The 44,338-nt window shown below is 63.2% G+C and carries 45 protein-coding genes, 1 tRNA gene and 1 pseudogene; 20 read left to right on the forward strand and 27 right to left on the reverse strand.

What is annotated here, in order from left to right:
* Nucleotides 1-100 precede the first annotated feature (100 nt).
* Complete coding sequence (locus tag ACZYOF_RS22865; RefSeq protein ID WP_463717186.1) at nucleotides 101-598, reverse strand: c-type cytochrome; 498 nt, start codon at nucleotides 596-598, stop codon at nucleotides 101-103.
* 286 nt (nucleotides 599-884) lie between these two features.
* Here ACZYOF_RS22865 and ACZYOF_RS22870 point away from each other — a divergent pair, with 286 nt between their 5' ends.
* The 4 genes from ACZYOF_RS22870 to ACZYOF_RS22885 all read left to right on the forward strand — a co-directional run bounded on the left by ACZYOF_RS22870 (nucleotide 885) and on the right by ACZYOF_RS22885 (nucleotide 5,549).
* A complete protein-coding gene (locus ACZYOF_RS22870) occupies nucleotides 885-1,109 on the forward strand; it encodes a dodecin (RefSeq protein ID WP_463717187.1) in 225 nt (74 codons plus the stop codon).
* A 126-nt stretch (nucleotides 1,110-1,235) separates the two neighbouring features.
* Nucleotides 1,236-3,113, forward strand: coding sequence for an AMP-dependent synthetase/ligase (locus ACZYOF_RS22875; RefSeq protein ID WP_463717188.1), 1,878 nt, complete (start codon nucleotides 1,236-1,238; stop codon nucleotides 3,111-3,113).
* Nucleotides 3,114-3,224: 111 nt separating this feature from the next.
* The gene (locus tag ACZYOF_RS22880; protein ID WP_130583194.1) at nucleotides 3,225-3,782 is read left to right on the forward strand and encodes a hypothetical protein; all 558 of its coding nucleotides are present in this window, start codon (nucleotides 3,225-3,227) and stop codon (nucleotides 3,780-3,782) included.
* A gap of 249 nt (nucleotides 3,783-4,031) precedes the next feature.
* Entirely contained in the window at nucleotides 4,032-5,549 is a 1,518-nt protein-coding gene (locus ACZYOF_RS22885; protein ID WP_463717189.1) for an AMP-binding protein, read from the forward strand.
* Nucleotides 5,550-5,674: 125 nt separating this feature from the next.
* Here the strand turns inward: ACZYOF_RS22885 and ACZYOF_RS22890 are convergent, their stop codons facing one another.
* A complete protein-coding gene (locus ACZYOF_RS22890; RefSeq protein ID WP_463717190.1) occupies nucleotides 5,675-6,097 on the reverse strand; it encodes a DUF1810 domain-containing protein in 423 nt (140 codons plus the stop codon).
* Nucleotides 6,094-6,585 carry an NUDIX hydrolase gene (locus ACZYOF_RS22895; protein ID WP_463717191.1) on the reverse strand — a complete coding sequence of 164 codons (492 nt, stop codon included), beginning with the start codon at nucleotides 6,583-6,585 and terminating at the stop codon, nucleotides 6,094-6,096. Before ACZYOF_RS22895 ends, ACZYOF_RS22890 begins: the two co-directional genes overlap by 4 nt.
* A 164-nt stretch (nucleotides 6,586-6,749) precedes the next feature.
* Here ACZYOF_RS22895 and ACZYOF_RS22900 point away from each other — a divergent pair, with 164 nt between their 5' ends.
* The 3 genes from ACZYOF_RS22900 to ACZYOF_RS22910 all read left to right on the forward strand — a co-directional run bounded on the left by ACZYOF_RS22900 (nucleotide 6,750) and on the right by ACZYOF_RS22910 (nucleotide 10,017).
* A complete protein-coding gene (locus ACZYOF_RS22900) occupies nucleotides 6,750-7,811 on the forward strand; it encodes a DUF2252 family protein (protein ID WP_463717192.1) in 1,062 nt (353 codons plus the stop codon).
* A gap of 143 nt (nucleotides 7,812-7,954) precedes the next feature.
* Entirely contained in the window at nucleotides 7,955-8,926 is a 972-nt protein-coding gene (locus tag ACZYOF_RS22905) for a S1C family serine protease (protein WP_130583465.1), read from the forward strand.
* A gap of 17 nt (nucleotides 8,927-8,943) precedes the next feature.
* Nucleotides 8,944-10,017, forward strand: a complete 1,074-nt coding sequence (locus ACZYOF_RS22910; RefSeq protein WP_463717193.1) for a carboxylesterase family protein — start codon at nucleotides 8,944-8,946, stop codon at nucleotides 10,015-10,017.
* A gap of 73 nt (nucleotides 10,018-10,090) precedes the next feature.
* On the opposite strand, the gene ACZYOF_RS22915 is transcribed toward ACZYOF_RS22910, so the two are convergent.
* Complete coding sequence (locus ACZYOF_RS22915) at nucleotides 10,091-10,831, reverse strand: SDR family oxidoreductase (RefSeq protein WP_282530191.1); 741 nt, start codon at nucleotides 10,829-10,831, stop codon at nucleotides 10,091-10,093.
* Between the two features lie 120 nt (nucleotides 10,832-10,951).
* Here ACZYOF_RS22915 and ACZYOF_RS22920 point away from each other — a divergent pair, with 120 nt between their 5' ends.
* Together ACZYOF_RS22920 and ACZYOF_RS22925 are read left to right on the forward strand one after the other, a co-directional pair.
* On the forward strand, nucleotides 10,952-11,839 hold the full coding sequence (locus ACZYOF_RS22920) for a LysR family transcriptional regulator (RefSeq protein ID WP_463717194.1): 888 nt from the start codon (nucleotides 10,952-10,954) through the stop codon (nucleotides 11,837-11,839).
* Nucleotides 11,840-11,916: 77 nt separating this feature from the next.
* Complete coding sequence (locus tag ACZYOF_RS22925) at nucleotides 11,917-12,123, forward strand: hypothetical protein (protein ID WP_463717195.1); 207 nt, start codon at nucleotides 11,917-11,919, stop codon at nucleotides 12,121-12,123.
* Nucleotides 12,124-12,138: 15 nt separating this feature from the next.
* On the opposite strand, the gene ACZYOF_RS22930 is transcribed toward ACZYOF_RS22925, so the two are convergent.
* Together ACZYOF_RS22930 and ACZYOF_RS22935 are read right to left on the reverse strand one after the other, a co-directional pair.
* Entirely contained in the window at nucleotides 12,139-12,801 is a 663-nt protein-coding gene (locus tag ACZYOF_RS22930; RefSeq protein ID WP_463717196.1) for a DsbA family protein, read from the reverse strand.
* Between the two features lie 149 nt (nucleotides 12,802-12,950).
* A complete protein-coding gene (locus ACZYOF_RS22935) occupies nucleotides 12,951-13,445 on the reverse strand; it encodes a hypothetical protein (RefSeq protein ID WP_463717197.1) in 495 nt (164 codons plus the stop codon).
* 189 nt (nucleotides 13,446-13,634) lie between these two features.
* Between ACZYOF_RS22935 and ACZYOF_RS22940 the strand changes: the two genes are divergently transcribed.
* The 3 genes from ACZYOF_RS22940 (at nucleotide 13,635) to ACZYOF_RS22950 (ending at nucleotide 16,367) form a co-directional block, all read left to right on the forward strand.
* Nucleotides 13,635-13,910 carry a PsiF family protein gene (locus ACZYOF_RS22940; RefSeq protein WP_130584307.1) on the forward strand — a complete coding sequence of 92 codons (276 nt, stop codon included), beginning with the start codon at nucleotides 13,635-13,637 and terminating at the stop codon, nucleotides 13,908-13,910.
* Nucleotides 13,911-14,020: 110 nt separating this feature from the next.
* Nucleotides 14,021-15,085, forward strand: a complete 1,065-nt coding sequence (locus ACZYOF_RS22945) for an AbrB family transcriptional regulator (protein ID WP_463717216.1) — start codon at nucleotides 14,021-14,023, stop codon at nucleotides 15,083-15,085.
* 958 nt (nucleotides 15,086-16,043) lie between these two features.
* Nucleotides 16,044-16,367, forward strand: a complete 324-nt coding sequence (locus ACZYOF_RS22950; RefSeq protein ID WP_463717198.1) for a YnfA family protein — start codon at nucleotides 16,044-16,046, stop codon at nucleotides 16,365-16,367.
* A 38-nt stretch (nucleotides 16,368-16,405) separates the two neighbouring features.
* Here ACZYOF_RS22950 and ACZYOF_RS22955 read toward each other — a convergent pair whose 3' ends face one another.
* Nucleotides 16,406-16,942: a disulfide bond formation protein B gene (locus ACZYOF_RS22955; RefSeq protein WP_463717199.1), complete on the reverse strand. Its 537-nt coding sequence runs from the start codon at nucleotides 16,940-16,942 to the stop codon at nucleotides 16,406-16,408.
* Nucleotides 16,943-17,094: 152 nt separating this feature from the next.
* Between ACZYOF_RS22955 and ACZYOF_RS22960 the strand changes: the two genes are divergently transcribed.
* Nucleotides 17,095-17,179, forward strand: a tRNA-Leu gene (locus ACZYOF_RS22960).
* Between the two features lie 258 nt (nucleotides 17,180-17,437).
* Here the strand turns inward: ACZYOF_RS22960 and ACZYOF_RS22965 are convergent.
* From ACZYOF_RS22965 to ACZYOF_RS22975, 3 genes are all read right to left on the reverse strand, one after another.
* Entirely contained in the window at nucleotides 17,438-18,415 is a 978-nt protein-coding gene (locus ACZYOF_RS22965) for a Bug family tripartite tricarboxylate transporter substrate binding protein (protein ID WP_463717200.1), read from the reverse strand.
* Between the two features lie 154 nt (nucleotides 18,416-18,569).
* Nucleotides 18,570-19,793, reverse strand: coding sequence for an FAD-dependent oxidoreductase (locus ACZYOF_RS22970; protein ID WP_463717201.1), 1,224 nt, complete (start codon nucleotides 19,791-19,793; stop codon nucleotides 18,570-18,572).
* Between the two features lie 88 nt (nucleotides 19,794-19,881).
* Complete coding sequence (locus tag ACZYOF_RS22975) at nucleotides 19,882-20,268, reverse strand: cupin domain-containing protein (protein WP_463717202.1); 387 nt, start codon at nucleotides 20,266-20,268, stop codon at nucleotides 19,882-19,884.
* Between the two features lie 11 nt (nucleotides 20,269-20,279).
* Here ACZYOF_RS22975 and ACZYOF_RS22980 point away from each other — a divergent pair, with 11 nt between their 5' ends.
* Together ACZYOF_RS22980 and ACZYOF_RS22985 are read left to right on the forward strand one after the other, a co-directional pair.
* On the forward strand, nucleotides 20,280-20,438 hold the full coding sequence (locus ACZYOF_RS22980; RefSeq protein ID WP_463717203.1) for a hypothetical protein: 159 nt from the start codon (nucleotides 20,280-20,282) through the stop codon (nucleotides 20,436-20,438).
* A gap of 65 nt (nucleotides 20,439-20,503) precedes the next feature.
* On the forward strand, nucleotides 20,504-21,448 hold the full coding sequence (locus tag ACZYOF_RS22985) for a LysR family transcriptional regulator (RefSeq protein ID WP_165421000.1): 945 nt from the start codon (nucleotides 20,504-20,506) through the stop codon (nucleotides 21,446-21,448).
* 271 nt (nucleotides 21,449-21,719) lie between these two features.
* On the opposite strand, the pseudogene ACZYOF_RS22990 reads toward ACZYOF_RS22985, so the two are convergent.
* From ACZYOF_RS22990 to ACZYOF_RS23000, 3 genes and pseudogenes are all read right to left on the reverse strand, one after another.
* Nucleotides 21,720-22,112, reverse strand: a pseudogene (locus tag ACZYOF_RS22990) (ATP-binding cassette domain-containing protein); the annotation flags it as partial.
* Between the two features lie 54 nt (nucleotides 22,113-22,166).
* A complete protein-coding gene (gene ggt, locus ACZYOF_RS22995) occupies nucleotides 22,167-23,924 on the reverse strand; it encodes a gamma-glutamyltransferase (protein WP_463717217.1) in 1,758 nt (585 codons plus the stop codon).
* A gap of 197 nt (nucleotides 23,925-24,121) precedes the next feature.
* A complete protein-coding gene (locus tag ACZYOF_RS23000) occupies nucleotides 24,122-24,958 on the reverse strand; it encodes a universal stress protein (protein ID WP_463717204.1) in 837 nt (278 codons plus the stop codon).
* Between the two features lie 528 nt (nucleotides 24,959-25,486).
* On the opposite strand from ACZYOF_RS23000, the gene ACZYOF_RS23005 reads away from it, so the two are divergent.
* A complete protein-coding gene (locus ACZYOF_RS23005) occupies nucleotides 25,487-27,205 on the forward strand; it encodes an alpha/beta hydrolase (protein ID WP_463717205.1) in 1,719 nt (572 codons plus the stop codon).
* Nucleotides 27,206-27,241: 36 nt separating this feature from the next.
* Here the strand turns inward: ACZYOF_RS23005 and ACZYOF_RS23010 are convergent, their stop codons facing one another.
* The 4 genes from ACZYOF_RS23010 to ACZYOF_RS23025 form a co-directional block, all read right to left on the reverse strand.
* Nucleotides 27,242-28,333 carry an ABC transporter ATP-binding protein gene (locus tag ACZYOF_RS23010; RefSeq protein WP_282526635.1) on the reverse strand — a complete coding sequence of 364 codons (1,092 nt, stop codon included), beginning with the start codon at nucleotides 28,331-28,333 and terminating at the stop codon, nucleotides 27,242-27,244.
* A gap of 3 nt (nucleotides 28,334-28,336) precedes the next feature.
* Nucleotides 28,337-29,188 carry a carbohydrate ABC transporter permease gene (locus ACZYOF_RS23015; RefSeq protein WP_130577474.1) on the reverse strand — a complete coding sequence of 284 codons (852 nt, stop codon included), beginning with the start codon at nucleotides 29,186-29,188 and terminating at the stop codon, nucleotides 28,337-28,339.
* Complete coding sequence (locus ACZYOF_RS23020) at nucleotides 29,188-30,129, reverse strand: carbohydrate ABC transporter permease (protein ID WP_282526633.1); 942 nt, start codon at nucleotides 30,127-30,129, stop codon at nucleotides 29,188-29,190. Before ACZYOF_RS23020 ends, ACZYOF_RS23015 begins: the two co-directional genes overlap by 1 nt.
* Before the next feature lie 91 nt (nucleotides 30,130-30,220).
* A complete protein-coding gene (locus ACZYOF_RS23025) occupies nucleotides 30,221-31,483 on the reverse strand; it encodes an ABC transporter substrate-binding protein (RefSeq protein WP_394567357.1) in 1,263 nt (420 codons plus the stop codon).
* 390 nt (nucleotides 31,484-31,873) lie between these two features.
* Between ACZYOF_RS23025 and ACZYOF_RS23030 the strand changes: the two genes are divergently transcribed.
* Together ACZYOF_RS23030 and ACZYOF_RS23035 are read left to right on the forward strand one after the other, a co-directional pair.
* The gene (locus ACZYOF_RS23030) at nucleotides 31,874-32,050 is read left to right on the forward strand and encodes a hypothetical protein (RefSeq protein WP_463717206.1); all 177 of its coding nucleotides are present in this window, start codon (nucleotides 31,874-31,876) and stop codon (nucleotides 32,048-32,050) included.
* A 113-nt stretch (nucleotides 32,051-32,163) separates the two neighbouring features.
* Complete coding sequence (locus ACZYOF_RS23035) at nucleotides 32,164-32,466, forward strand: hypothetical protein (RefSeq protein ID WP_130577471.1); 303 nt, start codon at nucleotides 32,164-32,166, stop codon at nucleotides 32,464-32,466.
* 101 nt (nucleotides 32,467-32,567) lie between these two features.
* Here ACZYOF_RS23035 and ACZYOF_RS23040 read toward each other — a convergent pair whose 3' ends face one another.
* The 3 genes from ACZYOF_RS23040 to ACZYOF_RS23050 form a co-directional block, all read right to left on the reverse strand.
* Nucleotides 32,568-33,293 (reverse strand): hypothetical protein, encoded by a 726-nt coding sequence (locus ACZYOF_RS23040; protein WP_130577470.1) that lies wholly within the window; start codon nucleotides 33,291-33,293, stop codon nucleotides 32,568-32,570.
* Nucleotides 33,294-33,413: 120 nt separating this feature from the next.
* The gene (locus tag ACZYOF_RS23045; protein ID WP_165420998.1) at nucleotides 33,414-33,695 is read right to left on the reverse strand and encodes a hypothetical protein; all 282 of its coding nucleotides are present in this window, start codon (nucleotides 33,693-33,695) and stop codon (nucleotides 33,414-33,416) included.
* Between the two features lie 165 nt (nucleotides 33,696-33,860).
* Nucleotides 33,861-34,823, reverse strand: coding sequence for an NAD(P)H-dependent flavin oxidoreductase (locus ACZYOF_RS23050; RefSeq protein WP_463717207.1), 963 nt, complete (start codon nucleotides 34,821-34,823; stop codon nucleotides 33,861-33,863).
* Nucleotides 34,824-34,934: 111 nt separating this feature from the next.
* Between ACZYOF_RS23050 and ACZYOF_RS23055 the strand changes: the two genes are divergently transcribed.
* Nucleotides 34,935-36,497 carry an AMP-binding protein gene (locus tag ACZYOF_RS23055; RefSeq protein WP_463717208.1) on the forward strand — a complete coding sequence of 521 codons (1,563 nt, stop codon included), beginning with the start codon at nucleotides 34,935-34,937 and terminating at the stop codon, nucleotides 36,495-36,497.
* Between the two features lie 165 nt (nucleotides 36,498-36,662).
* On the opposite strand, the gene ACZYOF_RS23060 is transcribed toward ACZYOF_RS23055, so the two are convergent.
* The 5 genes from ACZYOF_RS23060 to ACZYOF_RS23080 form a co-directional block, all read right to left on the reverse strand.
* A complete protein-coding gene (locus ACZYOF_RS23060) occupies nucleotides 36,663-38,714 on the reverse strand; it encodes an ATP-binding protein (RefSeq protein ID WP_463717209.1) in 2,052 nt (683 codons plus the stop codon).
* Nucleotides 38,715-38,906: 192 nt separating this feature from the next.
* Nucleotides 38,907-39,680 (reverse strand): thioesterase family protein, encoded by a 774-nt coding sequence (locus ACZYOF_RS23065; protein WP_463717210.1) that lies wholly within the window; start codon nucleotides 39,678-39,680, stop codon nucleotides 38,907-38,909.
* An 11-nt stretch (nucleotides 39,681-39,691) separates the two neighbouring features.
* Nucleotides 39,692-40,327: a uracil phosphoribosyltransferase gene (gene upp / locus ACZYOF_RS23070; RefSeq protein WP_130577466.1), complete on the reverse strand. Its 636-nt coding sequence runs from the start codon at nucleotides 40,325-40,327 to the stop codon at nucleotides 39,692-39,694.
* A 116-nt stretch (nucleotides 40,328-40,443) separates the two neighbouring features.
* Nucleotides 40,444-41,184 (reverse strand): LysR substrate-binding domain-containing protein, encoded by a 741-nt coding sequence (locus ACZYOF_RS23075; RefSeq protein ID WP_463717211.1) that lies wholly within the window; start codon nucleotides 41,182-41,184, stop codon nucleotides 40,444-40,446.
* Nucleotides 41,172-41,426, reverse strand: a complete 255-nt coding sequence (locus ACZYOF_RS23080) for a LysR family transcriptional regulator (RefSeq protein WP_463717212.1) — start codon at nucleotides 41,424-41,426, stop codon at nucleotides 41,172-41,174. Before ACZYOF_RS23080 ends, ACZYOF_RS23075 begins: the two co-directional genes overlap by 13 nt.
* Before the next feature lie 101 nt (nucleotides 41,427-41,527).
* Between ACZYOF_RS23080 and ACZYOF_RS23085 the strand changes: the two genes are divergently transcribed.
* Nucleotides 41,528-42,355, forward strand: a complete 828-nt coding sequence (locus ACZYOF_RS23085; protein WP_463717213.1) for an oxidoreductase — start codon at nucleotides 41,528-41,530, stop codon at nucleotides 42,353-42,355.
* A gap of 53 nt (nucleotides 42,356-42,408) precedes the next feature.
* On the opposite strand, the gene ACZYOF_RS23090 is transcribed toward ACZYOF_RS23085, so the two are convergent.
* Entirely contained in the window at nucleotides 42,409-43,377 is a 969-nt protein-coding gene (locus ACZYOF_RS23090) for an NAD(P)H-dependent flavin oxidoreductase (RefSeq protein WP_463717214.1), read from the reverse strand.
* Between the two features lie 218 nt (nucleotides 43,378-43,595).
* The gene (locus ACZYOF_RS23095) at nucleotides 43,596-44,156 is read right to left on the reverse strand and encodes a hypothetical protein (RefSeq protein ID WP_463717215.1); all 561 of its coding nucleotides are present in this window, start codon (nucleotides 44,154-44,156) and stop codon (nucleotides 43,596-43,598) included.
* Nucleotides 44,157-44,338: the final 182 nt, after the last annotated feature.

The raw sequence follows: 44,338 nt of genomic DNA on the forward strand, positions 1-44,338 counted from the left end.
CTTGGAGGATGGACCGCCTACTATGGAAAGCCTGGTCCAAAGGTGATGCGCCTGGGCCTCGAAGCCTTCCGTCGCATCAAATACGGCACCACTTTGAGGCTCAAAAATGTGTGAATCGGATAGCCGGAAAGCCGAACGCCCATTTCAGGCGCAACCGTGGCACCTGGTCGGCCCTGAGTCCCGCCATCTCGGCGGCCTGAAACCGGCTGTTGTTGATATCCGCGCCCCAACCGGTCCATCGCGGCCGGTCGAACGCCCCGTCAAAGCCGCGGGTGCCCTCCACGCAGTGCCCTGCTGCATCGGCCGTGGCGGCGGGAGCGCCGTCGCCAGCCTGTCTCCCGGTCACGAAGGAGGCGATCGCTTTGCGCTCATCGTCCGTTCGGTCCTTGACCATGGGAGCCATGCTCCCCAACGTGATCGCTCTGAGCACATGCTCGAACGCCATCGACTGCAATGCGGCGCGGTTGGGAATGCGGCTCTGCGGGTCGCCGGCATCGTGGCACTGGGCGCAGTGCTGCGCGTAAAGCTCGGCGCCGGTCTGCGCTGCGCTGGCGGGAAGGCAGGACCAGATCAAGAGGCCGACGGCCGCAGCGCTCAATCTCATGAGGCTCCCCCCTGGGCGCGACGATCCTAACCTATCGTCTCGGAGACACCGACAACCTGGGGATGATAGCGCGCTCGGGAAACCTCGAACAGTCATAACGTGCGTCGGGCGATGACCACCGGCTCATTTTGTGGGGCAAGCGGTGAGGCGAGCGGAACTCCAATAGCCGTAAGCTCGTTCAGACTGGACGCGGCGCCGACGCCGACTGATCCTGCGCGGACGGAGTAACAATCCGGATGCGCCGCGAATAACCGGAAGCGCCTTTCAAGGGAGGTTTGCCATGCCTGTGACAACCGAGAAGGACCACGTCTATAAGAGCCTGGACCTCGTCGGATCGTCCGAGAAGAGCATCGAGGATGCGATCCAGAACGCCATCGCCCGCGCCGCAAAGACCATTCGCGAGATGAAATGGTTCGAAGTCGTGCAGACGCGGGGCCATATCGAGAAGGGCACCGTCCGCCATTACCAGGTCACGCTGCGGGTTGGATTCACGCTGGAGGAGTGAGTCCGGCATTGCGGGCGCGCAAGCGGCGCCGACATACCCGTTCTTGCGCTAGCTCAAACATCTGAGGTAGTCCCCATGCGACAAATCCATGGTTTTGTTTGATGCTTAACGTCGTCGGGAGGCTATGTGCAGACGGAGAAACTGTCCGGCGCCAATTCGATTCCGCAACTTGGCGCACTGGACACACTTGCGCAGGTCCGTACGCTGCCCGAGCTATTGCGTTGGCGCGTCCGGGCAACGCCTGATACGGAAGCCTACCGGCATTTCGATGCGGCAGCCGAGCGCTGGGTCAGCCATTCCTGGCACGAGATCGATCGCGAGCTCGACCGCTGGCGGCGCGCGCTTGCTGCCGAGGGTTTCGCGGCCGGCGAGCGCGTCGCCATCCTGATGCCCAATGGCATCGAGCACATCGCGATGGACCAGGCCGCATTGTCGCGCGGCCTCGTGCCGGTGCCGATGCACGCGATCGATAATCCCGAAAGCATCGTCTACATCTTGAAGGATTCCGCGGCGTCGCTGCTGTTGGTCGACACCATCGACCGCTGGCGGATCCTCGCAAGCGCCGGCGCGCCGACGGACACGCTCAAGCGCGTCGTCTGCGTCGATCTGCAAGGTACCGAAGACCCGGCAATGGCGGATCATCGCCTCATGGCGCTGAAATCCTGGCTGGAGCGCGGACAGGCGGCAGAGGCCGTCATAAACGACGTGGCGTTGCAGCCGGACGATCTTGCCGCGATCGTCTACACCTCCGGTACGACCGGGCGACCCAAGGGCGTCATGCTCTCGCACGGCAACATCGTGGCGAACGTCAAGGCGATCCACGCGCGCATCGCCGCCAGTGCGAATGATGTCTTCCTGTCCTTCCTGCCGCTGTCGCACACGTTCGAGCGCACCGGCGGCTACTACTATCCGATCGCCGCCGGCGCCTGCGTCGCCTATGCGCGATCGGTGCAGCAGCTCTCCGATGATTTGAAGCAGGTGCGGCCGACAGTGCTGATCTCCGTGCCGCGGATCTATGAGCGCATCTATGCACTGATCATGCAGCACAGCGAGGCGGCCGGCCGCTTCGAACGCGAATTGCTCGATCTTACCATTGCCGTCGGTGGACGACGCTTTGATGCGCGGCAACAAGGCCGCAGCCCGTCGCTGTTGGACCGGATGGTCTGGCCGCTGCTCGAGCGCCTGGTCGCCGACAAGGTGCTGGCTCAGTTCGGCGGACGGCTGCGGGTCGCCGTCAGTGGCGGCGCGGCGATCGGCGAGCGGGTGATCCGGCTGTTCCTCGCGCTCGGACTGGACATCCTGCAGGGCTACGGCATGACCGAGACGTCACCCGTCGTCTCCGTCAATACCACTGACGACAACGATCCCCGCTCGGTCGGCCGGCCGCTCGACGGTATCGAAGTCAGGATCAGCGAGGATCAGGAGCTGCTGGTGCGAGGGCCGAACGTGATGCTCGGCTATTGGCACCGGCCGGAAGAGACGCATCGGATCAAGCAAGCCGACGGATGGCTGCATACCGGCGATCAGGCCCGCATCGAAGGCGGCCGCATCAGCATCACCGGCCGCATCAAGGACATCCTGGTGACTTCTACCGGCGAGAAGATCGCGCCCGTCGATCTCGAAACCGCGATCCTCGCCGATCCCCTGTTCGAGCAGGCCATGGTGATCGGCGAGAACCGTCCTTTTCTCGCGGCGCTCGTGGTGCTGAATGCGAAAGTGTGGGAGCGGGAGAAGGCCAGGCTCGCGGGCAGCGGTGCGGAGGCGGAAACCGCATTCCTCGTCAAGCGGATCGCCGAGGCCGTCAAAGCCTACCCGGCCTATGCGACACCGCGCGCGGTATGGTGGACGCTGGAGCCATGGACCATCGCCGCCGGCCTGTTGACGCCGACGCTGAAGAACAAGCGCCCCGCACTCGAGCACCGCTTTGCCGCGGAGATCGAACGGATCTACGCGCGCAAACCACAGGGTGGATCGCGTCCTGCAGCGTCAGCTGCGCGCTCGTGAAGGACATCGTTGCGTCGGAATTCAATTGTTAACTGAGCGAAGAGACCGTAAGAGAAACTACGCTTTGCTCGAACGTTAGGACGTCCTCACAATCCTGCCGGAGAACGAGCCTTGACCTTCCGCCGCCTGATTGCGCCGCTAACGGCAGCTACCATTCTTGCGTTCATCGGAGATGATGCATGGGCGCAGAGTGCGTTTCCGGCGCCGCTGCCAGGCCAGGCAGCGCAGCCGGGCCAGCCGGCGGAGAATGGCAGCCCGCCCGTGGCAAATTTCGTGAGCCCGTTCCCATCCGGCGGCGCGCCACTCATCGCCGTAGCTCCGCAAGAGGAAATCCCCGACCAATGCAGGCAAGAATTTAGTTCGCTGCGGGCAGAAGTCGAGGAGCGGGGTCGGTGGATCAGGGCTGCCGCCGCCCGGCGCGCGTCATCGGACGAAGCCTGCAAGCTGATCGACAAGTACGGCCAGGCCGAAATCAAGTTGATCGGCTATGTCGAGTCGCATGCGGCGAAATGCCGGTTTCCGATTAATATCAGGGACCGGTTGAAGGACGGGCATAAAACCACCGAGACCATACAGAAGAAGACCTGTACCGCGCAGCAGATGCAGAAGCTGCGGCCGGCTGGTCCGACCGGTGATTTCTGGCCCGAGTCCACCAAACCGCTCATGTAAGACAAGCGCTGTGACGGGCCGATATCCCGTAGGATGGGTAGAGCGAAGCGAAACCCATCAACGTCGGAGCAAGCGGTGAGAATGGTGGGTTTCGCTTCGCTCTACCCAGCCTACGATTCCGATTCGATCGTCAAGCAATGACTCTCAGCCGCGGCTTGACTCGCCTCGCCCCTGTTGATGAAGTGCGCCACGCCACATCATCCACGACACAAAAGCGGCTGCGAGCAGCCCACCAAATGGAAACGCCTCATGCTGATCCCGATCGCCGATGTGCCGCGCTGGTATGCTGAACGCCAGCCGGCGGACACGATCGCCATTCGTCACGGACAGGACACGCTGACCTGGGAGCAACTGGAGCACCGTGCCAATGCCCGCGCGCGGGCGTTTGCGGCCAAGGGCGTCAAGCCCGGCGACTTCGTCGCGATCGGGCTGCCCAACAGCAACGCATTCTTCGAGACCACCTTCGCGGTATGGAAGTGCGGCGCGACGCCGACCTCGCTGTCCTGGCGGTTGCCGCGCGGCGAAGCAGCCGCGGTGCTCGATATCCTCAAGCCCGCGCTGGTGGTCGGCGGCGAGCCCGATTGGGATGCACCGAACTCGCTGCCGACCGGCTTCGTGCCCGAAGGGTTTTCAGACGAGCCGCTCACGGCACCCATCTCACGCTATTGGAAGGCGATGACGAGTGGCGGCTCGACCGGGCGGCCGAAAGTGATCCTCGATCATCTGCCCGCCGTGGTCGACACCACCATGGCGCCGCCGCTCGGCATCCCGCTCGGCGCCTCCCTGCTCAATCCGGGGCCGCTGTATCACAACGCGCCATTCATCGTTTCGCATTTTGCCCTGTTCGCCGGCGGACGGCTCACCGGCCTGACCAAGTTCGACGCCGAGGAGGCGCTGCGCCAGATCGAGGCCGAGCGGGTGCAATGGATCAATTTTGTGCCGACCATGATGCACCGGATCTGGTCGCTGCCGGACGAGGTGCGCAACCGCTACGATCTCTCCAGCCTGCAGGTCGTGTTCCACATGGCGGCGCCGATGCCGCCATGGCTGAAGGAGAAATGGATCGAGTGGCTGGGACCGGAGCGGATCTGGGAGCTGTATGGCGGCACCGAGCGGCAGGGCTCCTGCATCATCTCCGGAGTCGAATGGCTCGCACACAAGGGCTCGGTCGGCAAGATCGGCGAGACTGCGCGCCTGCGCATCATCGGCGAGGACGGCAATGACGCAACTCCAGGCGAGACCGGCGAGATCTATTTCCTGCCCAATGATGGCGCCGGCACCACCTATCACTATCTCGGCGCCGAGCCGAAACGCCGCGCCGACGGCTGGGAGTCGCTCGGCGATATCGGCCGGCTCGATGAAGATGGCTATCTCTATCTCGGCGACCGGCTCGCCGACATGATCCTGCGCGGCGGTGCCAACATCTATCCGGCGGAAGTCGAGGCCGCGGTGTGCGCGCATCCCGATGTGCGCTCCTGCGTGGTGGTCGGCCTGCCCGACCCCGAATTCGGCCAGCGCATCCATGCGATCCTCGAGTGCGATCCATCGATCAACGCGCAGGCTATCGCCGACGGCATGGGCGATTTCCTCGCCGACCGGCTGAGCCGCTACAAGCATCCGGAGAGCTTTGAAATCGTGCCCGCGCAAGTGCGTGACGACTCCGGCAAGGTCCGCCGCACGCTATTGCGCGACGAGCGCGCCGCATGGCTGAAGGAGAATCACGCATTCCGGATCATGCCGTCGCGCATGCAGGCGAAGGCGGAGTGAGCCCACGCCGTCATTCCGGGGCGCGCGTCAGCGCGAACCCGGAATCCATTTCTCCACTTACGCATGCGGCCCGATGGATTCCGGGCTCGCGCTGACGCGCGCCCCGGAATGACGTCGGTTCAGCTTTAGCCAGCTAACAGCTCAAGCGTTCGTGGGTCGGCTTCGCCGCCATAATATTTCTTCAGCGCAGCGGGAAATTCGGGAACGGCCGACACCGCGGCAAACAGCGTCATCGAGGAGCGGAACTTCAGATCGTCGGGACTGCCGAGAATTTCCCGGATGGTCTTGCCATCGACGGCGTTGACGAGACGCGTGCATTCGAGCAGCCGCGGTCCCAGGATCTCATGCTTCAGATAGGCGATCGCCTCGTCGCGAGAGGCGATCGCAAAGCGCTGCGCCATCGCGCTGAACCCGAGACCGGCAAGCTGCGGGAAGATGAACCACATCCAGTGGCTTTGCTTGCGGCCGCGGCTGAGCTCCGCCACAACCTGCGGATAAACGGGGGCCTGAGCATCGACAAAGCGCGCGAGATCAAAGCGGTCGCTCATGGGCTTCTCCCTGATGGGCCGACGAGCTCGACGAGGCGATCGAGCAACGGCCGCTGGCCTTCGAGTATCTTCGCATGCGCGGCGACGAGATCGAACCATTCGGCGCGGTCGATCTCCGGAAATGCCTGCATCTTCCCGCTTCTCGGCGGCCACTCGATCTCGAACATATTACTCCTGATAGCATGCACATCGAGATCGCCTTCGACGGCGAAAGCGATCACGCGCTTTCCGGCGCGCTGGCGGATCTCGCCCAGCGGTTCGAGCGGCTGATCAAGGACGACGCCGGTCTCCTCGGCAAATTCGCGGCGCGCCACGGCGATTGCATCCTCCTCGCCGTCCATCTCCCCCTTCGGGATCGACCAGGCGCCCTCGTCCTCGCGGCGCCAGTAGGGCCCGCCGGGATGCACGAGCAGAACTTCCAGCCGCGACCCCGAACGGCGATACATCATGATGCCCGCACTTGCGGGCGTGCGGCGTGTCGCCTTCAACGATCTTTGCTCCCGCCATGCATTTTCGGCTCCGTCGGCCAGCACCGGATTGATCGGCATGTATGCGACGTTTCGCATCGGCTCAAGACGCTACATGCGAGGTTTTGCGAGATCACATCTTAAGGTCGAATCCGTTCCACCGATCCAACCGTGTGAGGTCTCCCATGTCTTTCCGCGATGATAACAGGGAATTCGAGAAGTGGTTGGCGACGCAGTGCGACATCGTCAAGAGCGACATCGACTACAAGCACGAGCGAATGAAGGAGAGCGCCTTCATCTTCCTGCGCGCGACCTATTTCCGCTGGGCGAGGAAAATCGGCGACTGGTGTCCGGAGTTGATGGACGCGCCCAAGGTGCTCGCGGTCGGCGATCTGCATCTGGAAAATTTCGGAACCTGGCGCGACGCCGATGGGCGTCTGGTCTGGGGAGTCAACGATTTCGACGAAGCCGCCGAGATGCCCTATGTGCTCGATCTCGTCCGTCTGGCAACCAGCATCCAACTCGCGCCGCGTTCGGCTGTCGACGATGAAGATGCCGCTAGCACCCTGTTGAAGGGATATCACGAGGGCCTGAAATACCCGCGACCGGCGCTGTTGTTCGAGAACCGAACCTGGCTCAGGCCCTACGCCGAGCCGGACGACGGAGAAGCGGAAGAATTCTGGGACGACATCGAAAAATATCGCAAGCCCCGGCCGCGACCGAGGGAGGTCGAGAAGGTACTGGAGGCAAGCCTGCCTAAGGACGCGACCGACATCCGGCTATGCCAGATTTTCAAGAAGGGCGGCGGCAGCCTGGGACGGCCGCGTTACGCCGTGATCGCAAAATGGCGCGAAGGCCTGGTCGTGCGTGAGGCAAAGGCGTTAGTGCCCTCGGCATGGACCTGGGCTCACGATGCGACAACATCGAAGAAATCGAATTTCCTCAAATCGGCCAACGGCAGGTACCGTTCGCCGGATCCCTTTCTGACCGTACACAAGAAGTTCATCTTCCGCCGCATCTCCGCCGACTCCAAGAAAATCGAACTCGGCAAGAGCGCCGGGAGAAAGCTGCACGTGAAGCTGCTTCACGCCATGGCATTCGATGTTGCGTCCATCCACGCCGCCAGCCCGGCCGGACGCCAAGCCATCGAAGCCGACCTGCGAAAACGCCCACGCGGCTGGTTGCAAGCAGCGGCAACTGTCGCGAACGGGAAGGTTCGGCGCGACTATCGGCAATGGCGGGGCTGATGGATTTGTAGTCGTTCCAAACCGCGAAGCCCGCTCGCGCTGGGCTCATTTCGTTGTTATATTGTCTTCGGGACGATCGACCGGACATTGATTATTGGGTGCGGCGTTAGTCGAAGGAAACGCGATTCTTACGGAGATCCTTCATGTCTTCCTTGACCGAATGGAAAGTGCCACCGGCACACCAGCCCAGTTCCGGCAACTACAAGTTTGACCTCGACCGCGCGCTTGCCGCCGTGGTGGGACTGCACTCCATCATCCCGTCCGACGCGTTCAGCGCGGAGACGCTGGGCACGGAGCGCGCCGGCAACGGTGTCCTGATCGACGACGGGCTGGTGCTGACGATCGGCTATCTCATCACTGAAGCGGAAACCGTGTGGCTGCATCTTGGCGACGGTCGTGTAATCGAGGGCCATCCGCTCGGCTTCGATTTCGAATCCGGCTTCGGCCTGGTGCAGGCGCTGGGACGGCCGGGCATCGAGCCGATGCCGATCGGCTCGTCTGCCGCGACGAAGGTCGGCGACAATGTCGTGGTCGGCGGCGCCGGCGGCCGCACCCGCTCGCTGGCGAGCCAGATCGTGGCGAAGCAGGAATTTGCAGGCTATTGGGAATACCTGCTCGACGAAGCGATCTTTACCTATCCCGCGCATCCCAATTGGGGCGGCACCGCGCTGATCTCCGGCAAAGGCGAATTGATCGGCATCGGCTCGCTGCAGCTCGAACGCGAGCGCAACGCCCGCGCTGAGCATGTCAACATGATGGTCCCGATCGACCTCTTGATGCCGGTGTTCGACGACCTGCGCAAATATGGCCGCGTCAATCGGCCATCGCGGCCCTGGCTCGGCATGTACACGACCGAGATCGACAACCGCATCGTCGTGGTCGGCATCGCCGGCAAGGGCCCGGCGGCGCGCGCCGAGCTGAAGACCGGCGACGTCATCCTCGCCGTCAACGGCGAAAAGGTGATGAGCCAGGCGAGCTTCTATCGCAAGCTCTGGTCGCTCGGCACCGCCGGCGTCGACGTGCCGCTCACCGTCTATCACGAAGGCGTCACCTTCGACGTCACGCTGGCCTCGATCGATCGCACGAAACTCTTGAAGGGGCCGCGGCTGCATTGAGCGCGAAGAGCAGTGCAATGAGCGAGGCCGTGGTGGACGACATCGTGGCCGTGCTGCCACCGCTGCTGCAAACGCTGGAATCGCTCGGCTTCATCGCGCGCCACCTGCACCCACCGGAGTTCGGCCACGTGCTGCAAATCGCGGGCGAGCCGGACGAGGCGCTGCGCGCGGTCCGCCCGCGGCTCGCCGACTGGCCGGAGCAATTTGCCGCGATCAGGGCGCAACTCGAAACCGCAAGCAATGCGGCACTCGCCGCCTATCAGGGGCTGCGCGCCGTGCAGGACGGCAATGGTGATCTCGTGAGCGTGTTCCGCGCGCTGCGCTACACGCCGCGCGCGCTGGAAGCGCTCTATCCGCTGGCCGCGCGATTGCCGCCCGTGAACGAGTTCTTCACCGATCCCGCCTTCCGCGGGGATACAGAACTGCTGGCGCGGCTGGCCGAGCCTGCCGGTGAAATCACCGGCATCCTGCACGACAGCAACGAGCCGGGCAGCCGCGGCGGCTTTTCGCTGTACGTGCCAGAATATTACACACCCGACCGCGCCTGGCCGCTGGTGATGGCGCTGCATGGCGGCAGCGGCAATGGCCGCGGCTTCCTGTGGAGCTGGCTGCGCGACGCACGCAGCCGCGGCGCCATCCTCGTCTCGCCGACCGCGCGCGGAAGCACCTGGGCGTTGATGGGCGACGATATCGACACGCCGAACCTTGTCCGCATTCTCGATTTCGTGCGGTCGCGCTGGACTATCGACGAGAAGCGAATGCTGATGACGGGAATGAGCGACGGCGGCACGTTCTGCTATGTTTCAGGCTTGGGCAGCGCCTCGCCCTTCACCCACCTCGCCCCGGTGGCAGCAACCTTTCATCCGCTGATGGCCGAAATGGCGAACGCGGAACGGCTACGCGGATTGCCGATCCATATCGTGCATGGGACGCTCGACTGGATGTTCCCGGTGCAGGTCGCGCGCCAGACGAAGCAGGCGCTGAGCGCGGCCGGTGCCGCCGTCACCTATCGCGAGCTCGACGACCTCAGCCATACCTACCCGCGCGAGATGAACGCGGTGATTTTGGAGTGGCTGAATGAAGTGCCGTAGCCCGGGTGAAGCGCCAGCGTAGCCCGGGATCAGTCGCTACGCTGGCGTATCGGTCCTCGTTGATGTCGGGGTTTCAGACCAGGCCGCCATTGGCGCGCAGCGTCTGGCCGTTGATCCAGGAGCCGTCGGGACCGGCGAGGAAGGACACGACCGAGGCGATGTCCTCGGGCGTGCCGAGCCGCTCCAGCGGATTCGCCTTCGCAAGGCGGTCGATCAGTTCCGGCGACTTGCCGTGCAGGAACAGATCGGTCGCCGTCGGACCGGGTGCGACCGCGTTGACCGTGATCGCGCGTCCGCGCAATTCCTTGGACAGGATCGCGGTCAAGACCTCGATCGCCGCCTTGGTCGCGGTGTAGGCGCCGTAGGTCTCGAACTTGGTGCCGACGACGCTGGTCGAGAAATTGATGATGCGTCCACCGTCGCGCAGCCGGCGCGCGGCCTCGCGCATCGCATTGAAGCTGCCCTTGAGGTTGATGGCCACGTGCTGGTCGAACAGCGCGTCATCGGTGTCGGCGATCCTGGCAAGCTTCATGATGCCGGCGTTGTTGACGAGCACGTCGACGCCGCCGAACGCGGCTTCCGCCGCATCGAATACGCCGCGCACCGCGTTGGGATCGCTGACGTCAGCCTTGGCCGTGAGAGCCCGGCCGCCGGCGGCTTCGATCCGGCTCGCCACCGCCTCGGCGGCTTTGGTGTCGCCGGCGTAATTGATCACGACGGTGAAGCCGTCCTTCGCAAGGCGTTCGGCCACCGCGGCGCCGATCCCGCGCGAGGCGCCCGTTACCAGTGCCACTTTGTTGGTTTCGTTCGACATCTTGTTCTCCTCTCGGTCTGCGGCTTGGCCGCTGGGTGACAGGAGCAAGGTAGGCACTTTCACACTCCGGATAATCATGCATAGATTGGCATCACTATTCCCAAAATCCGGATAATCGCGATGGATCGGTTCGATGCGATGCGGGTGTTCACCCGGGTGGTGGAGCGGCGCAGCTTTTCGCTTGCAGCTGAGGATCTCGGCCTGCCGCGCTCGACGGTGACGGACGCCGTTAAATCGCTGGAGGCGCGGCTCGGCGTGCGGCTGATCGAACGCACCACGCGGCATGTCCGCCCGACCCTCGATGGCGAAGCCCATTACCGCCGCTGCCTGTCGCTGATCGCCGACCTCGAGGATGCCGAAGGCGCATTCGGCGGCGGCAAGCCGAAGGGGCTGTTGCGGTTGGAAGTGCAGGGCACGCTGGCGCGTCACTTCCTGCTGCCCAACCTGCCGGGCTTCTTCGCGGAATATCCCGGCATCGAGATCAACATGAGCGAGAGCGACCGCTGGATCGACCTGATCGAGGAAGGCGTCGATTGCGTCTTGCGCTTCGGCCATCTGCCCGACAGCGACATGATCGCAAGGCAGGTGGTGATGCTGGAGCGCTTCACCTGCGCGGCGCCTGGCTATTTCGAGCGCTTCGGCACGCCGTCTGGTCCCGATGCGCTCGAAGGCCACCGCATGATCGGGATACGCTCGCTGACGACGGGGCGGCTGCGGCCGATGGAGTTCGTGGTCGGAGGCACGGTGCGCGAAGTGACGCTGCCGGCGATCATGTCGGTGACGGGACCGGAGAGCTACCTCGCCACCGCGCGGCTCGGCCTCGGCCTGGTCCAGGTGCCGCGCTTTCACGCCGAAACCGATCTGGCGCGTGGGGCGCTCGTTGAGGTGCTCACCGAATGTCCGCCGCCGTCGGTCCCGGTCTCCCTGCTCTACCCGCGCAATCGCCAGCTCTCGCCGCGCGTGCGCGTGTTCATCGATTACGTGATGCGCGCCTTCAGGCGGGCGTAGGCACGGTTCCGTCACTGGCCGGACCCGGAACCATCCGCCGCCAATCTCCGTTATCAGCGGTCACCGGAGGTTTGGTCATGCGAACGTTTTTCGGAATGATCTTGGGTGCGCTGCTGCTGATTGCGGGCGTTTATCTCTATGATTCGATGCGGACGTCGAGCGTGGCGAACGGCCAGGTCGCGCAGAGCGGCCGTACCATCGTCAACTGGGACGTTGCCGCCGATGACCTGAAGGCGCTGAAAGCACGCGCCCATGAGGACTGGCAGAAGATTTCATCGCGCTAGCGAGAGCCGCCAGACCTAGCGACTCATGTTCGCCTTGCGCGCGTCGGCGATGGCCTGCACAAACTGCTCCTTGGTCAGGATGCCGGGCACGCGGAATTTGCCGACGATGAAGGACGGCGTGCCCTGAAAACCGAAGGCCTCGGCCTGGGCATTGTTGCGCGCAAGAATGGCATCGATCGACGTGGCATTATCAGCAAGATCGCGCTTCAAGCGATCGATGTCGATGCTCGCACCTCCGAGCACCTCCTGTATCCGCGGCTCGGTCAGCTTGGTGGTGAAGCCCATCATCGCCTCATGCGCTGCCTGAAACTTGTCCTGATATTTCGCGGCCAGCGCCATGCGCGATGCGACCTTCGACACATCGCCCAGGATCGGCCAATCCTTCCACACCAGGCGCACCTTGCCATCGTCCTGCGCAATTTGCTGCAGTTCAGGCGCGATCTTGCGGCAATAGGGACACTGGTAGTCGAACCACTCGACGATGCTGATGTCGCCCTTGGCGTTGCCGGCGACAGGGATCTCCGGATCGCGCAGCACGGCGGCTTCGGTCAGCACCTTCTCTTCTTCCTGCGCGACGGCAGTGCCGCCCAGCAGCGTGATGCCGGCAGCCATCAGGCCGAGCGCGGCGCGGCGCGTGGGTTCCGGATTGATTCCGGCACGATCGGTCGGTGGGCTCATGTCAAATCTCGCGGCTGCCTTCGCTGTCTACGCTCGGCAGGCGGACATGTCACGCAGCTTTGCTGAGCTCACCAAACTCGTCCGAAACACGGCACGATAAAGGCTGACGCGGCCGGCGTCATACTCCGACCGCGCCAGCCGCTTCAAGATCAAGCGGCGCCCTTCAACCGCTTGGTGCATTCGCTGTAATAGCCGCCGCCCTTCTGGATCCACTTCAGACCGCCATTGGCATTGGTGGTCTTGTTGGCATTGTACTGGTCGACGCAGGTGTGCATGCGCGCCTTGCCCTGCGTCTCCTTGGCGTATTTCGGATCGACCGCGTTCGGGAATACCGCCGGTCCCGCCGGCAACGCAGGCGCTGCGGCTGGCGCGGCTTCCTTCTTGGCCTCCTTGGCAGCCGGGGCCGGCGCGGGCGCAGCGGCTGTCGGTGCAGCGGGCGCGGCAGCGGCTGGCGTTGCGTTCGCGCCGCACTCGGCCTTGCGGAAGTCGTTCCACTTCTGGCCGCCGAGTGTTCCGGCTGCCTTGGCCGCCTGGTACTTGGCGCTGCATTCCTGCGCGGTCAGGGCCTCAGCCGGCGCCGACATCACGAATGCGGCGAGACCCGAGGCCGCCATCGCACAAAGCAGTTTGGCTTGAATTGTCATGGTTGTTCTCCCTTTCCGTCAAACCTCAGCGCGTTGATGAGGGCCGCATCCTAACGCAACCGGAACTTGCGACAACGCATTGGCGAACCGCCCCGTCAAAATATTGTGGCGACCGACACGCGCGATATTCATCGGCGGTTCAGCATCGGGCGACGACGGTTTCGCGTCCAATCATTCGAGGTGTGCCTCATGCCGAAGTTTTCCTCCCTCGCCACCACAACCGCCCTCGCCGCGTTCCTGCTGACGGGCACCGCCTTTGCGCAAACCACTGCGCCCGCGCCGAAGGACACCGCCAAGACCGAGACCAAGGCGCCGCCGTCACCGGACGAGAAGAAGGCACGCAGCGCCGCCTCGCTGGAATGCTCCAAGCAGGCCGATGCGAAAAGCCTGCACGGCAAGGAGCGCAAGAAATTCCGCCGCGAATGCCTGAAGGAAGCCGCCGACAAGAGCGCGGGCGCGAAGTAAGGGCGGCACCCGGCCTCCAAAAATCCGGCGCATTGCTGCAATCGCGAGATGCATTTGTCGCGGGCCTGCGGATTTGGCATAACGCCATCGTGAACCTGCTCCCCGCATCGATGGCGCTTGCCATTCCCAGCCGCGCGAACATCCTCAATACGACCGAGACGCTCGTCATCGGCGCCGCGGGCGGCCTGCTGTTTTTGTGGGCGAACTTGCCAGGCGGGCTGATTTCCGGCGCGATGATCGCGGTCGGCATCGCCGCGCTCGCCGGCCGGCCGCTCACCGTGCCGCCGGTAGTGACCCAGACCGTGCTGATCCTGCTCGGCATCTCGCTTGGCTCCCTGGTGTCGCGGCAACTGATCCAGCATGTGAGCGCGTATCCGCTCACCATCGCGCTGCTCTCGCTCGCCACCGTCTGCTCGATCTTCGGCAGCAGCTTCTATTTGCAGCGCGTGCATGGCTGGGACCAGACTTCGGCTTTCCTCGCCGGCAGCCCCGGCGCGTTGTCGCAGATCACGATGCTCGCGATCGAGAAGGGCGCCGATGTCGCCGCGATCGCCGTGGTGCAGACCATGCGCGTGATCATCCTGACCGCCGCTTTGCCACTGATGCTGGCGGTGCTCGGCATAGCACCCGCGGCGCCGCCGACGATCGCCTCCGCCAGCGCCTCGCCGATCGAGCTCGCGGCGCTAATCGCGGCCTCCATCGGCGCGGCGCTCGTGCTGCGCTGGGCGAAATTTCCGGCAAGGTGGATGTTCGGCGCCATGCTCGCCTCCAGCCTGCTGCACGGCGTCGGCGCGATCGAGGGCGGCCTGCCGCCCTGGGTGCGCGGCGTCGCGCTGGTCGGCATCGGCGCCCTGATCGGCTCGCGCTTTGCGCGCATGAAGCTCTCGACCTTGCGCAGCCATATCAATGCCGGGCTCGGCTCGTTCGCGGTCGCGATCGTGATCTCCGCGATCTTCGTTGCCGCGATCACGCTGACCACGCAGGTCCATCTCTCCGACGTCGTCGTCGCCTTTGCCCCCGGTGCGATGGACGCCATGTTGGCGCTGGCGCTGACGTTGCACATCGACCCGATCTTCGTCGGCGCCCACCACCTCTCGCGCTTCGTGTTCGTGACGCTGGCAACACCCGGCATCGTGCACCTGTTCGGCCGCCCGCAGGAAGACGTGGACGATTAAGCGGACGCGTCTCACTCGTCATTGCGAGCGGAGCGAAGCAATCCATGCCTCCGCAAGCGGCGCGATGGATTGCTTCGCTGCGCTCGCAATGACGGGGATAGGCTCTCATTTGAATTTCAAACAGCGTGAGGATGTGAATCTGCGTTCTCGCGGCGCGTTACGCCCGAACTTTGCGTCACTTTCCGCCCTCTCGAAAAATAGAGGGCGCAGGGAAAGCCGGGTGCTGGTTGCACCCGTGGGTCCCGTGCAACAAAAAGCACGGGGGTAGGACCACAGGTTCAACCGAAGCAGTCCGGCTTTCCCTGCGCGATGGTGTTACGGCTTATTTCGTGCTCTCCCCGGTGACCGGGCTTTCTTGCCACCGTCACTTCGTTAGAAGCTTAGCGCCAGCGTCGGGGCGCCAGGACCACACGACTTCGCCGTCCGTGATGTGCGCGCTCGTCAGTCGCACGCATCACGTCCACCGCATCTCACCGCAACGTTCGTGACGATCGCGACCCGCCCCTCATCCGCCATGAGACGCGCAGAGTTAAATCACTGATTTGCCCGACGGGTTAAGCGGTTTATTTTCCGCGTGAGGGCTGGACGACCCAAATCACCTTGGAATCGCTCGCGAATTTTCTTCCGTCATTCCGGGGCATCGCGAAGCGATGAGCCCGGAATCCATTTCGCCGCTCGCGCAAATGGACGAATAGATTCCGGGCTCGTCCTTCGGACGCCCCGGAATGACGAAGAGAGGTTGGCGATCGCCGCGGCGCGCTCGCACTTCCGCATTGCGCTTAGGAACACGGGCTACGCTTCGAGCACTGGATTTCTGAGTGCAAGCTGTTTCTTCTTGCCCTTTCGACAAATCATCGAGGATCACGCAGTCGGGTCCGGGCCCGCACTGCGCGTTTGGACAGCGGCGATTTGACCCGCCGCCTTGAATGACGGCGGGAGTTGTGAGAGCTGATCCCTTATGAGAACTGCTGTCGTCTATGTTGGCGCCGCGATCGCTGAAATCGCCGGTTGCTTTGCATTCTGGAGCTGGTTGCGTCTAGGCAAGCCTGTCTGGTGGCTGTTTCCGGGCCTGCTCTCGCTCATCATGTTCGCGTACCTGTTGACGCTCGTCGAGACCGAGGCGGCGGGGCGTGCCTATGCCACCTATGGCGGCATCTATATCGTCGCGTCGCTTGTTTGGCTTTGGGCGGTCGAGAACGCACGTCCCGATCGCTGGGACATTACAGGCGCCTCCATATGTCTGATCGGCGCAGCCGTCATTCTATGGGGACCACGTGGGTAGGTAATAGGGGTCGCCTTCTCACGCCGGAGGGCGATGTCTCAAGCGCGCGCCGTCCGCGCAAAGCCCCAGGCGGCGATGGCGGCCATCAACAGCGAAATCAGCACGTTGTAGCCGGCGAGCGAGAGGCCGAGGAAGCGCCACTGCACCTCGTCGCAGCGGATCACCTTCACCGTATCCAGCCGCTGCAGCAGCGTGCCGGCGCTGCCGAGATTGCCGACCGGCCCGGTGCAATCAGTCGGCCCCTGCCAAAAGCCCCATTCGACGCCGGCGTGGTAGGCGCCAAGCCCGGCATTGACGAGCGCGGCCAGCGCAAGAACTGCCAGCCCCGCGAGCAGCAGCGGCCGCGGAGCCCCCTTCGCGGCGACGAACGCCACCAGCGCCCCGAGCGGGACCGCGAGATAATAGGCGTAACGCTGCTCGAGGCAGAGCGGACAGGGCAGAATCTCCAGCACAAGCTGGAAGAACCAGGCGCCCGCCAGCGTCGCCGCCGCGATGACAGCCACGGCCGCCGACGCCGTGAAGGCCGGACTGGCGGTATTGCGTGTGGACAGCGGATTGGCGGTCGCAAGCGTCACGGCTAAAGCTCCTGCAATACCAAGGTGGTATCCCCTGGTTGTACCGCTGTCGAGCCGCCTTCGGATCAAAACCGCGCGGGTTGACCCCGCCACCCCGCCCGCTATATTCCGCCCGCTTCGCGACGCCAGCCTTAAGGGCTGATGGGGCGAATGCCCCTGTGGCGGAACTGGTAGACGCGCTCGACTCAAAATCGAGTTCCGCAAGGAGTGCTGGTTCGATTCCGGCCAGGGGCACCAACTCGCCACCATTCGAGACAAACCCGAACAAACAACCGTGCTCGCTGTTGGTGCGACCACAAGCCGCCTTTGACAGCTCTCACCACCCGCTCACAAAGGTCGTCCCCATCCGCTTCAGGCACCCATAGCGGTTTGGGCACACACACGTTTCTGTGGGCGAGAGGCGGGTTGCAGGCGTTGGGTGCTGTAGCGGCAGCCTACGTCTTCGTGCTGAAAGTGCTTCTCACGGGGATCATCGGTGCCTTCTGATCGACAGCATCAGTTGAAAACCTTTGCTTTTACACGCTTTACAATATTTTCCATCCGTGCAGAATCCTTTGCGATGGTTTCTCCGAACTTGGCGGGCTCATCAGCGATCACGGTCAAACCAAGGCCTTCCAGACGAGCTGAGACGGTCGAATCTCGCAAGGCCTCCACGATGGACTTGTTGAGCTTCTCGATCACGTGCTTTGGGGTCGCCGATGGAGCAACAAAGCCGTACCAGTTGCCTGCGAGGAGATCAGGTGATCCTGCTTCCGGGGACGTCGGCACATCGGGTAGCTGCTTGCTTCGTTCAAGCGCGGTCACGACAATTGGCCTCAGCGCTCCGCTCTGCACCTGCTGGACGACATTCGATAGGTTGTCGCACATCATAGAAACTTGACCACCGACAACATCCTGGAGTGCCGGAGCTGCCCCTTGGTACGGTATGTGAACGGCAGCAATGTCTTCGAGCACCTTCAACGTCTCCCCACACAGGTGGCTCGTGCTCCCATTGCCGGCCGAAGCAAATGTCAGCTTGCCAGGCTCAGCTTTGGCCAGCGCCACCAACTCCTTCAGCGAGCTTGCCTTGACCGACGGATTGACGACGATGATGTTCGGCGTCGAAGCGCCATTGGTGATCGGCGTGAAATCCTTTTCAGGATTGTACGTCGGCTTTTCATAGATCCATTGGTTGATCGTAAGCATGCCAGTGGTCGCAAGCAGAATCGTGTGGCCATCCGCTGGTGAGGAAGCGACGCGAACCGCCCCGATCGACCCGTTTGCGCCGCCGCGATTTTCGATGATCACCGGAACACCGAGCGACTTGGACATCAACGGACCCACCAATCGTGGAATCGCGTCGGCGGTGCTTCCGGCAGGATACGGGACGACAATCGTAATCATCTTTTCAGGAAATCCAGCCGCTGCCGCGCCGGGCACCCCGAAGGATGCTGGCGATAGCAGTGCCGCCAAAATAAACGTCGCCCACTTCATCAGTAGATCATTGCTTCGCATTCTGAACATCCTGCATGACATCTTGGGAACCATGGCATTGACTCCTCCAAGTTCACTGGTGCTTCCACTGAAGTGGTTCTTACCCGGCCGATAAGCCGGTTACCGTCGACATCGTCTAAGAGAGAATTGCTGATCACCCCTGGTGGGCCGCGGCGACATGCAGCGAAGCTGCACGCTCGAGCGAGTCCAGCATTGCAATTCGGCGCAAGAGCGCTCGTCCCTTTTCCGGATCGGCGGCCGCGGCGCGAATGTCGTCGCGGAAACGCGCGCGGTCGGCTTCATCTTTCGCCTCGAGATTCTTCTTGTTGCGAATGGTGTCGCCCTGAATGGCCTGCATCGTGACCGTACGACGCTGCAGATCGTAGTCGGCGAGAACACGCTCATTGGCCGTACCATTGATGACCGAACCCAACTTCGCCGTCAGGTTCAAAGCGTCGTGAATGCCGCCATTCATGCCCATGCCGCCGAGCGGATTGTTGATATGGGCGGCGTCGCCAGCCAGGAAGGCGCGACCTTTCTGGAAGTTCGCGGCGACGCGCTGATGCACACGATACAACGTCGTGTGGAGGATGGGGGCTTCCATCTCGGCGGGAACGATCCGCCGGATCGACGCCGTCACATAGTCTTCGGAGAGCGCCTCGGCATCGGAGATTTCCGCAGCCACCGGCATCATCACGCGCCACGCTCCGAGGATGCGGAGAAGGAAGTACCAGCGCACGGGATCGGCGACATAGCTGACCGACGACACACCCGGGCGAAGCACCGTGAAATCGACCGGAGTTGTCATCACCAGAAAGCGCTCGGGCCAGGTGAAGCCCTCGAATTTGATGTCCTGGCTGCGGCGTACGATGCTGTTCGCGCCATCGGCGCCGATCAGCCAGGCGCATTCATGCATGGTGTCGCGCCCCTGGGCTCCGACCACTACCTTGACGGCATCGCTCGTCTGCTCGACGGATTTGACCTCGCTGCCGAACGCGATCGAGAACAGCGGGTTGCCGGACAAAGCATCCAAAATGATGCGCGTTAGCTTGAACTGCTCGGCCTGCAGGCGGAACGGGTGCCGCACCAGATCGGAAATCGCTGCGAAGTCGAACGTCCCGAGCACGCCGTCTTCGGACGAGCTGTATTGAACAGTCGGCGCCTTCAGGCCCTGCGCAATCAGGGTGCTGGCGAAACCGAGATCATCGAGCATGTCCAGCGTGGGCGGATGGAACGTCGATGCGCGCGACTCGCTGCTCAGTTGGTCGTTCTTCTCCAGCACCAGAACCGGGATGTTCTGTCGCACCATATCTGCCGCTGCCACCATGCCCACCGGCCCTGCCCCAGCGATGATGACGGGAGGCTTCGCATTACTCATTGTATCCAGACCTCTTGCAGAAATTTCGAGCATCGGCTCTTATCGGCGCCTCCGCGAAGGAGGCCGCCAGTCAATGTGTCTGCCGCTGTCAGGCGGGATCGTAGTAGTGCATTTCGAGAAGCAGGCAGCCGCCTTCAGATTTGAACGGACCGTGCCACGCGCCCGGCGGCCTGACGGCGTAGGTGTATCCAGCAAACGGCGTGCCGCCTTGCCCGTTCACGTCATTGCCAACGATCAGGTCGCCGGAGACCAGAAAGACTTCTTCCCAGTGGTCGTGAACGATCGGTTGCTTGGTGAATAGGCCCGGAGGGAATTTCAGCAATCGGGTCCGGCTACCGCGCTTGTTCGCGGTGTCCAGCGATCCGGACAAAATCTTCTCCAGCGCGCCCGACTTGGGATCGTAGCCCTGGGGCAGCTGCCAGCCGCTCTCCATGTCGAGCGTGTGGAACTCGTCATGCAATTTGTTGACCGCCACGGATATTCTCCTTGAAGTTGATCGTTGAAGCGCCTGCAGGTTGGCCGGCGCTGCAGTCTGAAATTCCCAACGCCATTGATGGGCGCGGCGTTGATAGAGGCCGCCGCTCAATTGACTTTCGTCATCCGCGCGAGTTTGTTGCCTTGTGTTTAGGCGTGCAAACAATTTAATCTGCGGACGTCTTGCGTTTTTGGAATGAACTATGCGCCGCAGAATACCCAGCCTCGGCGCGCTGATGGCCTTCAGCGCGGTTGCTAAGCACCTCAGTGTCACGCGTGCCGCCAGCGAACTCGCGCTGACCGGAAGTGCGGTCTCGCGCCAGATCGCGCAGCTGGAGACGCAGCTCGGCGTCAAACTCTTCCACCGGATCAAAAAGCGGATCACCCTGACGCGTGCCGGAACAGCCTACAGCACCCGTGTGGCGCAGACGATCGAGCGGATCGAGCGCGATACACTCGAGATCATGGGCTACGAGGCCGACGGCACGGTTCTGGACATCGCGGTGCTGCCCACCGTCGGCACCCAATGGCTCATTCCGCGCCTGCCGGACTTCTATGCTCAGAATCCCGGCGTTGCCGTCAACGTGAGTGCGCGCAACACGCGCTTCTTCTTCAGCGAGACCGCGCTCGATGGTGCGCTATACTTCGGTGAGCCGGACTGGCCCGGCACGCAAGCAGACTATCTGTTCGACGAAGTTCTTCTGCCGGTCGGATCGCCGACGCTTATCGGCAAGCGCGCCGAACTGCGACCGAGTGAGGTTGCCGAATTGCGGCTTCTGCATCTGGTCACGCGACCCGATGCATGGCGTCGCTGGTTCGATGCTGCGGAACTCGGCGGTACGAATGTGATCCGCGGGCCACGCTTCGATATTCAATCCACTTTGATCAGCGCAGCGAACTCCGGTCTTGGCGTCGCCCTGCTTCCTGAATTCCTGATTTCCGACCAGTTGACCTCCGGCAAGCTGAAGGTGCTGTCGAGCCTCACGTTGAGAAGCGTCGGCTCGTACTATTTCGCCTGCCCGGAAGAGAAAGCCGACAATCCCCTGCTCTCGGCATTTCGTGCATGGCTCCTGACGCAAGCAGGCACGTCAGCGCCTCCGGCACTTCGAACGGCAGGTGGGCAAACTGGTCCTAACGCAAGCCGACGCTCAACTGTATCTCGCTCTGAGAAACAGCTTTGACGCCGTCGAAACCTCGCTCGAACGCCTAATGCCTAAGACGCGACGTGTGCAAGTGACCATTTCGGCCACCATCGCTTCGGCTATGGCGCTCTTTCCACACGAAGAGTCCCTTCGCGGAGAGCCCTCTCCCGACCCTCTCCCGCAAGCGGGAGAGGGAGCGCAGCGTTCATCGCGGCTGCAATTCCACCTGATTGGATCATGCTCTAACGCAAGAAAAACCGTCAGATCGCCGCCTGCGATACACGGTCAAAGAAGTACAGCCGATCGGGATTCAGCGCGAGGCGAAGCCGGTCGCGGACTTTTGCTTTGATGGTCGGCCCACTGCGGCCACCATCGTGTTGGGGCCGACCCTGACGTCCGAGAGAATCTGGGAGCCGAGCTTCTCGATGGCCTCGACCACAGCATCGAAGCTGAGGCCCGCCGCGTCGCTGTCGGATGCGACATGCAGATCCTCCGGGCGGATTCCGAGCGTGACGTTCTCTCCCACATACGACCGGAGCAGCTTGGCGTCGAGATTCGATAGCGGCTCGTCGAACAGGAACACCTGCGGATGTCGAACGATGGCGCGGCCCAAGGCGACGCGCTGCGGCTGGCCGCCGGAGAGCTGCCGCGGCTTGCGTTGCAGTTGTTCCTCGATGCCAAGGATTTCGGCCGCAGCCTTCACGCTGCTGGTGTCCTGCTCAACGATTCATCGGTCGCGACCTTTCGAAACGTCGATCTAGTCTCCCGCGGCACTGCCGGCCGGTCGGCGATCATCATGGGCGCCATAGAAATAGCCGGGCCGCATCCTGCCGCTCCGCGCGGCATCATTGCCGGACGAGCGCGGACCGGCAGCGCCGCCATCGACAGGACCGACCGCGATGAGCTCAGCCGCTCCCCACGGCGTCTGTTCGACCAGTTTGTAGCCCATCTCACGAAGCAGCTTTGCGGTGTCAGGTGAGATCGCATACGGCTCGTAGTCGAGTTCATCAGGCAGCCCTTGAAGATGCAGCCGGGGCGCATCAACTGCCTGCCGCGGCTCCATACCGTGATCGATGATGTTGAGTGCCGCCTCAAGCGTAATGGTGATGATGCGCGGGCCGCCTGGGCTGCCGAGCGCCGCAAAGATTTTGCCGTTCCGGGTGATCAGCGTCGGGGCCATTGATGACAGCGGGCGCTTATTCGGCGCGATAAGATTCGCCTGGTCCTGCACCAGCCCGTACATATTCGGCACGCCGCGCTTGATAGTGAAATCATCCATCTCGTCATTCAGGACGAAACCAGTGCCCGGCGCCATCACCGCTGCGCCGAACAGACCGTTGAGCGTGTAGGTAACAGAGACAGCGTTGCCGGCGTGATCGATGACCGAGTAGTGCGTGGTATCGCCTTGTTCATGCTGTTCGAGTCCGGGCCGCAGCTCCGCCGAAGGCGTCGCCTTGTCGGGCAGAATTTTGGCTCGGATGGCTGCCGCATAGTTCTTGGACAGTAGCCGATCAACAGGATTTCTAACGAAATCGGGATCGCCCAAATACGTATTGCGGTCGAGATAGGCATGACGCATGGCCTCGGCCATGACATGGATCGAGGCAGCCGAGTGAAACCCAAGCGCCGCCATGTCGTAGCCCTCGAGAACATTCAGTATCTCGCACAGCGTCGTGCCGCCTGAGCTCGGCGGCGGCGCCGAGGCGAAGACGTAGCCGCGATAGGTACAGTGCAGCGGCTCCGTCTCGGTGATCTTGTAATGAGCAAAATCATCGGCTGCCAGGATTCCGCCGCCTGCCTTCGACGCAGCCTCGACCGCAGCCGGGATTCGGCCGGTGTAGAGGGCGTCCGGCCCGTCCTTGGCGATCGCTTCGAGCGTCACCGCCAGATCTGTCTGCACCAACCTGTCGCCCGGCTGGAGGTTACTTCCGTCGTGGCGCAGAAAGATGCCTGCGACCGCCGGGTCATTGTGAAACCGACCTGCCGTATAATCCATGATGTCGGTGTCGGCGCGGGTCAGCACAAACCCATCGCGGGCAAGCCGGATCGCGGGCGCCATCACCTCGGCGCGCGACATCGTCCCATATTCGGTCAGGGCGGCATCCAGCCCCTTGACCGTGCCCGGGATAGCAACCGCCTTGTAGCCAAACCGGCTAGCGCCCGGAATCGGATTGCCGCTGATGTCGAGATACATCTTTTCGCTCGCCGCTAGCGGCGCAGTTTCGCGGAAATTGATGAACCGGTCACGACCATCGGCCAACTGCACCAGCATAAACCCGCCGCCACCAATATTGCCGCAACACGGATTCACGACCGCCTCGGCGTAGCCTACGGCGACAGCCGCATCGATGGCGTTGCCGCCGGCCTTCAGTATCTCCAGGCCTGCCTCAGACGCGAAGTGTTGCGAACTCACAACCATCCCGTTCCGCGCCTCGAGCGCCAACGGCGTCGCCGCATGCGCCCCGCCCGCGACCATAGCCAGGAGCAGAGCCATCCATTGTATGTTCATCATCATACCACTCCGGTACACGCCAGCCTCGGGCGCACGCTCTTCCGCATGAGGAGACGCCGTGATCGCGCGCTGCGCAACACTTAGATGGTTACGTTTGTCACGATCCAACATCCCCGCCAGGAGTTGAACGGGCAGCGTTTGACCCGCTCGCCCGCATGAAGGATGGATGTCGCGCGCGCAGGCGGCGCCGTCGCTGCAAACTAGTGCGATAAGAGTACGGGAATCTCGATCCTCGCGTTGAAGATATCTCGCGTTGCGCTACCGAGCATCAGCTCGCGCTCGAATCCATGTGCGAACGCGCCCATCACAAGCAGATCCGCGTCTGCTTGCTGCGCATAGGCCAGAAGGCTCGCGCCAATGTTCAAAGTCTCACGATGGATCGTGCCGAACTTGGCATCAACATGCCACCGCGCCAGATAGCGGCAGAGTGCGTCTCCAGAATGAGGTATCGGAAACAGCTTGTCGTCAATGACCGATACGACGAGTACCTCACGCGACTGAGCGAGAAGGGGCAAAGCATCGCGCACTGCACGAACCGCCGAGCGTGTTCCGTCCCATGCAACGACAATCCGGCCTTTTGCGAGTACAGGGGTGTTTGGTGGCACGAAGACAATTGGCCGACCACTCGCAAACAGAGCTGCCTCGACGAGTTCTTTGCGGGGCGAATCGAGCGGCCCGCGCGCATCGATAATCAGGACGTCGTGCACCTGGGTGCAATGGATCATTCGTTCGCGAAGCGAGACGGGCTGGTTTTCGGTCTGCAGAATGTCACATGATACGTTTGCGTCCGTCGCAGCGGACTGAACGAGTTCCGCCGTTCGTGCCACCCGTTCACTTGACGTTGCCGGCTTGGCGCCAGCCCTCTCCACTTGCCGAATGTCCGGTTCAGGCGGCAAGTCGCGGAGGTCGGTTTCCACATCTGCAATCAATGCAGATAGATGCGCCCCATGCACGCGAGCCAGGGCGATCGCACAATGCGCTCCGCTCGAGAGGTCATCTCTGCGCGAGGGAGAAAGGAAAACGAGTATGTCCTTCATGTTTTATCACCATACGGCTCAAGAGATCCGCACTCGTTTGCGCACGTGATCAATTGTCCTCAGGCTGGCCGGCTCGTCAATTGCCTACCTTGCAATACGACGGGATCGTGTCGCGTGTTCCCTCCTGCTGTCGGTTCCGCGACCTCTTCGCCTGATGCCCGCGGGATGATGATCGCGGGTGGCGCCAGGGCGAGCCTCTGGCAGCGTAGCGCCCAACAATGATCCAACGGGGGCGTCGGCGCAGCCATCAACACCAGCCTGTCAAGGCGATCTGGCGAATAGTCATACAACCCAGTTGTGTACGAGCTGGCACAAAAATGCTAGTAGTGGCCAACGCGCGCCGCGCAGAAGGTTGACGATTAACCAGCAAGGAGGGCGTCATGCTCTTCGAAGGCGGTTTGCCACACGAAGGATACCGTCCGGGCCGACGATCCTTCGGCTAAACACTCGTGTCGGTATGCGGCATGCTTGCGATGCTGTTGCAATCCGTTCAACGGCGCTTTCTGACCACACTTCGCTCGCAGCACGATGGTCACCAATCGATCCCCAGCCATAAAGAGAAGGCTGTGGCCTTCATTCTCTACCGGCGGCGTTCTCATTGGAACGCTGTTTCTTGCTGCCTCTCTGACGCCGACGCTGTTGCCGCGGACCTTTTTGACGCAGGGCGTGCTTTCTGGATGCTCTCTTGCGGCCGGATACGGCATCGGCGTATTTGGCGTTTGGCTTTGGGACTATATGGAGCTTGTGCAACTCACTGGCCGCTTCCTGCGCGTCGTCAAGCTCGCTGCCGCCACCGGTTGCGCGATCGTCGCGATCATCTCCCTCTCGCAGATGGCGCAATGGCAGAATTCAATCCGTGAGTTGATGAAACTCGAGCCGGTCGACACGGTGCATCCACTCGAGGTCGGCCTGATTGCGCTGACTGTTTTCGCAATCCTGATCGCGCTCGCGCGGCTCTTCCGACTGACGCTCCGCTTTGTCGCGACAAGCGTTAATCGTTTCCTGCCAGGACGGGTGTCTAACGTCATCGGCGTCATCGCGGCGGTTGCGCTGTTTTGGTCGGTTATCAATGGAGTCCTCTTCCGCGCGGTCCTGCACGTCGCAGAGGCGTCCTTCCGGGAATACGACGCGATGATCGAACCGGAGACTCCGCCGCCCACAGACCCTTTGAAGACCGGAAGCAACGCTTCCCTGCTCGCCTGGGACAAGCTCGGGCGGGCGGGGCGAGAGTTCATCTCCTCGGGGCCGACCCGCGAAGACATAAGCACTTTGTCGGGCAGGCGAGCGCTCGAGCCCATTCGCGCCTATGTCGGACTACGCTCGGCGGCCACGCCGGAACGGCGCGCCAAGCTTGCACTGGAAGAACTAAAGCGCGTCGGCGGGTTCGAACGATCCGTGCTTATTGTGGTAACTCCGACCGGCACCGGCTGGGTTGACCCGGCGGCGATCGACAGCGTCGAATATCTGCACGACGGTGACGTGGCGAGCGTTGCTCTGCAATACTCCTATCTTGCCAGTTGGCTATACCTGCTCGTGGACCCAGGCTATGGCGCTGAAGTCGCGCGCGCCCTCTTCAAGGAGATCTATGGATATTGGACCACGCTTCCGAGGGGAAACCGGCCGAGGCTTTATCTCCACGGTATCAGTCTTGGCGCCACGAATTCCGAACAGTCGACGGACCTGATCGAAGTGATGGGCGACCCTTTCGATGGCGCGCTCTGGAGCGGGCCGCCCTATTCGAGCAGGCTCTGGCGCTGGCTCACCGACCATCGCAACCCCGGGTCGCCCGCCTGGCTTCCCCGCTTTCGCGATGGATCGTTCGTGCGGTTCATGAATCAGCACGGAGAGGCTGCCGAGCCCCCAGGTCCGAATGCCCCGTGGGGACCGATGAGGATCGTCTACCTCCAATATGCAAGCGATCCGGCGACCTTTTTCGACTATCGCAGCCTCTATCGCGAACCGGACTGGATGCAGCCGCCGCGCGGCCCGGACGTGTCGCCGCAATTGCGCTGGTACCCGGTCGTAACTCTTTTCCAATTGATGCTGGACATGTTCATGGCAACCGAGGCGCCGATCGGCTACGGCCACGTCTACGCCCCGGCGCACTACATCGACGCATGGATCGAGGTGACGGACGTTCGCGACTGGGCGCCGGAAGGAATCACGCGGCTGAAGCAGCACCTCTCCAAGCCGCAGTCCGCCGCGGCTATTGGTCCAACACCATCGGCGGCCGGGACGCTTGAGTAACACGACCCCATCCCGAGCACGCCAATGTGAAAAACCTCAGATTGCCGCCTGCGACACGCGGTCGAAGAAGTACAGCCGGTCGGGATTGAGCGCGAGGCGAAGGCGGTCGTGGACTTTCGCTTTGACGGTCGGCTCGACCGCGGCCACCATCGTGTTGGGGCCGACCCTGACGTCCAGGAGGATCTGGGAGCCGAGCTTCTCGATGACCTCGACCACGGCATCGAAGCTGAGGTCCGCCATGTCGCTGCCGGATGCGACGTGCAGATCCTCCGGCCGGATTCCGAGCGTGACATTCTCTCCGACATGCGGCCGGAGCCGGCCTGCGAGCTCAGTCGGCAGCTTGATGCGGATGCCCTCATGGCGGGCCCAGAGGGCGCCCTCGGTGTCGGCCATTTCCACCGTCGCGAAGTTCATGGCCGGGGAGCCGATGAAGCCTGCGACGAAGCGATTGGCGGGCTCGTTGTAGAGCTCGAGCGGCTCGCCCACCTGCTGAACGAGCCCATCCTTCATGACGACCACGCGATCGCCGAGCGTCATCGCTTCGACCTGATCGTGGGTGACGTAGATCGCGGTGGTGCCGAGGCGGACGTGGATCTTCTTGATCTCCACCCGCATCTGGATGCGCAGCTTGGCGTCGAGGTTCGACAGCGGCTCGTCGAACAGGAACACCTGCGGATGCCGAACGATGGCGCGGCCCAAGGCGACGCGCTGCCGCTGGCCGCCGGAGAGCTGGCGCGGCTTGCGTTGCAGTTGCTCCTCTATGCCAAGGATTTCGGCCGCGGCCTTCACGCGGTTCGCGATCTCGGCGCGATCGAACCCGCGCATCTTCAGGCCGAAGGCCATGTTGTCGTAGACGCTCATGTGCGGATAAAGGGCGTAGTTCTGGAACACCATGGCAATGTCGCGGTCCATCGGCGGCAGCTCGTTGACGATGCGGTCACCGATCATGATCTCGCCCGAAGTGATCGATTCGAGCCCTGCCACCATGCGGAGCGTCGTCGTCTTGCCGCAGCCCGAGGGACCGACAAGCACCACGAATTCCTTGTCGTGAATCTCAAGATTGACGTCCTTAACGGCATGGACCCCGTCAAACCTCTTGTTCAAACTCCGTATGATGACCCGAGACATGGCTCACCCTTTGACGGACCCGGTGATGCCGGCGACGTAGTACTCGACGAAGAAGGAATAGATCAGCGCAACCGGTACCGAACCGAGAAGCGCGCCGGCCATCAGCGAGCCCCAGTAGAACACGTCGCCGCGGACAAGCTCCGAGGTGATGCCGACGGAGACCGTCTTCTGCTCCGGCGAGGACAGGAAGACCAGGGCATAGATGAACTCGTTCCACGACAGCGTGAAGGCGAAGATTCCGGCCGAGAGGATGCCCGGCACGGCGACCGGGAAGACGATGTAGACCATCGCCTGCCACCGCGTCGCGCCGTCGATGCGTGCGCATTCCTCGAGCTCGCGCGGGATCGCCTTGAAGTAGCCCATCAGCAGCCAGGTGCAGAACGGGATGAGGAAGGTGGGGTATGTGAGAACGAGCGCCCAGGGCGTATCACCGAGGCGGAAGTTGCGGATGATATCGGCGAGCGGAATGAACAGCAGCGTCTGCGGCACGAGATAGGTGATGAAGATGCCGGTGCCGAGGCTGCCAGCGAACGGAAATTTGAGCCGGGAAAGCGCGTAGCCGGCGAGGAGCCCGCAGAACAGCGAGATCACGGTGGCGAGCACCGAGATGAAGAAGGTGTTCAGCATCCACCTGCTGAACAGCGTCTCGTCCAGGAGATACCGGATATGGTCAAGGGTCGGATTGAGCGTCCAGAACGGCGTGTAGTTCGGCGCCATCCAGGGACGATAGAGCTCGGCGTCCGGCCGCACCGTCGTCACCATCATCCAATAGAACGGGAACAGCAGCCCGATCACGAACAGCGCGAGCGGGAGATTGAAGAAGACCCAACGACGCCAGCGCGCGCCCTCTATCATCAAAGTGTCTCCACGCGGCGGATATAGAGGAGCTGCACGACGACGACGATGAGCAACACCGGGAACATCGCGAGCGATATCGCCGCGCCCTCACCCAACAGACCCGTGCCGACGCCGACCTGATAGGCATAGGTGGCGAAGAGCTGCGTGGCGTTGGCCGGTCCGCCGCCGGTCAGGATATAGACGAGCTGGAAATCGGCGAATGTCTGGATCACCGAGAACAGCACGACGACCATGGTGACCGGCAGCAGCAGCGGCCAGGTGATGTAGCGGAAGCGCTGCCAGGGCCGCGCTCCGTCGATCGCGGCCGCCTCGGCCAGCTCCGGACTGATGGTCTGCAATCCGGCGAGCAGGCTGATTGCGTAGAACGGCACGCCGCGCCAGATATTGACGATCATCACCGAGATCAGCGCAAGTCCGGGGTCGCCCAGCCAATTGATGCGGGTGCGGATGATGCCGAGGTGAAAGAGCGTCCAGTTGATGACGCTGAAGGTCGGATCGAACATCCACTTCCACGCGAAGGTCGAGAGCACGGTCGGGATGATGAAAGGCAACAGGATGAAGGCGCGGGTCAGGGCCTTTGCCCTGAAATGGCGGTTGAGCAGCAGAGCTAGCCACAAGCCGAGCGCCAGCTTGAAGACGGTCGTCACCGCCGTGTAGAGGATGGTGTTCCAGACCGCGACGCGGAAGATGCTGTCGTTCATCAGCACCGCGAAGTTCTGCAGTCCGACGAAGTTTCCGGGCACGCCGACCTTGGCGTCGGTCACGGCCAGCAGCACGCCCTTGACGAAGGGATAGGCGATGAAGAGGCCGAGCAGCACCGCGGTCGGCAGCAGCAGGAAGAAAGCGAACCAGCGCTCGTTCTCGAGAACTCGCGTGACCGGCCCGCGCCGCGGCGCGGACACATAGGGTCTTGCAGCGACGACGGAGTCGACGGCCATCGAGCGGTTCTCCGAACGGCTGCCGGAGCGCTGCGGCCGCGGGCCGCAGCACCGAGGCGAGATCAAAACCTAGCGCGCCGAGGAAGCGGCTTCAAGCGGCATAAATCCTTGCGACCTCGTCGTGCGCCCATTTCACCGCGTCCTGCGCCGGCATGCCCTGTATCGCCTTTGCCGTCATGTCGACCATGATGTACTTGCTGAGCACCTCGGCTGCGTGGCGATCGGCCGGTCCGGCGTAGCCGGGGAAACGTCCGGCCCGCGCCGCCGTCCGGAACGGCAGCATCACGGGGTCGTTCTCCCAGAGCTTATCCTGCTCCCAAACCGTGGTCGCCCCGACGGAATAGCCCTGCTGCGAATCGAACCACGCCTGATAGACCGGCTTCGAGGTGATCCAGCGCAGGAACTCCTTGCCGGCCTTCTGGTCCTTCACATACTTCATCAGCATGTTCGACATCGGCAAATGATAGCCGAACTGGCCGGCGGCGCCCCTGGGCAGCGGCGCGTGCAGGATGTCCTGCCACATCGGCGTGCCGGTTTCGGTAAGATAGACCTGGGGCTTGCGCTTGGCCTCGATGTAGATCGAGGCGCCGTTCAACGTCGAGCTGATCGTGCCTGCGAGGAAGGCGCGGTTGTTGCTGGTGTCGTCCCAGGCGAGCCCACCCTCGTCATATGCGTCGTTCCAGAAGCCAACCGCGAACTTGACGGAATCGACCGTCGCCTTGGAGTTCAGCGTCACCGTCTTGCCGTCCGCCTCGACCTCCTTGCCGCCCCATGACCAAAGATACGGATAGGCATAGGTCGGCGGATCGCCGAAGCTGTGGCCGACCGTCTGCCCCAGGGGCCGGCCCTTCGCCTTCAGCTTCTTGCCGGCCTCGCGATATTCCTCCCAGGTTTGCGGGAACTTTGGCGCCTCGTACCCGATCTCCGCGAACCAGGACTTGCGGTACGCCAGTTGCGCGCCGAGCACGCACCAGGGGACCGCGATCCATTTCTTGCCGTCATTGGCGACGACGCGCGATTCCTCGTAGAAGCCGCCCTGCGCCTTGCCGATCTCCTCCGCCACATCGCTGACGTCGATGACGCTCTCGGGATAGAGCTGCGCCCAGTTGTTGAGCGCGCAGATCACGTCCGGTCCGGTGCCGGACTGAATCGCTGAGGTCGTGCGCGCCTGGATGTCGTTGCCGTTGATCATCTCGATATTGAGCTTGATGCCGAGCGCCTTGGCGCATTCGGGAACGATCACCTTGCGGAGCACTTCGTCCGAGGCAGGAACGAAATCGTTCCAGCGCAGCCAATGAATCGTCGTTGCCTGTGCGTAGGCGGGCGCCTGCTTCAGGGCAAGAATTGACGCCAATCCCCCAGTCCTCGCCGCAACTGCACCACCGCCGGAAAGCTTAAGAAGCTCACGCCGACTTATGCGAGCCATGACCTGTCCTCCCTCTATCTTGTAGTTGAATTCTCCTCTTTGCATGCAGACGTCACCCAAGAGACGTCACCCAAGAGACTTGGGCTTGAACAACTGGAGATACTAGCACGCCTGCCCAATTTCGATAACGCGTGGCGGGCGGAGGCTCGCTTGAAACCGGGGCAGCGTCGTCCTGCCGGGTAACCCTTTCGCACTGCACCGTTCGGGCAGTCCATGCGTCGCCTCCGCCAAGGCCCAGGGTTGGCCAGCACACCTTGCTTACCGACATGAAAAACGTCCTGTGCTATAGTGGGGTCCACGATCATGTGGAGCGGTCCCATGCGCGCACTCGAAGTGTTCGTGATCTATGTAGCGCCCTTCGTCATCATCGGGATCATCGCCAGGCTGCTGATGAAGCGAAGCAGCGTTGATCTGACCGACGTGCAGGCGCAGGCGGGAGCAAATCGCAGACCGCGCAAAGCTTTCCTGTTGGGAGGCTGGCGCAACGAGAATTGATGTCGCCCTGTTCCGCCGCCTTCAAGGGCCGCAGTGCAAAAAAATCGCGATGGCGCCAGAAGCCGGCCGCGTGTATAAGCCGGTAGCTTCTTCCGTAGCATGAAGAGGCTGATATGAACGACTTGCATGCATGGCTCTCGCAGCAGCACCATGGCCTGCGAACCTTCCAAAACTTCCAGCAAAAACTCGACGCGTTAGTGAGGGACGAGCCCGGGCAACAGGCTTTGTGCCGGCTGCTGAGCGATCTCGTTGGCGGCTACGTCGAAGCCTTCGACGAAGAACCTCTGCCCGTTGACGTCGCGGACCATGCCTATCAGCGCCTGCTTGACCTGGTTGGAAGCCTCGACCTTGAGGCCAATGCCGATCGTCGCCTGGCCGACATCAATCGCGTAGCGGCGTACGACCTGCTGCATTGATCGGGCGGATTGTGCGGGCGACTCTTCCCTGTCATTCCGGGGCGATGCGAAGCATCGAGCCCGGAATGACAGGATCGTGGGAAACTTTCTCGCCACGCCGCTCAGATCATCGCGGCGACTTTTTCCAGGCCGATGATGCGGGCGAGCGAGCGGACTTCGTTCTTCTGGTCTTCGCGGAGCTGGAACAGGAGCGGCATGGCCGCCGATTTCAATTGCTGCACTTCGTCGGAGTCCGGATCGATCGGCATCCCGTTCGCATTCGGATCGGCTTGGCGCTTCTGGTGGATCTTGCGGGCGACGGCGCGAAGCGCGGTCTCGACCGCAGGCCAGTAATATTCCTGCGACGAGGTCAGCTTCAGCCGGTCCTTGATGCCGGCGATCTGCGCATCGCTGAGCAGCGCGTAATTCTTCTGCGGCGCGGGCTTGGCGGCAGCCTTTGGCTTGGGGGGCGCCGGCGTGGCCGGCTGGGCGGCTGCAGGCTGGTTCGCGGGCGGCTCGGTCAATTTCGGCAGGCCGACATCGGCCGGCTCGGCCGAGGCATAGGCCTGGCGCAGGGAGGCCGTGAGATCCGGGATGGCGGCCTGGGCCTGGGCCTGAAGCTGCGCCTGCGCCGGGGTCTGCGGCGGCGGCTCATAGGCGGCGAGCGCGTAGGCCACCACCGCGAGGCGGTCCTTCTTGCTCTCCTTGTTGGAGACGGGATGAACGGGCGCGGCTTCCTCCGCGACACTGCGCGGCATCGGCACGCTGTCACGGCTCAAAATGCTGGTGGCGGCGGCGCCAACAACGAGGAAGCAGGTCAGCGCGATGATGGTCATGGCCCTAGTCAACGACGTCTCCATCTCGCCCGGACTTCCTTTGAAGTTGAACGCTAATTGCGGCGTTAGCATGCCCTTGGAACCGCCAAGGCGGGGCAAAGGCGAAAAAAACCTAATTTAAACAAGCGAAAATCAGGCCGCGGCGGCCAGTTCATAGGCTTCCTGGATGTCGGCGACGATGTCATGGGCCTCGAACAGCGCGGACCCTGATACCGAATGCAGGCTGATGGTCCAGTTGGTCCGGCGGGTGCGAGGCATGCTGACGACGTCGAATTCGACGTTGCGACAGAGCGGATGGCGCTGCAAGGCGTGGCGGACGCGGGTCCGAAGCTCATCAAGGGTCGCGGGGGTTTTGGTGAGAAAGGCCTCAAGAAGCACGTCGTATCCCCTTTGGTCCTGCGCCAGCCCGGCCATGGCGGCGGGCTGTCCTGCGCGGCTATTGTTGGGGCGGACGTGGTTAATGCCGGGTTAAGTGGTATCTCGGGGCGAATTAGTCGTAGCCCGGATGGAGCGAAGCGCAATCCGGGGTTTCGAGGGCGGGGTGACCTCATCCCGGATTACGCTTTCGCTCCATCCGGGCTACAGGGCGGCGCGATATTCCTCGACCGTCCTCGCCACCAGTTCATCCACCGGGAGCACATCCGTCACGCCGGAGACCGAATGGCCGGCGCTCCAGATATCGCGCCAGCGCTTGGGGCGGCTTTCGCGGGCGCCGATGTCGATATCCTTGCCGATGTCGATGGCGCCGCGCTGCGGCAGGTTGTCGGGATCGAGGCCGGCAGCTTCGATCGAGGGGCGCAGCATGTTGGTCTGCAGGCCGGTGAAGGCAGTGGTGAGCAGGATATCGTCGGCGCCGCTTGTGACAAGCATCTGCTTGTAACTGATATCCGCCATGCTCTCGCGCGTGGCGATGAATTTGGTGCCCATATAGGCGAGGTCGCAGCCGAGCGCTTCGGCGGCGCGTAGCGCGTGGCCATCGCAGATGCCTCCGGCGAGCACGATCGGACCATCAAAGAAGGCGCGGACAGCGCGCACGAACACGAACGGATTGAGCCAGCCGGTCTGTCCGCCCGCCCCTGCGGTGAGCAGCACCAAGCCGTCGGCGCCGGCCTCAATCGCGCGCTCGGCGTGGCGGATCGAGGCGACATCGGCGAACACCAGCGCGCCGGCGTCATGCAGCGGCGCCAGTACAGGCGCCGGCGAGCCGACTGACGTGATGACCATCTCCGGCTTGTGACGCAACAGCACCTCCAGATCCTGCTCCAGCCGCGCGTTGGAGCGGTGCACGATCAGGTTCGGACAGATCGGCGCGGCCGCGTTGCCGCTGGCGTCAGAATGCCGCTGCAATCGATCCTCGATCTCGGCGAGCCACTGATCGAGCTGTTCCGTCTCGCGGCAATTCACCGTGGGGAACGAGCCGATCACGCCATTGCGGCAGGCGGCTGTCACCAGCTCGACGCCGGAGACCAGAAACATCGGCGCCGCGATCAGCGGCAGCGAGAGGCGTTCGCGAAAGCGCGAGCGAATGTTGTTCGACGGCAAGGCGTTTCTTCCCTCTCCCGGCTTGAGCCGCTTCCTTGTTGTGCTAGCGTCATCGTCAACATTGGCACGAAGAAATGCCAGACACAAAACCGACGGGGAGGAATTCTTGAGATGAGCGATCCGCTCCATGCGTTTCCACCGGTGTGCGCGCAGACGCTGCGGGCGCTGGCACGCTATCCCACGCGCACCGCCTTCAGTTGGCCTGATGGATCGATCACCTACCGGGGCACGACCGACCTGGTCGGGCGGATCCAGAACGTGTTCATGCGGCTCGGCTTCGCGCCCGGCACCCGCGTCGCGCTGCTGAGCGCCAACCGCGCCGACGCCTGGTGCGCCGGCGTCGCCGCGCAGCTCGCGCGACTTGCGATCACCTGGCTGCATCCTCTGGGATCGCTGGACGATCAGCTATTCCAGATCGAGGATTCGGACGCGCAGATGCTGATCATCGATGCCGCGACCTTCCGCGACCGCGGCGGCGATCTCGCGGCGAAGGCCACGAATATCAAAACCGTGTTCACGCTCGGCCCCGCCGATTACGGCATCGACCTGTTGCAGGCGATCGAGCAGGCGGGGCACGCTACCGCGCGCTGCCTGGCCGGACCGGACGACATCGCGACGCTGAACTATACCGGCGGCACGACAGGCAAATCCAAGGGCGCGCTGCGCCATCACCGCGAATATGGCGGCTTCGCCGGCGCGATCCTGGCCGATTTCGAGATCCCCGACACGCCGCGCTATCTCACGGTAGCGCCGATCAGCCATGTCGCCGGAACGAAAGTGCTGCCGACGCTGATGCGCGGCGGCACCGTGCACATGCTCAAAGGTTTCGATCCCGAGGCCGTGTTCAAGACCATCGAGCGGGAGAAGATCAACTTCACGCTGTTCGTGCCGACCATGATCTATGTGCTGCTCGACCATCCCTTGCTTGACAAGACCGATCTCTCCTCGCTCGAACTGTTGCTTTATGGCGCCTCGGCGATGTCGCCGAGCCGGCTGGTCGAAGGCATCGAGCGGATCGGGCCGGTGTTCTCGCAGCTTTACGGCCAGACCGAATGCTATCCGGTCTCGGTGCTGCGCAAGGCCGACCATGATCCGAAGACGCCCGGGCTGTTCCTGTCCTGCGGCTTCCCGATCGCCGTCTGCGACGTGAAGATCCTTGATGACAATGACGAGGAGGTCGCAACCGGCGAAGCTGGCGAGATCTGCGTGCGCGCGCCGCATGTGATGGCGGAATACTGGAAGCGGCCCGATACTACAGTGGAGACGCTCAAGAACGGCTGGCTGCATACCGGCGACATCGCCCGCGCCGATGAGCGCGGCTACATGTACATCCTCGATCGCAAGAAGGACATGATCGTCTCCGGCGGCTTCAACATCTTCCCGCGCGAGGTCGAGGACGTGCTGTCGCAGCATGCGGATGTGGCGATGGTGGCGGTCGTCGGCGTGCCCGACGACAAATGGGGCGAAGCTGTCACCGCTGTTATCGTCGCCCGCGACGGCGCGCGGCCGGATGCGGATGAGCTGATCAACCTGGTGAAAGCGAAGAAAGGCTCGGCGCATGCGCCGAAGCAGATCCGCTTCGTGAAGGAATTGCCGATGACCGGCGTCGGCAAGGTCGACAAGAAGGTGTTGAAGGCAAGCTTCTGGACCGGCCGCGAGCGGATGGTGGGATGACGCGCGTGCGCTCGAGACGCGCGGCAGCATCTCCGATAGGTGCGCCGCATCGCTACGCGACGTCATTGCGAGGAGCGAAGCGACGAAGCAATCCACGCCTCCGCGTGCGTCGCTATGGATTGCTTCGCTCCGCTCGCAATGACGTGGAGAGAGCTGGGGTAACGCTCACCGCAGCAATTGGTCCAGCCGGTCGCGCAACTGATCCTGGTGGTAGGGCTTCGCCAGTCGCGGCAGGTCGACCTGCACGCCGTCGGGCAGTTCGGCATAACCGGTGGCGAGCAGGATCGGCAGTGACGGGCGCACTTTTCGCGTGGCGGCGGCAAGCTCGAGCCCGGTCATCCCTGGCATGACGTGATCGGTCATCATCAAATCGAGCGGCTGCTCGCTGCGAAGGATGTCGAGCGCGTGCAGGCCTGAGGTGGCGCCGATCACGCGGTGGCCGAGATCCTCCAGCATCTCCGTGGTCGACATCGCGATCAAGGGATCGTCGTCGACGAACAGGATCACCGCGGAGCGCTTGAGCTTTCGCGACGGCGGCGCTGGGCTCGCTGCTTCCGCCAGGACCGTCGCAACCGGCAGCATCAGCGTTGCGGTGGTGCCCTGGCCTTCGATGCTGGAAAGCTGCAGCGTGCCGCCGAGTTGCACGGCGAGCCCATGCACCATCGACAGTCCGAGCCCGGTGCCCTTGCCGAGCGGCTTTGACGAGAAGAACGGCTCGATCGCGCGCTTCAGGATCTCCGGCGACATCCCACTGCCGGTATCGATCACCGACAGCTTGAGATAACAGCCCGGCATGAGCGACGGATCCTTTACGGCCTGATCTTCCGACACCTTGATGTCGATTGCGCCGCCATCCGACATCGCATCGCGCGCGTTGATCGCGAGATTGAGGATCGCAAGCTCGAGCTGGTTGGCGTCGATCCGCGCCGGCGGCAGGCCTTCGGGCAAATCAAGGTGCAATGCGATCCGCGGCCCCAGCGAGCGTTCGAGCAGATTGCTCATGCCCCGGATCAGCGCACGCAGATCGACCGGCTCCACGCGCAGGTCCTGCTGCCGGGCGAAGGCGAGCAGCCGCTGCGTCAGCGAGGCGCCGCGCTCGGCCCCCTGCATTGCGCCGTCGATGAGGCGATGCAGGCGCTGGTCGCTCGGCAGGCGCTTGCGCAAGAGCTCGAGATTTCCCATCACCGCCATCAGGAGATTGTTGAAGTCATGGGCGATGCCGCCGGTGAGCTGGCCGATAATCTCCATCTTCTGCGCATGGCGGAGCTGCTCCTGCGCCTTTTCGCGCGCGGCGACTTCCTTCAGGAGGTCGGCGGTGCGCTGCTCGACGCGCTGCTCCAGCGTCGCCGTCAATTCCGAAAGCGCGGTACGCTCGGCTGCAAGCTGCGCCAGCAGGTTTTCGCGCTCGATCTCGGCGGTCTTGCGCAGGGTGATGTCGGAGCAGACACCGACCAGCGATTTGAGACTGCCATCGGGCCGCCGCACGGCGCGGGCGCGCACGTCGAGCCAATGCTGCGAGCCGTCCGGCCAGATCACCCGGTATTCGATCGCGTAATGCTTGCCGGTGCGGATGCTTTGCGCCAGGACGCCAAGACGCCGCTCGCGGTCGTCGGGATGCACGGCGTCGAGCAGCTCCGGGTAGGTGAACCGCTCGCTCGTGCGGCGCCCGAAATAGGTCTTGCAGATGTCCGAAGCCTCCAGCTCGAATTCCGGCAAATGCAATTCCAGCGCGCCGAGCTGGCCGGCGTTGAGCGCGGTCTGCAGCAGGCTCTCGCTTTCGGTGAGGTCTTCGAGGATGGCGCGGGTCTGGTACTGGCGGCGTCGGCCACGCACTGCGGAGCCGACGATGCTCGCAAGCGTGGTGGGATGAAACGGCCGCTCGATGAAGGTGACATTGCCCAGGATCTTGCCGAGCCGTACCGCGCCGGGATCGCGCTCGGGGCTGCCGCCCTGGGTCAGAAGCACGATCGGGAAATCCGACCATGCCGGCTGATCGTTGAGCCATCGCGTCAAGCTGGTCAAATCCTTCCCCACGATCGCGTCATCGGCGATCACGGCGAGCCCCGCGCCGCATGCGATCTCGCGCCTCAGCGCGGTGAGATCGCCGCAGATGTTGGCATAGTAGCCGGCCTCACGGATCAGGCAGGCGGTCTCGACCGCTTCACGCTCGCTCGAGGCAAGGACCACCGCACGCTCGGAGGAAGGACCCGGCCTCACGGCACGCTCCGGCTTAAAAAAGACTTGGCTGCAATAGGATAGGCAGCGCCGACGGCCGACGCTTGCCTGGCAGCGAGCGTCAGTCCGCCGGCGGCTAAATCAACGCACTTCATGATGGCCCTCAACGAGGGGCCAAACTCGCCCGGCCTCGAAGCGTTCCAAGGCGACGAAGCGATTTTTCGTCGCGTTACCTTAGCGCTTCTCGATCACCAGGCTTTGCACGGCGCGGCCGAAATAGCCGCGCTCGTCGGCGAGCCGCGACATCGCAAGCCCCGCCCCGTCGGGTCCGATCCAGCTTTCGCCATCGAGCAGGATCCACTCGCCGACCGGTTGTCGCGAAAGGCTCACGGTGAGGTCGGCATTGATGAAGGTCCACTCCCGGAAATCGAGCGTGGACGAGGTGCCGTTACTGAAATCGGCGGCGACCACCGCGCGCATCGTCTGCGACACCGGCGATCCCGCGATCAGCGGCCGGTCGACGCGAAACCAGATCGCGGCAGGACCGACCATGCCGAAGCGGCCGCGCGCGGCGCGCATCGAGATGCATCTGGTGAACGGGCTGCCGGCGTTATCGGCAGGCTCGAACATCGATTGATCGGGGCCGGGAAGCCCGAGCGGCAGGTCAACGACATCGGGCGGCAATGCCTGCGCCTGCGACTTGATCCGCAGCACGGAGGCCGCGACCACAGGCACGCCTTCGGCCAGGAGCCGCACGCCGCAGAGCTGGATCTTGCGGCCCTCGCGCAAGATCTCAGTCTCGATGGTGAGCGGCGCGACCGGCACCGGCCGCATCAGGTCGATGGTGACGCGCGCGATCTGCATCGGCACCGGCGTGGGCAGGGACTCCGCGGCCCACACCACCAGCGCCGCAGGCGCGGAACCGTGCTGCATCTGCGGATGCCAGGGGCCGGCGGCATCCGGGCTGGTGACGACTTTGTTGCCGTCAACGCGGAAGATGGGGTCCATGATAACTGGGCCTATTTGGTGCCGAACATGCGGTCGCCGGCATCGCCGAGGCCGGGCAGGATGTAGCCGTGGTCGTTCAACCGCTCATCGATGGCCGCGGTCCAGAGCGGCACATCGGGATGCTCCCGCTGAAAATGCGCGATGCCCTCAGGGGCGGCCAGCAGGCAGACGAAACGGAGGTCACGGGCGCCACGCTTTTTCAGGAGGTTCGCACCGGCGACGGCGGAATTGCCGGTCGCCAGCATCGGGTCCATCAGGATCGCGGTGCGATCGGCCAGATCGTGCGGCGCCTTGAAGAAATATTCCACCGCTTCCAGCGTCTCGGGATCGCGATAGAGCCCGATATGCGACACGCGCGCCGACGGCACCAGCGCGAGCATGCCGTCCAGGAATCCGACGCCGGCGCGCAGGATCGGCGCGAAGGTCAATTTCTTGCCTGCGATCATCGGCGCCTTCATCGGCATCAGCGGCGTCTCGATGTCGACCAGTTCGAGCGGCAGGTCGCGCGTCACCTCGTAGCAGAGCAGCATGCCGACCTCGTTGACGAGTTCCCGGAAACTCTTGATCGACCGGTCGCGCTCGCGCATCAGCGTGAGCTTGTGCTGCACCAGCGGATGGTTGACGACGTTGACGGCGGCGGCGCTCATGGCGGTATTTGTCGCACAGGGTCGCTGCCCGCATCAAGGGTTCGTGACGCCGCGCTGGTGCACGGATGGCCCTCGCCGCCGGGTTATCCAAGGCGACAAGCGGAAGCCGTTCGCCTTCACTTGCGAATATTTGCCGATTGCATAGACCGCACCGATTTCGAAGCGTGCGCTGGCTTGGGAATCCCGCCCGCTTTTCGCGCCACGCCCGACGGCAGTTCTTCCCGCAGCAGATCGACGAAGGCACGCAAGCCGGCGGTCATGTGCCGATGGCGCGGATAATAGAGACGCAATCCCGGAAACGGCGGCGTCCAGTCTTCAAGGACCGCGCGCAAGCGGCCATCGGCGAGATGATCGGCGACCCACCAGTCGCTCACGAAGATGAGGCCGAAGCCATCCAGCGCGGACTCGACCATCAGGGCATCGTTATCGAGCGTCAGCCTGCCCGGCACGTCCAACGCGAACTCCTCGCCGCGCTTCTCGAACTCCCACCGGTACAGCTTGCCGCTGGGCATCCGCCTGCGAACACATTCATGGGCAAGCAGATCCGAAGGCGAGCGCGGCACCGACATCCGTTCGAAATAGGACGGCGCGCCTACCACGAGGAAACGCGAGTCCGGCCCGCAGGGGACCGCCACCATGTCTTGCGGAACGGCTTCGGCAAGCCGAATGCCCGCATCAAAGCCTTCCGCGACAATGTCGATGTGACGGCCTTCCATGGTCAGTTCGACCTGCATGTCGGGATATCGCCGCAGGAATTTTGCAACGACAGGCCGCAAGATCTGATGGCCGGCGCGCTCCTTCAGGCTGATGCGCAGCGCGCCCGCCGGCGTGTCGCGGAAGACGTTCACGTCTTCCATGGCGCCGGCGATCTCGCGCAACGCCGATTGACCCGTGAGAGGAAGCGCTCGCCCGCCGCCGACAACGAGACGCTGCGCGTCGTGCGGTTGATGAGGCGAACGCCAAGCCGCTTCTCCAGCCCTGCCACCGCATGGCTGAGGGCCGATGGCGAGATGCCGAGCTGCGTGGCCGCCGCGCGGAAACTGCGGTGGGCCGCGATCGCGGCGATGGCGTTCAGTTCGAAAAGGCCAGCATCGATCATTGTTCGATATTCTGCATCAGGTCATGTCAATTTATGCCGATTGTCACATTAATCAATCCGCCTATCTGTGATCCGGGATTTGGGCCGAAAGGACATCACAGATGGCAAAGACATTCCTCATCACAGGCGTTTCCACCGGCTTCGGCCGCGCACTGGCCGAAGCTGCCCTGCGGGAAGGGCACACGGTCGCCGGCACCGTGCGGAAGCAAAGCGACCAGGAGAATTTCGAGAAACTCGGCAAAGGCGCGCACGCCGTGATTCTCGACGTCGCCAACACCAGCGCGATCGCCCCTGTGGTCGCGGAGATCGAGCGCAGCATCGGCCCGATCGACGTGCTCGTGAACAATGCCGGCTATGGCCACGAGGGCATCCTGGAAGAGTCCTCGATCGAGGATTTGCGCCACCAGTTCGAGGTCAACGTGTTCGGCGCGGTGGCCATGATGCAGGCGGTGCTGCCTTACATGCGCAAGCGGCGCTCCGGGCACATCCTCAACGTCACCTCGATGGGCGGCATCATGACGTTTCCCGGCCTGAGCTACTACCACGGCAGCAAGTTCGCGCTGGAGGGGATTTCGGAGACGGTCGGCAAGGAAGTGAAGGACCTTGGCATCAAGGTGACGGCGATCGAGCCGGGCGGCTTCCGCACCGACTGGGCGGGACGATCGCTGGTGCGGGCGGCGCGATCGATTTCCGACTACGACCAGGTGATGAACCCGGCGCGCCAGCGCCGCATGGAATATAGCGGCAAGCAGATCGGCGATCCCGCGAAGGCCGCGCAAGCGATGTTGAAGGTCGCGATGTCGGATGATCCGCCCGCGCATCTTCTGCTTGGCAGCGACGCCGTGCGGCTGGTCGAGGAGAAGATCAAGGCGCTGCAGGCCGACTTCGAAGCGTGGAGGGACCTTTCGCTTTCCACCGACGTTGCCTGATCAGGAAAGCACTGGCGGTCCCGTGCGCAACGCCGGGACCGCCAATTGATGGATCACAATGCCGGATCGACCGCTTCCTCGTATTCCTTCTTGAAGCGCGCGATCAGTTCGGCAGCGGGCACGATCTTTTCGACGCTGCCGACACCCTGGCCTGAGCCCCAGATCTCCTTCCAGGCTTTCGGCTTCGCCCGCTCGCCGGAGGCGTCGGTGCCGAAGCTCATCTTGGAGGGATCGGAGGTCGGCAGATTGTCCGGGTCCATGCCGGCGGCGACGATCGACGGCTTCAGGTAATTGCCATGCACGCCGGTGAACAGGTTGGAATAGATGATGTCTTCCGCGGCCGAGCCGGTGATCATGCTCTTGTAGCCTTCGACCGCATTCGCCTCCTTGGTCGCGATGAAGGCCGAGCCGATATAGGCGAAGTCGGCGCCGAGGACGCGCGCAGCACGGATCGCCTTGCCGTTGCCCATCGCGCCCGACAGCGCGATCGGACCGTCGAACCACTGCCGCGTCTCCGCAACGAAGGGGAACGGCGATAGCGTGCCGGCATGGCCGCCGGCGCCGGCCGCCACCAGGATCAGGCCGTCGGCGCCCTTCTCGATCGCCTTGTGGGCGAACTTCTGGTTGATCACGTCGTGGAAGACGATGCCGCCCCAATTGTGCACGGCCTGATTGAGCTCCTCGCGCGCGCCAAGCGAGGAGATGATCATCGGCACCTTGTGCTTCTCGCAAAGCGCGAGATCATGATCGAGCCGGTTGTTCGACTTGTGCACGATCTGATTGACCGCGAACGGCGCCGAGGGCCGTTCGGGATGCGCCCTGTCATAGGCCGCGAGCTCTTCCTTGATGCGCCCCAGCCATTCGTCGAGCAACTCCGGCGGCCGCGCGTTCAGCGACGGAAACGATCCGACCACGCCGGCCTTGCACTGCGCGATCACGAGATCAGGCACGGAGATGATGAACAGTGGCGCACCGATCACTGGAATCGACAGACGGCCCTTGAACAAGGCAGGCATGGACATCAGAGAAGATCCTTCGATTAGCTGGGAAGAGAGACTAGGCCAAAGATGCCAGACATCATACCAGCAAGGCAATCTTTCCAGTGTCAAGTATTGCGTTTTCGCGCTATTGCCGTAGCCCGGGTGGAGCGGAACGCGTAACCCGGGACGTCTGTTTCCGCATCTGCGAGCGGACCCGGGTTACGCTGGCGCTCCAGCCGGGCTACGAGAGCTACAGAGCGCTATTGGCAGATCGCCCGCGTGACGAAATTTTCCGTCCGGCAGTCATTGGGTCTGCGCTTGTGGCCGGGAACGAACACGATCGGCGAGCATTTCTCGGCCGCATCGGTGTCCAGGCTCTTGCCTTCCTTGTAGCCCTTGCTCTGGCAGAGCTTGTCGGCGCCGGCCTTGCAGTCCGGCGCGCCGTTGGCTGCGACCAGGCAGGCCGCGCGGCCGGTGACAATCAATGACGGTCTTGTGAGAGCAGACAGGCTCTCGCCCGCATCCTTGGCGCGGGCGTTGAGATCATCAACCGTCTCGCCCGGACTCTTCAACGACGGCAGGATCGACTTGGACTTTTCGAACAGCTTGCTGATCTCGTTGATGAGGCCCGGGTTCTCCTCGCGCTCAGGCGGCGCAGCTTGGTTCGGCTGAGGCTGGGGCTGTGACTGGACACCGAGCGAGATTGGAGGCGCGGCTTGCGCAAAAGCGAGATCGGAGGCGAGCATCAGCGTCGACACGACAACGGCCGCCTTGGCGACGGGCGGTCCGATGCGAAACGAAAGCTCGACTCGATCAAGCATGCCGAAGCGTAACCCGAGGACGACGACACGGCAAAGCGCTTTGCGCCACACCTACCACCCTTGTATCTGCACGGGCATGATTTGTGCGATGGAAGCGATTTAGCGTCTTGGCCGGTGGCCACCGGCCAAGACGCGTGGCGAAGTCGCCCGTTACCCCTCCGGCCACAACCGTGGATGAGCTT

The organism is Bradyrhizobium sp. LeoA1Lang (assembly GCF_055413685.1).

Bases quoted from the DNA above. Each gene is read 5' to 3' on its own strand.
- ACZYOF_RS23030 (WP_463717206.1), top strand. From the start codon at position 31,874: ATGCGCGCACTCGAAGTGTTCGTGATCTATGTAGCGCCCTTCGTCATC.
- ACZYOF_RS22970 (WP_463717201.1), bottom strand. From the start codon at position 19,793: ATGAGTAATGCGAAGCCTCCCGTCATCATCGCTGGGGCAGGGCCGGTG.
- ACZYOF_RS23010 (WP_282526635.1), bottom strand. From the start codon at position 28,333: ATGTCTCGGGTCATCATACGGAGTTTGAACAAGAGGTTTGACGGGGTC.
- ACZYOF_RS23090 (WP_463717214.1), bottom strand. From the start codon at position 43,377: ATGTCCATGCCTGCCTTGTTCAAGGGCCGTCTGTCGATTCCAGTGATC.
- ACZYOF_RS23095 (WP_463717215.1), bottom strand. From the start codon at position 44,156: ATGCTTGATCGAGTCGAGCTTTCGTTTCGCATCGGACCGCCCGTCGCC.
- ACZYOF_RS23065 (WP_463717210.1), bottom strand. From the start codon at position 39,680: ATGGACCCCATCTTCCGCGTTGACGGCAACAAAGTCGTCACCAGCCCG.
- ACZYOF_RS23005 (WP_463717205.1), top strand. From the start codon at position 25,487: ATGGTCACCAATCGATCCCCAGCCATAAAGAGAAGGCTGTGGCCTTCA.
- ACZYOF_RS22935 (WP_463717197.1), bottom strand. From the start codon at position 13,445: ATGACAATTCAAGCCAAACTGCTTTGTGCGATGGCGGCCTCGGGTCTC.
- ACZYOF_RS23080 (WP_463717212.1), bottom strand. From the start codon at position 41,426: ATGATCGATGCTGGCCTTTTCGAACTGAACGCCATCGCCGCGATCGCG.
- ACZYOF_RS22965 (WP_463717200.1), bottom strand. From the start codon at position 18,415: ATGAAGTGGGCGACGTTTATTTTGGCGGCACTGCTATCGCCAGCATCC.
- ACZYOF_RS23045 (WP_165420998.1), bottom strand. From the start codon at position 33,695: ATGGCCGGGCTGGCGCAGGACCAAAGGGGATACGACGTGCTTCTTGAG.
- ACZYOF_RS22930 (WP_463717196.1), bottom strand. From the start codon at position 12,801: ATGAGCCCACCGACCGATCGTGCCGGAATCAATCCGGAACCCACGCGC.
- upp (WP_130577466.1), bottom strand. From the start codon at position 40,327: ATGAGCGCCGCCGCCGTCAACGTCGTCAACCATCCGCTGGTGCAGCAC.
- ACZYOF_RS22940 (WP_130584307.1), top strand. From the start codon at position 13,635: ATGCCGAAGTTTTCCTCCCTCGCCACCACAACCGCCCTCGCCGCGTTC.
- ACZYOF_RS23075 (WP_463717211.1), bottom strand. From the start codon at position 41,184: ATGGAAGACGTGAACGTCTTCCGCGACACGCCGGCGGGCGCGCTGCGC.
- ACZYOF_RS22870 (WP_463717187.1), top strand. From the start codon at position 885: ATGCCTGTGACAACCGAGAAGGACCACGTCTATAAGAGCCTGGACCTC.
- ACZYOF_RS23085 (WP_463717213.1), top strand. From the start codon at position 41,528: ATGGCAAAGACATTCCTCATCACAGGCGTTTCCACCGGCTTCGGCCGC.
- ACZYOF_RS22985 (WP_165421000.1), top strand. From the start codon at position 20,504: ATGGCCTTCAGCGCGGTTGCTAAGCACCTCAGTGTCACGCGTGCCGCC.
- ACZYOF_RS22915 (WP_282530191.1), bottom strand. From the start codon at position 10,831: ATGTCGAACGAAACCAACAAAGTGGCACTGGTAACGGGCGCCTCGCGC.
- ACZYOF_RS22925 (WP_463717195.1), top strand. From the start codon at position 11,917: ATGCGAACGTTTTTCGGAATGATCTTGGGTGCGCTGCTGCTGATTGCG.
- ACZYOF_RS22950 (WP_463717198.1), top strand. From the start codon at position 16,044: ATGAGAACTGCTGTCGTCTATGTTGGCGCCGCGATCGCTGAAATCGCC.
- ACZYOF_RS22905 (WP_130583465.1), top strand. From the start codon at position 7,955: ATGTCTTCCTTGACCGAATGGAAAGTGCCACCGGCACACCAGCCCAGT.
- ACZYOF_RS22900 (WP_463717192.1), top strand. From the start codon at position 6,750: ATGTCTTTCCGCGATGATAACAGGGAATTCGAGAAGTGGTTGGCGACG.
- ACZYOF_RS22910 (WP_463717193.1), top strand. From the start codon at position 8,944: ATGAGCGAGGCCGTGGTGGACGACATCGTGGCCGTGCTGCCACCGCTG.
- ACZYOF_RS23020 (WP_282526633.1), bottom strand. From the start codon at position 30,129: ATGGCCGTCGACTCCGTCGTCGCTGCAAGACCCTATGTGTCCGCGCCG.
- ACZYOF_RS22890 (WP_463717190.1), bottom strand. From the start codon at position 6,097: ATGAGCGACCGCTTTGATCTCGCGCGCTTTGTCGATGCTCAGGCCCCC.
- ACZYOF_RS23000 (WP_463717204.1), bottom strand. From the start codon at position 24,958: ATGAAGGACATACTCGTTTTCCTTTCTCCCTCGCGCAGAGATGACCTC.
- ACZYOF_RS23055 (WP_463717208.1), top strand. From the start codon at position 34,935: ATGAGCGATCCGCTCCATGCGTTTCCACCGGTGTGCGCGCAGACGCTG.
- ACZYOF_RS23015 (WP_130577474.1), bottom strand. From the start codon at position 29,188: ATGATAGAGGGCGCGCGCTGGCGTCGTTGGGTCTTCTTCAATCTCCCG.
- ACZYOF_RS22945 (WP_463717216.1), top strand. From the start codon at position 14,021: ATGGCGCTTGCCATTCCCAGCCGCGCGAACATCCTCAATACGACCGAG.
- ACZYOF_RS22920 (WP_463717194.1), top strand. From the start codon at position 10,952: ATGGATCGGTTCGATGCGATGCGGGTGTTCACCCGGGTGGTGGAGCGG.
- ACZYOF_RS22885 (WP_463717189.1), top strand. From the start codon at position 4,032: ATGCTGATCCCGATCGCCGATGTGCCGCGCTGGTATGCTGAACGCCAG.
- ggt (WP_463717217.1), bottom strand. From the start codon at position 23,924: ATGATGATGAACATACAATGGATGGCTCTGCTCCTGGCTATGGTCGCG.
- ACZYOF_RS23035 (WP_130577471.1), top strand. From the start codon at position 32,164: ATGAACGACTTGCATGCATGGCTCTCGCAGCAGCACCATGGCCTGCGA.